A 57,671-nucleotide genomic window follows, 5' to 3' on the forward strand; every position below is an offset into this window, starting at 1 on the left:
CGTCCACATTGAGTTTGCCGGTGGCATAGTAGTCGAGGAACATCAGGGGCTCGGCGCCACCAACAACCAAGTCGTTGACGCACATGGCCACCAGATCGATGCCGATGGAATCGTGGCGATTCAGTTGCATGGCCAGGCGCAGCTTGGTGCCGACGCCGTCGGTACCGGACACCAGAATAGGCTCTTTATAGCCTGTCGGCAGCGCTACCATTGCGCCAAAACCGCCCAGTCCACCGAGAACTTCAGGGCGGCGGGTTTTCGCTGCGGTCTCCTTGATGCGCTCGACGAGTGCGTTGCCGGCGTCGATATCCACGCCCGCGTCGCGGTAGGTGAGTCCCGCCTTTTTATCACCCATGCCCGATGTCTGGTCGCTCATGATTGTCAAAGCCCTGGTCTGGAAAAGGCGGCAATTTTAGCAGGTGGCGAGGAGCGGTCCAATGCATTCGGCGGGTAAACGGGGGTTTTTAAGCCGGACATACTGAAACGGAACATGGAGGCATGTTCACCGGGGCCTCTGCTACTCAGTGCCAAGGCCATGGTGTATCCTATCGGCCATTCCAGCGAACAGCAGGGTGATTCATGAATTCAGCAGTCATGCCGCAGATCAGGACGCTGCTCCTGTTTACCTTTATGCTCATGCCTATGGTGGCGGCGTCCGCGGTTACCGTGGAGGGGCTTTACCGTGCCCAGGTGCCGGTAGCCGGACCCTCTGACCAGGCTCAGCAGGCGGCCTACGCGCAGGGGTTGCGTGAGGTGCTCACCCGGGTTGCGGGTAATCGCCAGGTCCTGGATAGCGAACAGATTGCCCCGCTGCTTGAGAAAGCCGAATCCTTGCTGCAGTCCTATCAGTATCAGCGCTCCCCCGAAGGCACGGATCAACTGATGTTGAGTTTCGGATCTGTAGGCGTTAACCGGGCACTGGCCGACATGCAAATTCCCGTCTGGGGGGCCAATCGCCCCTTAACACTGGCGTGGATCGCCGTGGACTCCGGTCGGGACCGCTGGGTTCTGACCTCGGACGACACCCAACTCGATGAGCGCGGCCGCTGGGTGCGCGCCTTTAACGAAGCGGCGGCCGAACGCGGCCTTCCACTTGCGTTGCCCCCGGAAGAGGTGCGCCAGGACCGGGATCTACTGTCTGAAATCCGTGGCCAGTTTATGGAAAACCTGCGTACCAAGGCGGCTGACTATTCCGGCAACCTGGTCAGCGTGGTCAACGTCAGCCGCCGTGGTTCCAACTGGGAAGCACGCTGGCGCCTGGAAGGGCCGGCTTTTAGCGAAACCGGTGACGTGCGGGGCGAGGGCTCATCCGAAGCTCTGGCCGAGGCCGTCGTCGGCGCCTGGTCCGACTTGCTGGCCGCGCGATACTCGGTGGACGCCGGCGAGGTGACCGAGGGGCAGCGGGTCGATTTGCGGATCGAAAACGTCGGCACTCTGGAAGCGTACGGGGCCGTTTTGAGCGCCCTGAACAGCATGGCACCCGTGGTCGCGGCCGGCCCCACTCGAGTCAGCGGCAACATGGCCACCATGCGGGTTACATTTTCCGGCGAGCTGTCGGTTCTCAAAGAATACATTGCGCTGAACGCCAATTTTGTTCCCCTGGAAACCCCGGCTGATTCCGCAGGCACGGCCAAGCCGGAAACGAATCCTGGCAGCCTTTCTCAGGGCCACCCGCAAGCGCCGTCCGAACAATCCCAGTCCGCGCAACCGGCGGGCGCCGGGCCGGACAGCGCTGCGAGCCAAACGTCTGCAGCGCCTGCTGACGCAGAGCCCGCCGAGAAGGGCGATCAATCCACTGCGCAACAGCCGGCGGCGGAGCGTCAGGATGGAGCGTCTCTGTTGCAATACCGGCCGATCGAGACGGATGAATCCGACGCTGCGGAAAGCGAGAAGAGCTACGAGTCGTTGTATCCGGTCCTGCGCTATCGTTGGACCGGTACTGGCGGTTCGCAGCTGTCCGGGGACCGGTAAGGAGAGCGGGAGTTGCAGGTGACGGAGGTCAATCGCTGGCGCTGGATTCCCAACGCACTCACCTTCCTTCGGGTGTTGCTGATCATTCCGTTCGCGCTGGCTTTATACGATGGGCAGTATCGCTCGGCTTTGCTGGTTTTTCTGATAGCGGCAGCGTCGGACGGCTTCGACGGTTTTCTCGCTCGCCACTTTGACTGGAAAACGAGGTTGGGCGCCATCGCGGACCCGCTGGCGGACAAGGCGCTGCTGATTACCTCCTACCTGATGCTGTCGCTGACCGACGTTCTGCCATTTTGGCTTTTCCTGCTGATTGTCGGGCGCGATCTGGTCATTGTGTCCGGGGCGCTGGCCTACCATCATTTCATTGGGCGCTATGAAATGTCGCCAAGCGCTCTGGGTAAGCTCAATACCCTGGTGCAGATACTGGTTGTGTTGGCCATCGTGATCTATCTGGCCGATTATCCGATGCAGCCCTGGGTCATTCCCGTCGGTATTTGGCTAGTGGCCGGGGCGGCGATTGTCAGCGGCCTTCACTATATTTTCGTCTGGACGCGTCGTGCATGGCTGGCAACACACTAAAGGGGTCGAACACACTAAAGGGATCGCAATTAACGCTGGGTGTGCGCTTGCACGACGAGGCGACGTTTGCCAACTTCCTGGGCGAAAGGAATGTTCCCGCGGCCGAGAAGCTGCGGGCCCTTGTGGAGGACAACTCGCTGCCAGTCATCGTCGTTTGCGGCGATAGCGGTACGGGCAAGAGCCACCTGCTACAGGCCGTTTGCCATCACGCCGAGCATCAAGGGCGGTCGGCGCTATGCCTGAACCTTGCCGAACTTGCGACGCTGGGGCCGCAGGTGCTGCAGGGCATGGAGACATTCGAACGAGTCTGTCTGGACGATATCGAAGCCGTGGCCGGCGACGCGCACTGGGAAGAAGCACTGTTCCATCTGTTCAACCGAATGCTGGATAATGGCCACCAGCTGATCGTTAGTGCCGGGCAGCCGCCGGCGCGGATAGACATCAGGCTGGGGGACCTGGCCTCCCGCTTGCAACATGGTGTGGTTATCCAGTTGAGTTTGCCGCGTGACGAGGATCGCCTACTGATTCTTGGAACACGGGCGGAACGTCGGGGGCTGTTCCTGCCGGAGGACGTCAGCCGCTTTATTCTTCGCCGTGCGCCACGCCATACGGGCGAACTCCTGGCTATCCTGGAGCGCCTGGACGAGGGGTCGCTCCGAGAGCAGCGTCGCCTGACCATTCCCTTCGTCAAATCGATGATGGGGTGGTAACGCTTTTTAGGTCACTATCAGGACGGTTGCGCCCGAACGCGGGGCAATAACAAAAGGACGAGGACATCATGAGACGAGTCGTGTTCAACCAGAAGGGAGGGGTGGGCAAGTCCAGCATCACCTGCAACCTGGCAGCGATTTCCGCAGCGGAGGGTAAACGGACTCTGGTCGTCGACCTGGATCCACAGGGCAATTCCACGCATTACCTGTTAGGTCAGCGTGCGGAGACCTTCAAGGACACGGTCGCGGATCTACTGGAGCAGACCGTCTCCTTCTCGGTATTCAACCGGCGTCCCGATGAGTTTGTGCATGCCTCGCCTTTTCCCAATCTGTTTGTCATGCCGTCCAGCCCGGAACTGGATTTCCTTGAGCGCAAATTGGAAGCCAAACATAAGATCTATAAGTTGCGCGAAGCGCTGAAAAAGCTGGGGGAAAATTTCGACGAAATTTATGTGGATACGGCACCGGCGCTGGATTTCTATACCCGCTCGGCGCTGATTGCCGCCCAGCGTTGCCTGATTCCGTTCGACTGCGACGATTTCTCGCGTCAGGCGCTGTACAACATCCTTAACGAAATTCAGGATTTGCAGGAGGACCACAACCCGGACCTGGTGGTGGAAGGCATTGTGGCCAACCAGTTCCAGAACCGGGCGACGCTGCCCAAGCAACTGGTCCAGGAATTGTTGGAAGAAGGGCTGCCCATCTTATCGGTGCATCTGTCGAGTTCGGTGAAAATGCGGGAATCCCATCAGGCGCGACAGCCTCTGGTACACTTCGCGCCGAAACACAACCTGACGCGCCAATACATCAATCTGTATCGCCTGCTGAACGGCGAAAAGGTGGAAACTGAGGCCTAGTGCATTAGGAGTTATTTTGACCAAGCACTCGATTACGCAAGCAACTTACATCGCCGATGGTCTGCTCGCCATCGAAACCGAGTTGCGCAGGCTGAATTATTGGGAATCGGAATGTCCCGCGCCAGAGGCCCTGCAAAGCACCCAGCCATTTTGCGTGGATACACTGACGTTCCCGCAGTGGCTGCAGTTCATTTTCCTGCCGCGTATGAAATACCTGATCGAGGAAGATATGGCGCTTCCGGCCGTCTCCGGTATTGCGCCCATGGCGGAAGAATTCTTTCGACGGGAAGACGCCTCGGGCAACGTCGTGATAAATGAACTGGCACGCATTGACTCGCTGCTATCCGGCAGCGCATAGCGGGGCGTCACATCCTCTCCTGAAGCCCAAGGCGTTATTCAGAGGCCCTCTAATCATTTCGATCTTGAGGATTATCGTGGCGCAGCGGAAGCGAATACTGATCTTCCGGCAGAAGTTGGCGACCCTTGCGAACCTCATCGAACAGCGTGCCCAGCCCCGAACTGGGTAGAGGCGGGCAGAAACGATGGCCTTGCATCAGATGGCAGCCGGCACTACGCACGAACGTATCCTCTTCCACATTTTCAACGCCTGAAGCAGCCACCGTCAGCGACAGCTGCCGGGCAAGATTGATCAGTGTATGCACAATGGCCGCCGTGTTTTCCTCGTTCGGAGCCTGCTGAATAAGATTCTGATCGATCTTGACCTGATCGAAGGGGAGATCTCGTAGCAGGCGCAGGGATGATAGGCCGCTACCGAACCGATCCAGAGCCAGCCCAATACCCAGTTTCTTGAGACGTCCCAAGGTCGTAGCGGTTTCGTCAAGCCGGTCACCGAGCACCCGTTCATCAATTTCCAGCGTCAGCAAACTGGGGTCGAGGTTCGTGTCTTTAATGATGCGTTGCAAGCTGGTGGCCAGTTGTGGGTGATTGTACTGGCGCGAGGACAGGTTAATGCTCACCGGGACCGGGGTTGGGCTCATGGCCTGGATCGCCCGGGATTGCAGGCACGCGTTGTGGCATACCCACTCGCCTAATTGCTGTAGTTGCCCGGTCTGTTCGGCTACGTCGAGGAAGTCGGTCGGCGACAGCAGCCCGCGGGTGGGGTGATGCCAGCGCAATAAAGCCTCCAGACCGACAATGCGCCCCGAACGGACACTGATGATGGGCTGGTAGTACAAATCGAGCTGACCTTCGCGTATCGCGCCGCGTAGCTCCCGCTCCAACGTCATCTGGCGCTGCATTTCTTCATTCATATCGTGGCTGAAGAACTGGATGTTGTTGCGTCCGGCTTTTTTGGCCCTGTACATCGCCATATCTGCATTCTTCAGCAGGTCGTCGTAGGTCTTGCCGTCCAGAGGGGCGAGGGTGATGCCAATGCTGGACGTAATAATCAATTCTCCACTGGGAATCCGAACCGGTTCAGTAATGGCGTTGAGGATGCCGCGTGCCACTTTTTCACAACCATCGGCGCCGTTGACCTGAGTGAGTAGAATCGCGAATTCATCGCCACCTAGACGCGCGATGGTGTCCTCTTCACGGACATTCTTTTGTAGCCGTCGAGCCAGTTCCTGCAGCAGTTCGTCGCCGGCATCATGCCCCAGCGTGTCGTTAATGCGTTTGAAGTGGTCGACATCCAGCGCGATCAGGGCGCAATAGTGGCCGTGGCGCAAGGCGCTGGCGATGGCTTGGCGGCAACGATCCTCGAACAGCCGGCGATTGGCGGTATCGGTCAGTACGTCGTAGTGAGCCAGATAGTGGAGCTGATTTTGGGTTTCGCGAATTTCGGAAATATCCTGGCCGATCAGAATGATCTGCACGGGCGCTTCTTCGTCCTCTTCCTGTAGCCGGTTGATATTCCAGAGGATCGTGTGGCTGGTGCCGTCGAAGCTGTTAACCCGGGTTTCGATCTGGTCACGGGGCAAACCGGTGGTCAGCACCTTGGTGATTTTCCATGCCAGCTCATCTCGCTGTTCCGGTGGAATAAAGGCCTGCAACAGGTTCCGGTCCATTGCATCGTCGCGGCTGTAGCCAAAAAGGGTTTCGGCCGCGCTGTTCCATTGGCGGATGGAGCCGTCGCGTTCCACGACGATAATGGGATTGCTGGTGTTCTCAAAGAGGGCGCGAAAATGCCGGGACGAGCGTCTGAACGATTTTTCCGCCTGCTCACGAATGAATATTTCGTCCTTGAGTTCGAAGTTGGTGAGCTGGAGTTCGCGAGTGCGCTCCTCAACCGTCGTTTCAAGGCTATTTTCCACGCGCTCGCGATCGGCCAGGAGCACCCGGACATAGCAGGTGGTGCCTGCGATTGCGACGATCAGCGTTTCACCCAGCAGCGCATCCAGACCTTTCGCCAGCTCGGGGTCGACGAGTAGAAATACGCAAGCGAGGGCGGTGAAAGTAGCCATACTGATGGCCAGCATACTGCCACTCAGTGAGAACCGGGTCGCTGCCCAGGTCATCAGGGGGAGCAGGAGGAACAACGACTGCATGACATCGTAAAGGGTTATGCCAACAATGAAGGCCAGGCCGGTGGCCCAAAGAAGCCACTCCAGCGGACGGTAGAACAGGCGCGCGACCATGGGCTCGCGCACGAGGCTAAGAATAAGGGGCGTGACTGTCAGGCAGCCTAAAGCATGGGAAAACCAGGTCAAAAGGAGAACTTCGTTAATGGGCGTACTGCCCTGCACAGCGGTTTGTGCCGCGAGATAGGTCATTGGCAGTGCCGAGGCCAGTGAAGCGACGGTGATGGCGCCCAGCAGCCAGATAAAGCCGAGGTAATCGGTCAGCGGGTGGCGGCTGCGGGACGTCTGCCAGAACACCCAATAAGCCACTAACGGAGCGGCGGCATAGGATAGATAGATTGCAAGAAAGGTATTTAGTGAGCCATTGCCATTGGACGTCTGAGAGACATGAACCAGGCTGGCGACAAAAAGAGCCGCTAGTGTGGGCAGAACCATTCGCCGCCCGCGCAAAATTAACAGGGCGAGGGCTAAGCCTGAGGGCAGCCAGACGATGGATGAGTGTTCAGCCTGCGTGGGAAGCTGGATACTGACCAATGCCAGCGCGATGATACCCGCCGTAACCAGGGCATAGGCGAGTCCGACTTTAACCGATTCAATAAAGCGTGATGGAACGTTCAACAGAAACCCTTCCCTGGTGCATGCTGGGGGTTTGCGTTCTGATGCCAGATGTCAATCATAGTGCCGTAGCCACCGAACCTCGTAAGGGTAAGTCGATCAGCGCGACGACCCCGCTCGGCTTCGGCTTTCCGGTCTGATCACACTCTTCTAGCGTCCATTACATACGTTAAAACGTCATTGCATGCTCTAAAAGATCGTCACGCGTTCGTCGCGCATGCTCAGACGGCATAGCGTAGCCTGAATCGCCACCCCAGCCTCCTTAACAACGGTTACCGTCTGTAATTACGAGGTGCTGTAGGCGACGTGATAAAGCCGACATGTTACATGGATAGCCGAAGCGAGAGATCAGTCGCCTTAACATCCTTCGTGAGGGTCCCTAATGAAATATAGTCCACACCGGTCTCGGCGACAGCGATCAGAGTCTCTTCGTTGATACCGCCTGAAGCCTCGAGCCTTGCCCGTCCCCGATTGTCCTCAACCGCCTGGCGCATATCGGCCAGCGAGAATTCATCCAGCATGACGATATCGGCTCCTGCGGCCAGAGCCTGGTGGAACTCTTCAAGGTTCTCGGTCTCGATCTCTACGGGTTTGCCGGGCGCGATCCGGCGGGCCGCGCTAATCGCCTGATCGATAGAGCCGCATGCGGCAATGTGGTTCTCCTTGATCAAAAACGCATCGAAGAGACCGATCCGATGGTTATGACAACCGCCGCATGTGACGGCATATTTCTGGGCCAGTCGAAGGCCCGGTAAGGTTTTGCGCGTGTCCAGTAATTTTACCGAGGTATGGGCGACGCGGTCAGCGTATTGCTGGCAGCGCGTGGCGACGCCGGACAGCGTTTGCAACCAATTGAGCGCACAACGCTCGGCTGTGAGTAGGCTGCGGGCATTGCCCTGAACAGCGAACAGCGCCTGGTCCGGCGTTACACGGTCACCGTCTTGGCAGAACCATTCGATGCCCACGCTTGGGTCCACCTGATGAAAAACTTCGTCGACCCAGGCCCGGCCAGCAATCATGGCATGCTCACGGGTAATGACCCGAGCCGATGCCTGGCGTTCCTCGGGAATCAGTTGGGCCGTGACATCGCCAGGGCCGACATCTTCCTGAAGGCTCTGGGCGACCGCCTGGATGCGTGACTGACTGAGTTGCTGGTTGGTATAGGCGGTCATAGTCGTACAGGAACTCCCGGATAGTGGAAAACAGGGCAAGTTTACTGACTCAGAGGAGTGGGGCCAAGCAGGATAGCGGGTGTCTGGTTCCGAATGAGAATGGGGGCTCATGCGTCAATAAACTCTCTAAAAAGGTGGCCTATGACGTCAATGGCCTGTCGTTTATGGCGTCATTAACTAACTCTACAACTGATTATTGGCGAGCGCATTGCCGGGAATTGTGAACTGCGTCCGTCAAACACAATCGGTGACAAAACCTGACACAAGGTGACGTACAAACCGCCTATGATGCAGACATGCTTGTAAACTCGTGTGAAATATAAATCTTGTTGGTGCAAGGGTTTTCAGGGCTTCTTAGGCGGATTTGGGCCACCCAGCGGTGGCGGATAGTTGTAACGGGATAGCATCCCGGGGGCAATCTCAATGACGAATGACAACCGTGTCGTAAGTTTGAGGAAAGAGGCGGGCGAACGTTCGTTTACGCTGCCCACGGCATTGATCCGTCTTCGGGATTATTCCGGACAGGCCTTACGCAAAGAGCTTTCCGAGTTTTTCGACAGCGCGGATGATGCGCTGTTCAACATGGCCGATAAAGCCGGCACCAATCAGGATCAGACCGCTTACTTCGACGCCATGCGCGAGCTGCGCCTACGACGCAAGTCGATGACGCTGTCGATGCTCCAGTGGGTGGCGCGCGCGTTCAACGAGATCGGTGCCTTTGATCCCCAGCCCCGCGCCAACGGACTGACCGAAGTCGATCAAGACAGCCTGAGCCTGCTGGATCACGGCGACTTGGAGCAGCAGGTCGCCATCGACAATCTCACGAACAAGCTGCGTAACCGGCATCTGGAATCGATCCGCATGCTGGTTAGCCGTTTCCAACATCTGGCGCCAAAATTCGATCTTCAAGATCGCCAGATGCCGTTGAGCCCTGAAGTCATCTGCAGTGGTCTGCAGGAAGCCTGCAACGACCTCGATATCGATATCAGGGCGAAGCTGGTCGTACTGAAACTTTTCGACAAGCTGTTTATCGCCCGCCTCGATAACTTGTACCGCGACGCCAACACGCTGCTGGTCAAGAGCGGTGTATTGCCAGACATGAAGCGCCCGCCGGTTAGCGGTTCGGGTACCAAGCAACACGTTGCCACTTCTCGAGGCCAGGTTCCGCCCTCCACTCCGCAGGCATTCGGTCGAACTTCGGGCCATGGGGAAAGCACCAGCCTTAGAGAAGAGGGCGCCGACGCAACATTTTCCGAACTATCGGCGCTGCTGCACAACTCGTCTGACGGCGATGCACCGGTCGGCACCGTTGGTCGTGCAGGAGCCCAAGGTGGAGGGGTTCTGGATACCGGTGAACTGATGCAGCAGCTAGCGCTACTGCAGCGACGTGCGGAATCTGCCGAGGTCTCTTTCGACGGGTCAGCTACAGCGGTTATCTCTAGCAACTTAACCCATCAGGTCGAATCCGCACTTGCGGGGCGAGGACAAAGTCTTGGCGCGCTTAACCAGGTGGACGCGGATGTGGTCAACCTGGTGACCATGTTGTTCGATTTCATTCTCGAAGACCGCCAACTGCCCCCTCTGATGAAAGCCACCATCGGGCGACTGCAGATTCCCATACTGAAGGTTGCTCTGCTCGATCGTAGCTTCTTCAACCGCGGCGGACATCCTGCGCGTAAATTGTTGAACGAGCTGGCGATGGCGGGCATCGGTTGGAACGCCAAGGCAGAGGGGCAGCGAGATCCGTTACGCGACAAGATCCAATCGGTTGTCGACCGGCTGCTGAGCGAATTCACCGACAATGTGGCGATCTTTTCCGAACTGCTGGACGAGTTCAGCCACTTCATGGATCTCGACCGTCGCCGTCGCGAGCTGGTCGAACAGCGCCTGAGGGATGCCGAGGAAGGCCGGGCCAGACAGGAGCGCGCCCGAACGGCCGCTACGGAAGTGCTGGCAGCGGTCACCCATGATCGCCAACTGCCGCCCGTAGTCGAGACGTTACTGGGCGAGCCGTGGTCTAAGGTATTGCAGTTCTTCTATCTGCGTGAAGGAGAAGATAGCGAGAACTGGAAGCAATCAGCCGAACTCGCCGCACAGCTGGTCTGGAGCGTGGACCCGCAGCCGGTCACCGAAGACACGCGTGGCGAGCTGCTGCGCCAAATCCCCTCCATAGTGGACAATCTGCGCAAGGGGTTGCATAGCATCGCCTGGGACCCGTTTGCCAGCGACGCCATGATTCGCGATCTCGAGTTGGCGCACGTTGACGCCTTGCAGCAGATGGCGCTCGGGACGCCAACGACAGAGGCGAAAGTGGAGGTCGCAGCTCCAGCGACGACTAGGACGATGCCGCACGATGAGTTACTCCGTGAGCCAACCCATGAAGAATTGGCGGCGGCGGAACTTCAGCAGGCCCAGTCCGCGCAAATGGCAGAGGCCGTTACCGAGCCGGCAACGCGTGAAAAGGCGCCTCGGCAGGCGCACGTGGCGAAGGAGCCCGCGCCTGCCGCGGTCCCGAGCCAAGCCGAAGTGGCTATCGGCGCCGAGAAGGGCGTGGCAGAAACCGGTGTCCTGGGCGTTGAGCAACGCTGGGTAGAGATGGCCGAGAAGTTGCGCGTTGGATCCTGGGTCGAGCTCGTTACCGGCGGCCAGAAGATCCGCTGTAAGCTGGCGGCGATTATCAAAGCTACCGGCAAGTACATTTTCGTCAACCGAAATGGTGCAAAGGTTTCTGAATATACTTTGCAGGACGTGGCGAAGGCGCTGTCGACCGGTGAAGTCAGTTTGTTGGACGATGGCCTGATTTTCGATCGGGCATTGGAGTCTATTATCGACAATCTGCGCCATAGCCGGCGCGACTGACGCCGGCTGCTCTAAGCGGCGGGTGGCGTCCAAAAGCAAGGAAAGTCAGCCCAAAAAGCCAACCGTGAAACCGTGAAAGCTTGTCCACGGCCACATCAGCGGCTTCAAAGTGCGCTGGAGGCCGAGTCCGGTATCCGCGCCTGTCCATCAATGGCCAGTTCCGTTGCTTTATGCTTCAATCACCGTAGAATCGCTGCCTGATCTCAGGCTCTTCGCAACGCGGCTTTGATGGAAGCATCTTGATTTCCGAGTATGACTCAAACGGGTTTTCGATCGACCAAGCCGGTTGGCTTAACGGCGTCAGGCACTGCCCGTCACCCAATTTTGGCCCGCGCCCGGACACGGCCGGGATTACCCTGCTTGTCGTCCACAACATCAGCCTTCCCCCCGGCCGTTTTGGTGGCGATGCAATTGAGCGGTTTTTCTGCAACCGTCTCGATAGACATGAGCATCCCTATTTCGAGCAAATCTGTGAGATGAAGGTATCTGCCCACGCTCTGGTACGGCGCAATGGCGAATGCATTCAGTTTGTCTCTTTCCTCGACCGCGCCTGGCATGCGGGCCGATCCAGCTTTCTGGGCCAAAACGAATGTAACGATTTCAGTATCGGTATCGAACTTGAGGGCGCCGACGCTATTCCTTATGAGCGCGTGCAATACCAGACCCTTGCGCGGCTAGGTCGAGCTCTGATGGCGCGCTGGCCGCAAATTACACCTGATCGCATTGCCGGGCACAGCGATATCGCACCCGGACGCAAGACTGATCCGGGCCCGGCTTTCAGCTGGTCCGCATTTTTCGAGGCCCTCGGCGCTCATCCAAACACAGACGCGGGGCGCAACTCTTGAGTTTCATTATCCTGCTGGTGGCTTACGGCGTGCGTCGTCTTTTGGATAGCACCCAGGACGAGGGGCTGGATCCGGTGTTGCGCCGGCGACTGGCGCGCATGCCGGGCGCCGAAACCGACCACGAATCCCGCCCGGCGCTGCCGATCCTGCTGCTGGCGGTACCGATCATCCTGGTTGCACTGATTGATATCGGGCTGAGCCGCAGCAGTTGGTGGATGTTGACCTGGCCGCTGGATCTGATGGTGCTGGTCTTTGCCATGGGCGTTCCCGGCTGGCGAAATCCGATCCGGGCTTATGGCGAGGCTTGGCGGCGCGGTGATGCCAAGGCTGCCTGGCATCACGTCAATCACCTGATTCCTGCCGAAGAGCGTGGCGCGGCCGCAGCGCCGGAAGAACTTCACCGTTCGCTGGCGCGGCAGCTCATCCTGATCATCTTCGAACGCTACTTTCTGCTGATATTTTGGTACGTGCTATTGGGACCGGCCGGGGTTATCGGAGTGCGTCTCTTGCTGGCATGGCGGGACCATTGGCCGAATGCTGCAACGCGTGTGCCGTTTGCTCGCTTCACTTCACTCATGGCCTGGGTACCGGCCCGGCTATTGAGTTTCAGCTTTGGTATTGCCGGTGATTTGAGCGGTTGGCTGAGCCACACACGTAAAAAGTTGCTAAATCCCGCTGTGAAATCACGCGATCTGCTGTTCGTCAGTGCCAATGGCGCGCTTTCCAGCTATTCTCTCGACCCTGAACGCTTCGCTAGCGCCCACCCCGGCGATTGGCCGGATTACGGCGAACGCAGCTTGCGGGCCGTACGCGATTTGCTCAACCGGAGCATGTTGGTGTGGATCTGTGTGCTGGCGCTGCTCGCTATCAGCGGTGTATTCGTATAGGGCGTCGGCGGCTTTGAATAGCTGTTGTACACGCCTGGCGTCAGCGCGTTCTGCGGTCTCGATTTACGATTGTTTCAACCTGTGAGCGTTCCAAGACTTGGCTCTTTTAAGGTGTAACTTTGCAAGCTGCCGGTACCCCATCGAGAAGACGCTACGCGAAATAACAATAAATAAACAAAGCCAGCCTCAAGTTTCTGACGAATCTGACGACATAATAGTAGGTAAACCACTGACACTCGCTCCGGGATAGAGGGTGCTTGTTTCCGTTACGCGGTTATGCAATTCGGCACTCGGCGGTAGGCGAACAATAACAATGGCGATAGCCAGCCAGTTGGCACTGTGAGTATTAAGGGGGATCAGTGAAGCAACTTTTGTATCCAGCAGTCGCGTTGATGAACAGGCTGCCGATGTTCTACAAGTTCAGCCTGATCAGCATTCTCTTCCTGCTGCCGATCGGTGGCTTGTCCTATCTGCTCGTCAGTCAGCTCAACAGCTCTATCGCGGCGATTGCCCACGAGGCGGAAGGGCTCGAGCAAGTCAGGGAAGTCAACGAGCTGGTCCGGGCAGCCTACGCCTATCGGGATTACCGGTCCGTCGGCAAAATGACCAACGATGAAAATATTCTCGGCAAGAGCGCTGAGGCCGCCGCAGTGATCGATGCGTCGTTCGAGCGTTTGCTGGCGGCAGATGTATCTTTCGATGGCAGCGGAAGCTGGCGCATCCAAGTGGAAGCGCTTCAGCAGGAATGGGAAACGCTGAAGCGAGAGGACATTTTCCAGAGCAACATCGATCCCCAGTTCAAGTATTACCAGGAATTCGTTCAGAGGGGCCGTTCCCTGCTTGCCTCGACAATGAAGGTTTCCGGTCTATCCCAGGATCCGTCGCCCGAGAACCAGCTCTTGATGGAGCTTGGGGTGGCTTCGCTGCATGACGCTATGAGCGCCCAGGGGCAGGTGCGCACATTTGCCGTTTTTAGCCTGGCTCAAGGGCAGGTCGGGTACGCGCTTGCCGATGCCATGAACGAGCTTTTCGATCGGCTAACGAATCTTCACGGCCGGCTCGAGTCGGAGTTCCAGGTCGCGCTAGGCTCGTCTGAGGCCCTGAACGAGCATGCCGATCTCGCCGGAGCGGTTGTCCAAAGTTCCCTGGCTGTGCGTGACGCCCTCGATGTCAACGTGATCACCCCTTATCGCTTGGAAATGCCTTGGCAAGAGTTCGATCAGTTGGTATCCACGGCGTTGAACCGCCACTTCGAGCTGCAGAACCATATCTTCGATATTGTCGGCGGCAACCTCGATATGCGACTTGGTGCGGAAACCGATCAGCGGCTCATTATCTTCCTGGCGCTGGGCGTCGTACTCCTGATCGTCGTTTATCTGTATATGGGTTTCTTCATGTCGGTCAAAACGGCGATTACCGAATTTGGCACCGCCGCTCGCAAAGTGGCCGGCGGCGACATGACGGTGCGCATCGACTTGCAGAACCGTGACGAGCTAGGCGCGCTCACCAGTGAATTCAACAACATGACCTCCAAGATGGCGGATCTTATTCAGTCGGTGAGCCGCACGACCGGTGACGTGGACGGTCAGGCCCGCAGGGTCAACGATACGGCCTCCGCCAACAGTGAAGCTGTTGCGCGCCAGATGACGGAAACCGACCAGATCTCCGACGCCATGCATCAAATGGTAGACACGGTTCAGGAAGTCGCTGTCAGTGCGCAGCGTGCGTCGGATTCAGCCTCCAGCGCCGAGAAGGACGCTGAACAAGGCCGTCGTGTGGTGGCCGAAACTGTCGACACCATCCATCGCCTGGCAGAGGAGATTCGCGGTGCAGTGGATGTGATTAACCGCGTCAGTGCCGACAGCGACAGCATTAGTCAGGTTCTGGTGGAGATCAAGGCCATTGCGGAACAGACCAACCTGCTGGCACTGAACGCCGCCATCGAGGCTGCCCGTGCCGGCGATCAAGGCCGTGGTTTTGCCGTGGTGGCGGATGAAGTTCGCTCTCTATCTCAGCGAACGCATAAATCCACCGAGGATATCGAGGCCATGATCGGGCGGCTGCAAGGGGGCGTGAAGGATGCCGTCAAGGCCATGACTAACAGTCATGAGGTCACCGACGCGACCGTCGAGAAGTCTTCGGAAGTGACCCAGGCGCTGGAGAAAATCCTGTCCGGTATCTCGACGATCGTGGATATGAGCCATCAGATTGCCCAGGCTTCGGAAGAACAGTCCGCTGTAGCAAAGAATATCAATACCAACGTCGAGCAGATCACCGGGCTGGGCCACACCACCGCGGGCAATGCCAAGGAAACGGAAGATGCCTCTCAGGAGATGTCGGATCTGACGGCTGAACTGCGCCGTTTGGTGGAATCTTTCCGCGTATAAAGCACATCGCGGAGTTGCCCTGACTCCGCCTTTACGTTTCTTCGTGGGCTGCCGACCACTGTTTGGACGCCGCTATTCAGGCTTTGCCGTCGGCGCCCATAAGACTTCTTCGCCGCCCTCACGTCGCGCAAGCACCCGAGCGAACACGAACAGCAAATCGGATAGCCGGTTGAGATATTGCCGTGAGGCATTGTTGATCGACTCTTCATGTCCCAAGGCGACGACTCCACGTTCAGCGCGGCGGCATATTGCACGCGCGAGGTGGCAATGAGCGGCATTGCGACGCCCGCCGGGCAGGATAAAGTTCTTGAGCGGCGGCAATTCCTCGTTCCATTCGTCCAGTGTCCGCTCGAGCCATTGAATGTGGCTGTCGCCGATGATGGAGTTGCCAGGTATGGCAAATTCGCCACCCAGGTCGAACAGGTGGTGCTGGATACGACGCAGTATTTCGGCCATCTCGGGCTCGGTGTCCAGGTACTCGATCAGCACGCCGATCTGACAGTTCAGTTCGTCGACGGTGCCCATGGCTTCAACGCGTTGAGCGTTTTTGGCAATGCGGCTACCATCGGCCAGGCCGGTAGAGCCGTCGTCGCCGGTACGTGTGTAGATCTTGGAAAGTCGGTAACCCATGGCTGAATATCCTGTGTGAGGTGAGCATCAGGCCTTGGTGTGGCGGAGCGCTCTTACGGCCGTTGTCAGCTCCCGGTTGACCGGCGCCGATAAGCCGAGAGCTTCCGATTCGCGCACTACAAAGCCGTTCATCATATCGATTTCGGTCTGGCGGCCGGCGCGTATATCCTGGCGCATGGACGAGCTGTTCGTCGCCGTCCTGTTCGCAATCTCCCGTACTTGCGCTTCCAGCGTGGCGGCCGGTATCGGCCGGCCCCGGGCGTTCATCAAGGTGCTGACTTCCTCGCAGACGCCACCGATCCGCTGCTCGAAATAACCGTTGCCAAGGATCTCGCCATTTGGGCAATCGAGTAGGGCCGTAAATGGATTGATACCTGCATTGATTGCGAGCTTTTGCCAGAGGCGGCCTTCGATGTCGTTATCCTGCGCCACGGTCAAGCCGGATAGGCCCAGGTAGTTGACCGCAGCCTCGGCCTGGCTTTGTGCAATCGCGTTGAGTCCGCCGACCCAAGTGATGCCCTTGCCGGCATGGACAAGCAGGCCGTCAGGGGCAATATAAGCGCCTTCGGTCGTCGACGCGGCGATAATGGGGACGCCAGGGTAGCGTTCGACGATGGTCCGCTGGCTGCCCATGCCATTCTGGAACAATACCACCGGTATATCAGTCGATAACAAAGTATTGGTCGATAACAAAGCGTCGAACGGCGCCAGGGCGGCTTCCGCGTCGGGAGCCTTGGTCATCACCAATATGCAATCCGGTAAGCCGCGTTCGCGAACCCATACTGGCACTGAGATCGAGTGACGAGAGCCGGTCGCATCCCGCATCGGGTAGTCGATTTTCGGGCCGGAAACCGAGCGCGTGGCGAACCAGACCTCTGCCGCCGTATGCAGGTACGCAGCCCAGAGTCGCCCCATGGCGCCAGCGCCGATGATCATGATTCTGGGTTTGATCGCTTGTGTCATTGGCGCAGCGCTTGTCAGGGCTTCACGGACCGGAGGCTCACTACTCTACATCGCTTCGATCTTGGCTCGCTGATCCTGCAAGCGAGTCTGACTGTTGATCGCGTCGGCCAGCTTGGCCTTTTCCTTATCAACCACGTCCGCAGGCGCCTTGGCTGTGAAGTTGGCGTTGCCCAGCTTGCCTTCAAGCCGTTTGATCTCCTTGCCGATGCGGTCCAGCTCCTTGTCCAGACGTTCAAGCTCAGCGGCTTTATCGATCAGGCCCGCCATGGGCACCAACACCTCCATGTCGCTGACCAGCTGCGTGGCGGACATGGGGGCTTCCTCGTCGCCCAGCCACGTCAGGCTTTCCAGTTTGGCCAGGGAGACCAGGAAGGAGCGGTTTTTCTCCATGCGCTCGCGGTCAGATTCGGGGCCGCGTAGCAACACGGGAATCTGCTTGGCAGGGGAGATGTTCATTTCGCCGCGGATGTTGCGAACGGCCACAATTGCGCCCTTGAGCCATTCGATATCGGCCTCGGCGGCCGCATCGATCTTGCCGTCGTCGGCCTGCGGGTAGGGCTGGAGCATGATGGTATCGCCAGACTTTCCACTCAGCGGGGCGACGCGCTGCCAGATCTCCTCGGTAATAAACGGGATAATCGGGTGTGCCAGGCGCAGGATGGCTTCCAGCACACGGACCAGGGTGCGGCGGGTGCCACGCTTGGCTTCGGCAGAGGCGTTGTCATCGGTCAGGGCCGGCTTGGACAGCTCCAGATACCAGTCGCAGTACTCGTTCCAGATGAACTCGTAGATGGCATAGGCGGCCAGGTCGAAGCGATACTGGTCGAAATGGCGTGTGACTTCTTTTTCGCAGCGCTGCAGGGCGCTGACGATCCAGCGGTCCGCCAGTGATAGCTCCACCGGCTCGTCGTTGGCGCCGCAGTCCTGATCTTCGGTGTTCATCAGCACGTAGCGCGCGGCATTCCACAGCTTGTTGCAGAAGTTACGGTAGCCTTCCAGGCGCTTCATGTCCCAGTTGATATCCCGGCCCGTGGTGGCCAGGGAAGTAAGGGTGAAGCGCAGGGCGTCGGTGCCGTGGGCGCTGATGCCTTCGGGGAATTCCTTCTCCGTGCGCTTGCCGATTTTCTTCGCGAGCTGCGGCTGCATCAGGTTGCCCGTCCGCTTTTCGAGCAGGTTTTCCAGGGAAATGCCGTCCATCATGTCCAGCGGGTCCAGCACGTTGCCCTTGGACTTGGACATCTTGTTGCCCTGCTCGTCACGGATCAGGCCGGTGACGTAAACGGTCTTGAAGGGGACCTGCGGGTTGCCGTCCTCGTCCTTCATGAAATGCATGGTCATCATGATCATCCGGGCGACCCAGAAGAAGATGATGTCGAAGCCGGTGACCAGCACGTCGGTGGGATGGAAGGTCGCCAGGCGCTCGGTGTCCTCCGGCCAGCCCAGGGTGCCGAAGGTCCACAGGGCGGAGCTGAACCAGGTGTCGAGCACGTCTGCGTCCTGCTCGAGCTTCAAGCTGGCGGCCAGGTTGTACTTCTCACGCACTGCTGATTCGTCACGCCCCACATAAATATTGCCCTCGGCGTCATACCAGGCCGGGATGCGGTGGCCCCACCAGAGCTGGCGGGAGATACACCAGTCCTGAATATCGCGCATCCAGGAGAAGTACATGTTTTCGTACTGCTTGGGCACGAACTGGATACGGCCATCCTCAACAGCTTCGATGGAGGGCTTGGCCAGGGTCTTGGCGTCGGCGAACCATTGATCGGTCAGCATGGGTTCGATGATGAGGCCGGAGCGGTCGCCCCGTGGCACGCTCAGGACGTGATCTTCAATCTGGTCGAGCAGGCCGGCGGCCTCCAGGTCTGCAACGATCTGCTTGCGGGCGTCTTCGCGGGTCAGGCCGGCGTAGGCTTCTGGCAGTGTGCCGTCGAGCTCGGTGTTTGCCGTGCCGTCGCTGTTGAAGACCTCGCCCACGGAGCGAATGTTGGCGTCCGGCGTCATGACGTTGATCATCGCCAAGCCGTTGCGCTTGCCCACGGCATAGTCGTTGAAATCGTGGGCCGGGGTGATCTTAACGCAGCCCGCGCCTTTTTCGGGGTCCGCGTGCTCGTCGGCGACGATGGGAATTTCGCGGCCCACCAGCGGCAGCAGGATTGTCTTGCCGATCAGGTGCTGGTAGCGCTCGTCAGTCGGATGCACCGCGACGGCAGTATCGCCCAGCATGGTTTCCGGGCGAGTGGTGGCGACGACCAGATAGTCCTTGCCGTCCAGCGTTTTCTCGCCGTTGGCGAGCGGATAACGCAGGTGCCAGAGGTGGCCTTTCTCTTCCTTATTCTCCACTTCCAGATCGGAAATGGCGGTGTGCAATTTGGGGTCCCAGTTGACCAGGCGCTTGCCACGGTAGATCAGGCCTTCGTCGTAAAGACGAATAAAAACTTCCTGGACCGCACGGTAGAAACCGTCGTCCATAGTGAAGCGTTCATGGTCCCAGTCCACCGAATTGCCTAGGCGGCGCATCTGCCGGGTAATGGTGCCGCCGGATTCTTCCTTCCAGTTCCAGATGCGCTTGATGAACTCTTCCCGGCCCAGGTCGTGCCGGCTTTTGTCTTCCTCCACGGCCAGTTTGCGCTCCACCACCATCTGGGTGGCGATACCCGCATGGTCGGTGCCGACTTGCCACAATGCATTGCGACCCTGCATACGGCGGAAGCGGGTTAGGGTGTCCATGATGGTGTGCTGGAAGGCGTGGCCCATGTGCAGACTGCCAGTGACATTGGGCGGCGGGATCATGATGCAGTAGGATTCGCCTTCGCCTTGCGGGCGGAAGTAGCCCTTTTGCTCCCAGTTCTGGTACCACTGACGCTCAATATTCTCGGGCTGGTAGGTCTTTTCCATGGAGGACTCTGCTTCGTGCCTGGTTAAACGTGAGGGACGTGATTATACATGCCGTGTCAGGTCCGGGCGAACCGTTGGGCGATGTCCGGGGCTGGTCTTAGTTGCGCTGCGCACCGCGTCTGGCGTCGTGGACCCGGGCTTCGATGCCCAGTTCGCGTAGTGCACGGAAATGGGAGCGGGCCTGGCTCAGCGTCTGCGGGTCGTTGTTGGCGATTAACGCCAGGCGCTGAAAACGATCGGCGTTGGCGGGCAGTGTCGTGCCCAGCACGATGACCGTGTCCCAGTCGTCTGGTGCCGGATTGCCGGCGAGCAGGCCAATGCGCTCGGGGCAGGATTCGGCGCTGGATGCCAGTTGACGGTGGGGCAGAAAGCTTTCCGGTGTGAATTGCCAAAGCATGGTGTCCAAGGCATCCATCTGCTCGCCTGGATTGCAGACGAGGCAGATGCGATCACCCTGGTGCCAGGCTTTCTCGGTCAGCCGCGCCGCATAGAGCAGGCGCGCCGATTCCGTGTCCTGCGGAAGCAGGTAAAACCAGTGCCGGCCTTCCGGCCGGCGCTCAGTCTCATTGGATAAGGAAGGATCACTGGACATGAGAGAGCAGGTAATCCACTAGCAGCGGTACCGGACGACCGGTTGCGCCCTTATCCTTGCCGGACACCCAGGCGGTACCTGCGATGTCGAGGTGCGCCCAGCGATAGTCCTTGGTGAAGCGGGACAGGAAGCAGGCCGCAGTAATCGATCCTGCTGGACGGCCGCCAATGTTCTGCATGTCGGCGAAGTTGCTGTCGAGCTGCGACTGGTACTCATCCCAAATCGGCAACTGCCAGGCACGGTCGCAGGCACGATTGCCGGATTGCAGCAGGCGCTGGGCCAGCTCGTCGTTATTGCTGAACAGACCGTTGGCTTCCTTCCCCAGGGCGACGATGACGGCGCCAGTCAGCGTGGCGACATCCACCACCGTTTCCGGGTCGTACTTGCCGGCGTAGGTGAGGGCGTCGCACAGCACCAGGCGGCCTTCGGCGTCGGTATTCAGTATCTCGATGGTTTGGCCGGACATGGACGTCACGATGTCACCCGGACGCGTTGCCGTACCACTGGGCATATTCTCGGCTGCAGCAACGATGCCGATAACGTTCATCGCCGGCTTGATTTCCGCCAGTGCACGCATGGCGCCGAAGACACTGGCCGCACCGCACATGTCGTATTTCATCTCGTCCATGCCTTCACCGGGTTTCAGGCTGATACCCCCGGAATCGAAGGTAATACCTTTGCCGACCAGCACGTGGGGCTTTTCCTTGGCCTTGCCGCCACGGTATTCCATGACAATGAGCCTGGCAGGCTGCTCGCTGCCCGCGGATACGGAAAGCAGGCTGTTCATGCCCAGTTTTTTCATCTGCTTTTCGTCCAGGATTTCCGTCTTGATGACATCGAATTCCTTGGAAAGACTTTTGGCGTGTTCGGCCAGCCACGTGGGATGGCAGACATTGGGCGGCGTGTTGCCCAGGTCACGGGTCAGGCTCATGCCGTGACCGATGGCTTCGCCGGCGGAGACGGCCGCTTTGAGCGTCTTGTTGTTGGCGGAGGCGGCCAGGGTGATCCGCGCCAGTGTTGGCTGCGGCGCCTTCGTGCTCTTGAAGCCGGTGAAGCGGTACTGCTGTTCTTCGGCGATACGAGCGATCAGCGAGAGCTTCCAGGCTTCGTCCTGGTCCTTGACGTCGTTGTCCGCCAATGCAATCAGCGCGTGTTTTGACGGGCCGTCCTTAAGCCGGCCAAAGACCGCATTCAAGAGCTTGCGATAGCTCGCGGTGCCCTGCGGCGACTCGCTGCCGGAGCCCACGAGCAGAAGGCGCGCCCAAGGCTGTCCGGCCAGCGGCAGCAATAGGGTGCTGCCAGCCTTGCCGGAAATATCACCGTTTTTCTGCAAATCCTTGATCATGCCATTGAGAGCCGCATCGGCCGCCGCGGTGGACGCCGGCCAGTCGCCTTTCTCGGGTACTGAAACAACGAGACAGTCCGCTTTGATATCGGCCAGAGATTTACTGTTCAGAGTGTAGTTCATGGCAGCTCCATTGATTTATTCGGTGATATGGACTGGCGCGGACGAACGCGCGCACCAGTTAATCGTTGTCCTGTGGGGGATTCTCTGTGCATCCGCCTGTTCGATCAAGTGTACGTGATGGCTCTCGGCGATGCACAGACGTACCGATGCGTGCATGTAGGCGCGGCCGGTCATAACCTGTCAATCAGCGACAAGGTTATCTAGAATAGCGCGGGTCCGCCGGTCGGCCTTCACGTGCCGCTTTCCACGGCGGACCTCCATCCGCTCTGTTTAGGTAGGGATATTTTGCGCATTATCTTCCGCTATCTGACCCGCCAGGTCGTCGTCAGCATGCTGGCCGTCACCGGCGTACTGCTGCTCGTATTCATGAGCGGCCGGTTTATCAAGTACCTCGCGGATGCCGCGGCCGGTAAGCTGGCCGGCGAAGTGCTGTTCATGATCATGGCGTATCGTTTTCCCGGCTTTCTGGAGCTGATTCTTCCGCTTGGTTTATTTATCGGCATCCTGCTGGCTTATGGCCGCATGTACTTGGAAAGCGAGATGACCGTGCTGTTCGCCTGCGGCGTCAGCGACCGGCAAGTATTGATGCAGACGATGGTCACCAGTCTGGTGGTGATGGTGGTCGTTGGCGCTATGAGCCTCTATCTCTCGCCCTGGGGCATGCAGAAAGTCCAAGACATCATCAACGAACAACGCAAGGCGACCGAGTTCGAGATGCTATCACCCGGGCGCTTCCAGAGCCTTTCCTCCGGCAGCCGGGTGACCTATACCGAGGCGCTCAGCGATGACAAGCAACAGTTGATCGGCGTCTTTATCGCGGAATTTTCAGACGATGGTTCGGGTCTGAATTTGATCACTGCAGAAGCGGGTTCCCAGTTCGTCGACGAGGATACGGGTAGCCGTTTTCTCGTGCTGGAAGACGGGCAGCGCTTCCAGGGCGCTCCGGGCAGGCTTGACTATACGGTCACCACATTCGATGCCTACGGCCTGAAAGTGACCGGTCCCGAGTCGGTGAGGGAAAAGAGCGACGAAGAGGCCATTCCCACACTGGAGCTGATGGACTCGGACGATCCGGAACTGCGTGCGCTATTCCACTGGCGTATTTCCCTCCCGCTGATCGTGCCCATCGTGACGCTGCTGGCGGTCAGGCTTAGTCGTGTGAATCCGCGACAGGGGCGATTTTTCCATCTATTGCCGGCAATGATGATCTATATCGTCTACCTGGGGCTGCTGATCGTGGCGCGGGATGCACTGGCTAACGGCAAAGTGCCCGAATGGCTTGGGCTGACCTGGGTGCATGTCCTGTTCCTGGGCATGGGTCTCTGGCTCCAGTTTGGACCGGATTGGCTGCGGCGCCGTCGTTTGGAAAAGGAGGGCGGCGTCCATGCGTAAGCTGGATCGCTATATCATCAAGACTGTCGGTGGCGCCACCATTCTGGTGATGCTGGTGGTGCTGTCGCTGGATGTCATCTTTGCCTTCATCGCAGAATTGGAAGACACCGAGAATGACTACCAGGTATTGCAGGCCCTGGGCTATGTCTTAATGACCTTGCCCCGAAGGATCTACGATTACCTGCCTTTGGGCGCTTTCATGGGCTGCTTGATTGGTCTGGGAGCATTGGCCAGCTCCTCGGAACTGGTGGTGATTCGGGCTGCCGGGGTGTCGATTCGCCGGATCGTATGGTCGGCAATGAAGCCGACGCTTGTCGTGGTTATTATCGGCTTGCTACTGGGTGAGTTCGTGGCGCCGCATTTCGAGCGTATTGCCCAAAGCCAAAAGGCTATCGCTACTGGCGGCGGCCAAAGCATGGCCTCGGCGGACGGTCTCTGGCACCGGGAAAAGAACACCTTCATGCATATCAATGCCGTGCAGCCCGACGGCGTGCTGCACGGTCTTGCACTGTTCGAGTTCGACGAGGAACGTTGGCTGGTAGCGGCCACCTTTGCCGAGCGTGGCCTCTATCAGGGCGATCACTGGCTGCTGGAGAACACGGTCACCACACGTATATCGCAGGACAAGACCTCCCGCCACGAAGCGTCCCGTCTGCGTTGGGAAACAGAGCTGTCGCCCAGCGTATTGAGCGTGCTGATCGTCAAGCCCGAGAATTTATCGATCAGCGGCCTCTACACTTACGCCACCTATTTGGACGAGCAGGGATTGAGCTCCGGCAACTATTGGCTGGCGTTCTGGAAAAAAGTCTTGGGGCCGGTAGCCATAGCGGTGCTGGTACTGGTCGCGATTTCCTTCGTCTTCGGTCCACTGCGCTCGGTGACCATGGGGTTTCGGGTCTTCACCGGCATTATCGTGGGCCTGGTTTTCAAGTACATGCAGGATTTGCTTGGTCCTATGAGCCTTGTCTTCGGTTTCGACCCGATTCTGGCCATCGCGGCGCCGATTGTTCTGAGCGCTGTCGTGGGGGCTATCTTGATGCGTAAAGCGGGCTAGGATCTGCAGTAGCATTCCGCTATGGGCTATTTTTGCGTTTTTTCGGGCTTGGGCACCTGCACCACCAGGCTCTCCGAAAACCGGTCCGTCCAACTCCTGTTCTCGCCGTCCCAGATCATCCAAAGATAGCCCAGTCCGCACGCCAACCAGCTCACCCAGCCCATTAGGAAACGGAGCAGGGCTTGGGGCCAGCGGATGGAGGTGCCGTCAGGGTTCTCGACTCTGACGCGCCACACCTGCATGCCCAGGGTCTGGCCGGTGTGGGTCCAAAAATAACCGAAGAACAGGAATAGCACGACAAACAGGAACGAGGTCAGCAGAGGGTCGCTATTGATCCGGCCGGCTTCCGCCATCTGTTTGTATTCTTCGAAGCCCACAACCCAAGCCGCAAGCAGCGTGTAGCCCCAGGTGGCCACGATCAGCACCGCGATGCAGATCAAACCGTCGTAAAGCATGGCCAATAAACGTTTGACCAGGCTTGCGGGGGGTAAGCGTTCGTCTTCCGGGTGAAAGCGGCGGGGCATAGGGGCTCCGGTTATCGGTTACTACGCGTCAGATCCGGCCCGAAGATAGGCTGCCGGGACCGACGAGGCCGCCCAGTATACCCAATCATCCCTAAAGTTTGAGCCTTTACAGCCGCTAAAGAGTCATAGTCGCGGGTCTGACGGCCTGTGTCCGAGCGCTTCAATGTGAGAGCACACACTATGGTTTCTTCCATTACCGGTCCCGGCTCTGAATACAGCCCCCGCCAAGGCGCGGAGCGTCAGAGTCCGGCTAGAGCCGAGCGAAATGCTGTTCCGGTAGGTGTTCAGGAAACGGCCTCGACTTCGGTTCGCACGCCAGAAGATGCGATCAACTTGCTGCGTACACGGCTCGAACAGAAGATGGAGCAGGCGCTGGGAGACTCGGCGCCGGGTGCACCGCGTACGGCAAGCCGGGGATTTGAGCCTCCCAGTGCGGCAGATGTAGCCAGCCGGGTGCTGGGGTTCGTTCAGAGCCGCCTACAACAGGAGGCGGAAGCGGGTGCCGGCAGCGACCGATTGGCAAACCTGCTGGAGCAGGCTCGTGCCGGTATCGAGCAGGGTTTCTCGGAGGCTCGGGAGCAGCTTGAGGCTCTGGGAATGATGAACGGCAAGCTGTCGTCCGAGATCGACGATAGCTTCGGCCGCATTCAGCAGGGGTTGGACGATCTGGTAAACCGCTTCTCCGGGGAAGCCCCCGCTGCTCAGGGCGTCGAATCGGCATCGGCCGTCCAAGTTGAAGCGGCTTCCCGTGAGCAACTGGCCTTCGAAGTGCGCACCCGCGACGGCGACGTGGTCACGGTGCGAATGGATGAACGCCGTTATGCCGGTGTCAGTACAGCCTCGGTTAGCAACCAGCAGGGCTCTGCCAGCCAGTCCTCGGCGGTCAGCCTCTTCGCGGGCCGTTACGAATTTTCCGTTGAAGGTGAGCTGGATGCGGGAGAGCGCGAAGCCCTGACTGCGCTGTTCGAGGATGTTCAGAATGTGGCCGGTCAGTTCTTTGAGGGCGATGTTCAGGCCGCTTTTCAGTCTGCCCGGAAGCTAAACCTGGGTGGCAACGAACTGGCGAGCTTTAGCCTCAATCTATCCTCGGTGCGTTCGGTCAGCGCATCCACCTACGAGTCGGTTTCGGAGCGCCCATCGACGGCAAGTCAGTTGCGACCACTGGCCGGTCTGGCGCGAGATATCCAGGCGCTAGGCCGCGAGAGTATGGACAACGGGCTCGATGCGCAGATGTTGGGCAGCCTGATGGATCGGATCATGTCCGATGCCCAGTCCCGTTCGTCAGTAAACCTTGAAACCGGTAACGAAGACCTCATGAATAACTTCTGGAAGGCAATCATCGGTTCGCTTGATCAGGCCGGAGGTGGCGACAGCGAGAGTTAATCCTCATTTGCTCCTGTCATAGACCTCAGACCACTGTCAGCGCCGCCTTCTGGGCGGCGTTTCTCGTTTTTAACCCCAACGGCCTGTGCTAGAGTAGCGCCCTTATCTACGGCATTTACGCCAGACTGGATACCGATTCGAGATAATCGTATACGGTGGACTGTCTCGGTCTGTTGAATCGAACTTGTGACGAGGCGATCAGGACACGGCTATGAAAACCGCAGTATTGCGACAGACTTTTCTGGAATATTTCCAGCAACGGGGACACGAAATCGTTCCCAGCAGCTCGCTGGTTCCCCATGACGATCCGACCCTGCTGTTTACCAATGCGGGTATGAACCAGTTCAAGGACGTATTCCTCGGCCGTGAAGATCGGGGCTACTCCCGTGCCACCAGTTCCCAGCGCTGTGTCCGCGCCGGCGGCAAGCACAACGACCTCGAGAACGTGGGTTACACCGCGCGTCATCACACCTTCTTCGAAATGCTGGGCAACTTTAGCTTCGGCGATTACTTCAAGAAAGAAGCCATTGAGTATGCCTGGACCTTCCTGACTGGTCAGGACTGGCTGGGGCTACCCAAGGACAAGCTGCTGGTTACGGTCTATGCGTCCGATGACGAGGCCTACCAGATCTGGAACGAGCAGATGGGTGTGCCGGCGGACCGCATTGTCCGTATCGGTGACAACAAAGGCGCACCTTACGCCTCCGACAACTTCTGGCAGATGGGCGACACCGGGCCCTGTGGGCCGTGTACCGAAATCTTCTACGACCATGGTCCGGAGATTCCCGGAGGACCTCCAGGCACACCGGAAGAGGACGGCGACCGTTTCATCGAGATCTGGAACGTGGTCTTCATGCAGTTCAATCGCACCGCTGACGGCGACATGCAGCCGCTGCCCAAGCCCTCGGTGGACACCGGTATGGGACTGGAGCGCATCACTGCGGTCCTGCAGGGCGTGCACAGCAACTACGAAATCGACCTGTTCCAGAATCTACTGAAATCAGCCTCCGAGATTCTGAGCGGTGTGGACACCAAGGAAGCCTCTCTGCGCGTGGTGGCCGACCATATCCGTTCCTGTGCGTTCCTGATCGCCGACGGCGTCATGCCATCCAACGAAGGCCGCGGCTTCGTGTTGCGCCGAATTATCCGGCGCGCGGCCCGCCACGGTAACAAGCTAGGTGCCCGTGAACCGTTCTTCTATAAGCTCACGGGTGCGTTGGTGGACCTGATGGGCGAAGCGTATCCGGAGCTGGTCCGGACCCGGGCGCAAATCGAAAAAGTACTCCTGCAGGAGGAAGAGCAATTCGCGCGTACCCTCGATAAAGGCTTGCGCTTGCTGGAGCAGGATATTGCCGAGCTGCAGGGTCACGAAATCCCCGGACAAACCATTTTTACCCTGTACGACACGTATGGCTTTCCGGTGGATCTGACCAACGATATCGCGCGCGAGCGGGGGTTGTCCCTCGACTACGAGGGTTACGAAAAGGCGATGGAAGCCCAGCGTGAGCGTGCCCGGGCCGCATCCAAATTCGGTATCGACTATAACGTCGGCGCCGGCCTGGAAGGCAGCACTGAGTTTACCGGTTACGAGCAGATCGACGGTCACGAAACCATCCGGACCGTGCTGGTAAATGGCGATGCTAAGACTGCTCAGGCCGGTGACGAGGCGGTTGTGGTGCTAGAGCGCACGCCGTTCTATGCCGAATCCGGTGGCCAGGTGGGTGATGTCGGGCTGCTGACCTGGAGTGGCGGCCGTTTCCAAGTGAATGACACGCGTAAAGAGGGCAAAAACCACCTGCATATTGGCACGGTGATTGAGGGTGAGCTTTTCCCGGGATTGGAAGTCGATGCCCGTATCGACCATGCTCGCCGTCAGTCGATCGCCTTGAACCACTCTGCAACGCATCTCCTACACGCGGCGCTGCGTAACATCCTTGGGGATCACGTTACTCAGAAGGGGTCATTGGTGGATGCCGAGCGTCTGCGATTCGACTTCTCGCATTTCGAGCCGGTCACGCCAGAGCAGCTCAAGGCGATTGAAGAACAGGTTAACGATCAGATCTTGGCCAACGCACCGGTGGGTATTGAAATCACCGATATGGAACAGGCCAAGACGAAGGGTGCGGTAGCGCTTTTCGGCGAGAAGTACGGCGACGAAGTGCGTGTATTGAGCATGGGGAAGGATGATTTCTCCGTAGAGCTTTGCGGTGGCACGCACGTTTCGCGTACGGGAGACATTGGTGCTTTCAGGGTGACCTCGGAGAGCGGGATTTCATCCGGTGTTCGCCGTATCGAAGCCGTCACTGGCAAGGGAGCCCTGGCCTGGATGGACGAGACCGAGACTCGCCTGCGTACGGTGGCGGGTCTGGTTCGCGGTAGTCGCGACAGTGTCATCGAAAAGGTCGAATCGACTCTTGAGCGCAACCGTCAGTTGGAAAAGGAGCTGGAGCAGCTCAAGGCGAAATTGGCGAGTTCAGCCGGTTCCGACCTGGCGGGCTCCGCGGTCGACGTGAATGGTCTGAAAGTGGTGGCGTCCGAGCTCGAAGGGGCTGATCGTAAGGCGCTGATGGACACCGCCGACCAGCTCAAGAACAAGCTGGGTTCCGCGGTTGTTGTCCTTGCCAGTACAGAGGACGGTAAGGTGACGCTGGTGGCCGGTGTCACTAAGGATGCGACCGGCCGGGTCCGTGCGGGCGACTTGATGAAGAAATTGGCGGAAGCCGTGGATGGTAAGGGTGGCGGTCGTCCGGATATGGCGCAGGGCGGTGGATCCAACCCGGCCAAATTGTCAGAGGCATTGCAGCAAGTTGCGACGTGGGTCCACGACGCAACGAGCTAGGGCCGGGGCGTCTGGCGGGAGACAGTATCCAGTTTCCTGAACTGGCTTTATAATCGCGGCGCTGTGCCGGATGCTGCTGGCCGGCACGAGATATTACACGAGACTGACTGGCGGAAATTAAGGAACACGATGGCACTTCTGGTCCAAAAGTACGGCGGCACCTCAGTGGGCTCTGTGGAGCGTATCGAGGCGGTTGCAGAGCGGGTAGAGCGGTCCCGTGATCAGGGGAACGATATAGTGGTGGTGGTCTCGGCCATGAGCGGTGAAACCAACCGCCTGATTGGTCTGGCAGCCCAGATTATGGAAGAGCCGGCGCCCCGGGAGATGGACGTTCTCTTGTCCACCGGCGAGCAGGTGACCATTGCGCTGCTCTCCATGGCCTTACAGAAGCGGGGTATCGAGGCGCGTTCCTATACCGGTTCGCAGGTACGTATCCTGACCGATAATGTTCATACCAAGGCGCGTATACAGAGTATCGACGAAGCGAATATGCGCGGCGACCTGGAAAAGGGCCGTGTCGTCGTGGTTGCGGGTTTCCAGGGTGTCGACGAGCAGGGCAATATCACGACGCTGGGACGCGGCGGTTCCGATACCACAGCCGTTGCTCTGGCCGCGGCCCTGAAAGCCAGTGAATGTCAGATCTATACTGACGTTGACGGTGTTTACACGACCGACCCGCGGGTGGTGGATAGTGCGCGTCGCCTGAAGCGCATCACCTTCGAAGAAATGATGGAGATGGCGAGTCTGGGTTCCAAGGTGCTCCAGATCCGCTCGGTGGAATTTGCGGGCAAGTACAACGTGCCATTGCGGGTACTCTCAAGCTTCGGTGAAGGCGAGGGGACCCTGATTACGCTTGATGACGAGGGTGACATGGAACAACCGGTGGTTTCCGGCATTGCGTTTAACCGGGATGAAGCGAAGCTGACGATTTCAGGTGTACCCGATACGCCGGGCAGCGCACTTCGTATACTTAAGCCCATCAGCGAAGCAAATATCGAAGTGGACATGATTGTCCAAAATGTCGGCGCTGATCACCGCACGGACTTTACCTTTACCGTGCATCGTAATGATTACAAGCGTGCGCGGACGGTGCTTGAGCAGGTAGCCTCTGAGTTATCCGCTCGCGAAGTGAACGGCGATAGCAGAATCGCTAAAGTCAGCATCGTTGGCGTCGGTATGCGATCACACGCGGGCGTCGCAACCCGGATGTTTGAATCCCTCTCTAATGAAGGAATCAACATTCAGATGATTTCGACCTCGGAGATCAAGATCTCGGTAGTGATCGATGAAAAGTATCTTGAGCTGGCTGTTCGTGCGCTGCATAGTGCCTTCGAACTACACCAGCAGGATGGTGAGGCTTAAATTGGCGGACTGCTGGTTGCTCCGTCCAGGCCTCTGGAACAAGGGAACGATTCGGTTAGCTAGCCAGGCTCGGTGATTGTCCCTACGGACAAATCCGAGTTACGGAGGCTGCGTCGTCCCGCTATAAAATAGGTAGTTTGTTTTTAAATCGTCGGAACAGGTAGCTCTGGACAAAAGGAGTAAAGGACATGTTGATTTTGACCCGCCGCGTTGGCGAAACCTTGATGGTTGGCGATGAAGTCACCGTCACGGTACTGGGGGTAAAGGGCAACCAGGTGCGTATTGGTGTCAATGCGCCGAAGGAAGTTGCCGTGCACCGCGAGGAAATCTACCAACGCATTCAGCGTGAGAAAACGGATCCGGACGCAGAACCTGAGCCGGGCAACATGTAAGGAAGCCAGGAAAAACCCGCTGCAGAACCGCGGGCGGGTTTTTTGATTTGCGACAGTGCTTATTTCTTCTAACAGATTGAAAACGATACTGGAAAAAAGCGCTGTCAACCCTATGAAAGCAGAAAAATTGTGGTACTATACGCCGCGTTCTCAAGGAGAGGTGGGTGAGTGGCTGAAACCAGTTCCCTGCTAAGGAACCATACGCATTGCGCGTATCGAGGGTTCGAATCCCTCCCTCTCCGCCATTTTTCTTGAAGGGAGAAGTGTTCTCTTGAAGAGAGATGCAGAGGACATCTGCTCTAGCAAAGCAGAGATCTGTTTTATCGGATGACGGCTGTAACGAGCCGATTGGATAAAGCACCTGGCGATGAGCCAGGCGGTCGGGAGGATCGGCCGGTTAACTTTTTTTGCGCGGCTGTAGCTCACCGGAGCGCCGGCCGGCTGGATAAAGTACCTGGCTACGAACCAGGCGGTCGGAGGTTCGACCGAGTACGCGAAGCGTGCGAAGGAACGTCGGAGCGAAAGCGACGATGGCCCCGAAGGGGTGAGGGCTGAAAGCCCGAATAATCCTCCCTGAGAGGATTGAAGCAGTAAGATGTGTGAATGATGCGCGGCTGTAGCTCAGCTGGATAGAGTACCTGGCTACGAACCAGGCGGTCGGAGGTTCGAATCCTCCCAGCCGCGCCACTTATTCAATGTCGATGGCTCGTGCACCCCGAGTTTTTGGTGTCGAGAGATCGGATGGGATTCGAGCCGAAAGAGGTTCGACCGAAGCATGCAACGCATGCTGAGGAGCGCCGACGCAAAGCGGCGGCGACCCCGAAGGGGCGAGGGCCATCGGCCCGAGTAATCCTCCCCTGGCAGTAACTGCCAAACCGGACAGGTTGAGTCTTTTAGGAAGCTCGACTGAAACAAGTTTCACGCGGCTGTAGCTCAGCTGGATAGAGTACCTGGCTACGAACCAGGCGGTCGGAGGTTCGAATCCTCCCAGCCGCGCCATATCAAACAAAGAACCCCGCCATGAGCGGGGTTTTTTGTTTGCATAGCGTTGAGTTCCGGTGGGATTCGAACCGAAAGAGATTCGACCGGAGCGTGCAAAGCACGCGGAGGAACGTCGGAGCTTGCGACGACGGCCCGAAGGGCGGGGCCGCAGGCCCATAGTCATCCTCCCAGCCGCGCCATATCAAACAAAGAACCCCGCCATGAGCGGGGTTCTTTGTTTTCACGCCTTCCCACTACTTCCCGTGTGAATGCTCATGGGTCTCCATCAACTGTCCCCGGATCGCGCCTTTCGGATACTCCGGGTTGTGTACGTTGATGTAGAACTGATCAGGATTCTGCAGAATACGCTGCACGATACCGGACTCTCCCGTCGGGAATTTGCCTTTCTCTCCCTCGGTCAGGCAGTCGCCCGCATTGCCGTCTTCCGGACCCGCGAGGTTAGCGACCACGTCGCCGTTTTCGCCTTTGCCTGCTTCATGGATATGGGCGGCCATGCCTTCCTTGACCGGTACCATGCCAATTTTGTTGACCACAATCACGTAGCACAGGGTGGCTGGATCGCCATCGACGCCGAACACATAGCCCATGCCGGTGCCATCCATGTCGCCCTCGGTGCCGACCATCGAAGCGCCCTCGAGCTGCGTTTTCAGCACTGGGTTGGTATGTCCGGCAAAGGATGTAGAGGCCGTGAGTAGCGCGCCACAGGCGATTCCGGTGAGCATGCCCAGTTTTTTGATCGAGTTATTCATAATCCCTCCAGTAAGTCATCGTATTCCTATAAAGCATGGCGACAGATCTGTTGCCTATGATGAAACGTTCTGAGAGGCCAATCGGATGCACGCTGCAATTTTAAGTACGGATGTTGAACGGTTGGCGCGGATCATTGAGTGAGGTAGCTTTGAAGTTGTCAGCCAACGATTCAGTACAGCAACCTCGTGGAGAAAGGTGTGTCGGCAATGTCCAATTTCCAGCGCATTGTACTTGCAGATTGGGTGAACCTGGCCCGCTTCACGACGCTTGGTGGTCACAAGGTTGCCCATTGGGACTTCGGTAGGGGCGAGGCGCTGGTTCTGATCCATGGGTTCCCGACGTCATCGTGGGATTGGTCGAAGGCCTGGGAACCGCTGGCGCAGTCTTATCGAGTGGTTGCTATGGATTTGCTGGGCTTTGGTCTCTCCGACAAGCCCTGGCCGCATCGCTACAGCATCCATGAACAGGCGGACCTGATCATGGCGCTTTTGGATTCACTGGGAATCGAGCGCTTTCATGTCTTGGCGCACGACTATGGCGATACGGTTGCCCAGGAAATACTCGCCCGTGATTTGGAGGCGGATACCCGGCGGGTGCGTTCGGTAGCGCTGCTAAACGGCGGCCTGTTTCCGGAGGCGCATAAGCCCTTGTTCGTACAGAGGCTGATGGCAAGCCCGCTGGGGCCCATTACCAGCCGTCTGGTTAGCCGGAGCGCTTTCGGGCGTAATATGAGCCGAATTTTTGGTGAGGATAATCCGCCCGATACCATCGAGCTGGATGCCTTTTGGCATTTAATTGAGAGGGGGCAGGGCGTTCGGGTGATGCCGGGGCTGATCCATTATATGGCCGAAAGGCAAGCGCACCGGTCGCGGTGGGTTGGTGCGCTGGAGCGCGCCAAATGCCCACTGAGATTGATCAATGGTGTCGATGACCCGATATCCGGCGAACACATGGTGAAGCGCTACGAATCCGTGGTGTCTGACCCCGATGTGGTGCGCATAGATAGATGCGGCCATTACCCTCAAGTCGAGAAGCCCGCTGAAGTTTACTCGGCCTACACGTCTTTTCGCGAACAAACGTGACATTGTTTTTCTTTTAAAACAAATGATTGCAGCATCGTCCGAGTTGACCGGAAGGGTCGCGTATCTGGCCTATTCTGAGGGTTTTTACGGATTGCTTTGGTTGCTCACTAGTGGCGAAAACGGTAAATTACGCAGGATTTTGCCATCCGATTTTAACGAAACTGCTCTGGGGCCCGCATTCTAAAGGGGTTTCTGCTCTGTTTAGTAGCTCAGCGCAGCAGGCAAAGTCGGGTAAATCCGCATAAGAAAGGTACTACTCATGGGCGATTTGATGACCAAGGCCGTCGAGCTGATGGTTGCAGGCATGGGATTTGTTTTCGTCTTCCTGATAATTCTGGTGTTTGCAACCGGCTGGATGTCCAAGGTTGTGGCGAAGTTTGCGCCACCCGAACCGGCTACCCCGGCCCGCACTCCGCGAGCCAAGCCCGCAGCGCCAGCGTCGGTTGATCCCGACACAGCCGAGGCGATCAAACAGGCAGTCGCGAAGTTCCGGTCACGCGACAAAAAGTGACCCGGCATACCTATTAGAACCTTTAAACAGAAGGCTGACACGATGACAGATTCTAAAAAACCACTGGGGATTACCGACGTCATCCTGCGTGATGCGCATCAATCCCTTTTGGCCACCCGGATGCGGCTGGACGATATGCTGCCAATCGCCGAAAAGCTCGACAAGGTCGGCTTCTGGTCGCTGGAATCCTGGGGCGGAGCAACGTTCGATTCCTGTATCCGTTATTTGGGTGAAGATCCCTGGGAGCGTATCCGCGAGCTTAAGAAAGCCATGCCCAATACCCAGCAACAGATGTTGCTGCGGGGCCAGAACCTGCTGGGCTACCGCCACTATGCGGATGATGTGGTTGACCGTTTCTGTGAGCGCGCTGCCGAGAATGGCATTGACGTGTTCCGTATTTTCGATGCGATGAATGATCCCCGTAACCTGGATCGCGCCATCAAGGCCGTTCGCAAGACAGGCAAGCACGCCCAAGGCACCATCGCCTACACCACAAGCCCGGTGCATACCATTGACATGTGGGTTGAGCTGGCGAAAGAAGTTGCCGCCATGGGTGCTGACTCCATCGCGATCAAAGACATGGCGGGTATTCTTAAACCGTATGTGGCTTATGATCTGGTCAGCCGTCTGAAGAAAGAGCTGGATATCCCCATTCACATGCAGTGCCACGCTACCACCGGCATGTCTACCGCTACCGCCATCAAGGCGGCAGAAGCCGGCATCGATAACGTGGATACCGCCATTTCCTCCATGAGTATGACCTATGGGCATTCGCCCACAGAGGCCGTGGTTGCGATTCTTGAGGGTACGGACCGTGATACCGGTCTTGACCTGAATTTGCTCGAAGAGATCGCCAGCTACTTCCGTCAGGTCCGCAAGAAGTACGCGAAGTTCGAGGGCAGCCTGCGGGGTACCGATTCCCGCATCCTAATTGCCCAGGTACCAGGCGGCATGTTGACCAACATGGAAAACCAGCTGCGTGAGCAGAACGCGGCCGATAAATTCGACGATGTACTGGCCGAGATTCCCAAGGTTCGTGAAGACCTGGGCTTCATTCCGCTGGTCACACCGACGTCGCAGATCGTAGGTACCCAAGCGGTACTGAACGTTCTGACCGGCGAGCGCTACAAGTCCATCTCCAAGGAAACCTCGGCCATCCTCAAAGGCGAGTACGGTGCGGCACCGGCGCCGATGAACAAGGAACTACAGGAGCGTGTTCTGGATGGCAAAGAGCCTGTTACCTGCCGTCCGGCGGATCTGCTTGAGCCGGAAATGGACAAACTGTCCGAAGAGCTGAAGAAGCTGGCAGAAGAGAAGGGCATCAAGCTGGCGACGGACACCGTCGATGACGTGCTGACTTACGCGTTGTTCCCACAGATCGGCCTCAAGTTCCTGGAAAACCGTGGCAATCCGGATGCATTCGAGCCGGTACCAACCGCAGAGGACGCGAAAGCAGCCACGGCGCCTGCGAAATCCAGCGGCCCCGAAACGTACACCGTCACGGTGAACGGCAAGGACTATGTTGTCGCTGTATCCGAAGGTGGCGAAATCTCTCAGATCGAAGCGCAGGGCGGCAGCAATGCTGCAGCGTCAAGCCCGGCTCCGGCAGCAGCGCCCGCAACGGGTGGGGGCGAGCCGGTCGTTGCACCGCTCGGTGGCAATATTTTCAAAGTACTGGTCTCACCCGGGCAGGCTGTCGAGGAAGGTGAAGTGCTGATCATTCTGGAAGCCATGAAGATGGAAACAGAAATCCGCGCACCCGAGGCCGGTACGGTGGGTGAAGTCTTCATCAAGGTCGGTGACGCTGTCGCTGTCGGTGATGAAATGCTGACAATCGCATAAGGGCCAGCATTCCATGGATAAAATAATGACGTTATGGACAGGTAGTGGCCTGTTCAATATCGAGCTTGGCCAGGTGATTATGATCGCCATCGGCCTGTTGCTCCTCTATCTTGCGATCAACAAGAAATTTGAGCCGTTGCTTCTGGTACCCATCGGGTTCGGCGGCATTCTGGCGAATATTCCGGAGGCAGGGCTTGCCCTGACTGCGGCGGAAAATGCAGCCCACTTCGCCCTGAAGGACGGGACGGCGCAGATTCTGGCTGCGTTAGCAGCGCCATTGGATGTGTCTTACCAGGCCGGGCAGGCTGTCACACCCGAGCTGAAAGAGGCCTTCAAGGTGGCTTTCAAGGAGGCCAGCTACTCTGAGATGGCGATGGCAAACGCCGTTGCTCAGGACTTCGGCTATGGGCATGGCATGCTTTATAACTTTTACTCCGTGATTATCGGCAGCACAGTGGGTCCGCTGCTGATCTTCATGGGTGTCGGTGCCATGACGGACTTCGGCCCCCTGCTTGCCAACCCCAAGACCCTGCTGCTAGGCGCTGCGGCGCAGTTCGGTATTTTCGGTACGGTTATCGGTGCGGCACTGTTGGACTGGACCGGTGTGCTGGATTTCACCATCCTGGAAGCGGCTGCAGTTGGCATCATCGGTGGCGCGGACGGTCCGACGTCGATCTATGTGTCCAGTGTTCTGGCGCCGCATCTTCTGGGGGCTATCGCGGTCTCGGCCTACGCCTATATGGCGTTGGTGCCGATGATCCAGCCGCCGATCATGAAAGCGCTGACCAGCGAGAAAGAGCGGGCCATCAAGATGTCCCAGCTTCGCCCGGTGAGCAAAACCGAAAAGATCGTATTCCCGCTGGTGGTTCTGATTGCGGTCGTGCTGTTCCTGCCGGATGCGGCGCCGCTGCTGGGTATGTTCTGCTTCGGTAACCTGATGCGTGAGTGTGGTGTGGTCGAGCGTCTGAGCGACACCGCCCAGAACGCGCTGATCAACATCGTGACTATTTTCCTGGGTCTGTCGGTGGGCTCCAAGCTGATGGCCGACAAGTTCCTGGATGGCCAGACACTGGGCATTCTGGGTCTGGGTATTGTGGCCTTCGGTGTGGGTACCGCAGCCGGTATTCTGATGGCGAAGCTCATGAACAAGATGAGCAAAGAGCAGATCAACCCGCTGATCGGTTCTGCCGGTGTATCCGCGGTGCCGATGGCAGCCCGTGTGTCCAACAAGGTCGGTCTGGAGGCCAACCCTCAGAACTTCCTGTTGATGCACGCTATGGGTCCGAACGTAGCCGGTGTCATCGGTTCGGCGGTTGCCGCCGGCGTGATGATCAAGCTGCTCGGCTGATCGTCACTGTGTCAAAACGAAGCCCTGCATTTGCGGGGCTTTTTTCTGTCTAGCATTCCGCAGACCGCTAGCGGAAATCCCTGGAGCGAATTTTCAAGCTCCCCAGCAGGTGGCTGAGATCGGTCAGCTTGCCTGCTATCACATGCACGATGTCGCCTTCTCGCTCCAGGATGCCCTTTACATGCAGCAGTCGCGATTTGATTAGCGGCTGGCGTTGCTGGCGTGCGGTGTTGAGCCAGACCACCACATTGGCATTGCCGGTTTCATCTTCCAAGGTGACGAAAGTGATGCCTTTGCCGGTACCGGGACGCTGCCTGCCGGTGACCAATCCCGCAAGGTGCACCAGGCGCCCGTTGGGGTGAGTTTTCAGGCTCTCGGCGGTATGACAATGGCGTAACTGCCCCTGTTCTCGCAGCAAGGCCAGGGGATGGCGTTGCAATGTCAGTCCGTGACTGGCGTAATCCTCCAAGACGTTCTCGCCTTCCGAAGGTTCGGGCATTCTGATGCCTTTGTCATCGTTCGCAGGACGCGCCGTGTAAGTCGGTTGGCTTTCCTGTACGAATAACGGTGAGGGCTCGTCGTACTCCAGAATATCCCAGCGGGCTTGATGCCGATTGTCGCTGAAAATACGCAAGGCACCGGCGCTGGCCAGACATTCCAGGTCTTGGTTGTCGATGCCGGCACGGTGGCGGATGTGTTCGATGGATGTGTAGCCATTTTTCGGTCGCGCAGCGACCAATTTGTCCGCGCCGGACTGGCTAAGCCCTTTCACCAGCCGTAGCCCCAATCGCAGGTGCTCATGGTGGTTTTCCAGTATGTGATCCCAATGGCTGTGGTTTACATCGATGGGATGGATCGTCACATCGTGGCGCCGGGCATCCTGTACCAGTTGTGAGGGTGAATAGAACCCCATGGGCTGACTGTTAAGAAGGGCACAGTAAAAGGCTGAAGGGTGGTGGTACTTAATCCAGGCGGAGACATAGACCAGTAACGCAAAGCTGGCAGAGTGAGATTCGGGGAAACCGTAGCCGCCAAAGCCGCGCAGTTGCAGGTAGAGACGTTCGGCAAACTCGCGACTATGCCCCTTGGCGAGCATCCCGTCGATCAGCTTATCCTTGAAGGGTGTGAGATCGCCATGGGATTTCCAGGCGGCCATGGCGCGGCGCAGCTTATCAGCTTCGCTGCCGCTAAAATCGGCTGCCACCATGGCAAGCTTTATGGCTTGTTCTTGAAAGATGGGGACGCCGAGTGTGCGCTCCAAAACAGTTTTGATGGCCTTGTCGCCACCATAGTCTGGCTCTTCCTTCCCATCCCTTCGCCTCAAATAAGGATGCACCATATCGCCCTTGATGGGGCCGGGGCGGACGATAGCTACCTGGATCACCAAGTCGTAGTATTTGCGCGGTTTCAAACGCGGCAGCATATTGATCTGGGCGCGGGATTCAACCTGGAAAACGCCAATGCTGTCGCCCGCACAAAGCATATCGTAAACACGGTCATCGCCCTGTTCGATATCGCTCATTACAAGCCGGCGTTCTTCTTTGAGGCTGATTAGATCAAGCGCCTTGCGAATGGCGGACAGCATGCCGAGCGCGAGTACGTCCACCTTCATTAGGCCCAGGCTTTCCAGGTCGTCTTTGTCCCACTGAATAACTGTACGGTCTGCCATGCTGGCGTTTTCGGTGGGTACGAGCTTGGCCAAGGGCCCTTCGCTGATAACGAAGCCGCCCACGTGCTGTGACAGATGGCGGGGAAAGCCCATCAGGGTTTTGGCCAGCACGAGAAACTGTTCGACAGTCCTGGCCGACTGCGACAGGCCCTTGTGCATCAACTGCTCCTGCCAGTCCTGCTCTTTATCGCGCCAATCCACATTGGCGATGAGCTGTTCCAGCAAGTGAATATCGAATCCCAGCGCCTTGCCCACATCGCGGATAGCGCTACGCTGCCGGTAACGTATAACGGTAGCGGCCAGGGCGGCCCGTTCACGGCCATAACGACGATAGATGTACTGGATGACTTCTTCGCGCCGTTCGTGCTCAAAGTCCACGTCGATATCGGGCGGCTCGTTGCGGTCTGCGGAAATGAAGCGTTCGAAAAGCAATTCCACCTGAGTGGGGTCGACTTCGGTAATGCCCAGGCAATAGCACACCACGGAATTGGCGGAAGAACCCCGCCCCTGACAAAGAATAGCCTGGCTACGGGCGAACATGACGATATCGTGGATCGTCAGGAAGTAGGGCTCGTAGTCTTTCTCCTTGATCAGCCTCAGTTCCTTTTCGACCAGGGCCCGCTTGTCAGACGGAATGCCTTCCGGAAAACGCCATTTAATGCCTTCTTCCGTGAGCTCGCGTAGGTAGGTGCTTGGTGTGTGCCCTGGGGGAATGACTTCTGGCGGATAGCTGTAGCGAAGTTGGCCAGGGCTGAAAGTGCATTGCTCTGCAATCTTTAGGCTTTCTTCGATCCACGCTTCCGGAAACAGTTTGCGTAAGGTGTCGATCGGACGCAGGTAGCGCTCGCCATTGGCAAACAGGTGACAGCCAGCCTCGGCTACTGTGCAGCCGTGGCGGATGGCTGTCAGCACGTCCTGCAAGGGTTGGCGGCCGCGCTGGTGCATGTGCACATGGCCGGTAGCGACGATGGGTAGGCCCAGTTGGCGGCCCAGTAGCTGCCAAAGAGTCATGTTTTCCTCGTCCTGATCGGTCAGGCTGCGCTCGGCCATGATCCAGAGGCGATTGGGGAAAAGGGACTTGAGCCACTGGCCCTGTCCGATTGTCGTCTCGAAAATTGAGGGCGTCGCGCCCCAGAGTGCAAGACACTGGTCTAAGGCGTGGGTTTCCAGGTCTTCACCGAAAAGGGTGTAGGTTCCCTTTTCAGCGCGGCGTCTTGCCGTGGTGATCAGTTGGCAGAGCTGGCCGTAGCCTTCGCGGGTTTGGGCCAGCAGTACCAGCAGTATCTCTGGAGATTGCAGGTGGAACTCACTGCCGGTGATCAGTTTGACCTTCTCGTTCGCCTTGAGAGCTGCGTAGGCTCGGGGCATGCCCGCGACCGAGCATTCGTCGGTAATGGCCAGCGCCGTGTAGCCTTGCTTTTCGGCTTCCTCTGCCAGTTCGTGGGGGTGGGAGGCGCCGCGCAGGAAGGTAAAATTGCTCAGGCAATGGAGTTCAGCGTAGGCCATAAGGTTTCACGCAAACCAGCCGTGGATGTACCAGCCGCCGGTGACATCCCGGAATAGCCACCCCGTTTGCCCGCTGTGTAAGCGAGCGATGTAGTAGTCCCGCTGGACTCTTTCTCCGTCCCACCAGCCGCCGCTGATGCGCTCTGGGCCGGTTAGCCACGTCTTCGGCATGTCGGTCAGCGGCTGCGGTTTTCTCAGTAGCCATAGCGGGCGGCGGGGTAGGGGGATGTCGGCGCCGGAAACCCTGCTCTGCACGGATGTCGCGAGCCAGGCTCGCTCAGGGCGGTGATCGGCGTTAAGGCTCAGGGTATTCAGGGCGCCATCGCCCAGACGCGCCTGCAACCGGCTGAGCAGGTGCTGCCGGGCTTCGTCCCGGGAGGCCGTGGATTCGCCGAACAGATCATCGGCGATGGGCGCATCCCGGCGCATAAAGCGCCTGACTTTGACGGATAGGCCTATAGCGGGCGATTCCAGCTCATGACGCTCCAGCCGCAAGCGCACCAGCGCGAGAAAAGCGGAAGCCCGGTGTTCCGGTGCTGTGGAGCGGATCTGCAGCGGTGTCACCGGCCGATGCCGGTGGCGGATTTCCAGCTGCAGGGTGTCGGTATCCTGCTGGCGCCAGCGCAGCTCTTCTTCCAGTTCCTGGAGCGCTCTCTGCAGAGGAAACAACAGGCCGCTGCTATGCTCCACATCCTCGGCAAAATCCAGCTGGCGATGGAAATAGGGGGGGGGTAGCCAGTCGGTCTGCGGGTCGGCGGTACTGCCTTCGATTTTTTGTAGCGCCAGGCTGATGTCCGGTCCCAGGCGCCGGGCCAACTCCCGGTCCGGTAACTGCAGTACCGAGCCCAGGGTATGTAGCCCCATGCGTTGCAGGCGCTCGATCGTCTTTTCATCCAAACCGCTCTGGCCCACGGTTACCCGATCCAGGGAGCGTCGCAGGTGTTGGGTATCTTCGCTGCATTCCCCGCTCCGGCTTCGGGCCAGGATGCGGGCGGCCTTGGGGGTTAGTCCGCAAGCGAGCCAAGCCGTTAGGTAGCGCTGGGCTAGGTGGGTCTGCAGTTTCTCCCAAAGGGCGGACAGGCTGCCGTGAAGGCGCCTCAGGCTACCGGCCTCAATAAGAATGCCATCCGGTGGATAGAGGCTGATGCGGGCGACGTGGCGGTAGAGCCATAACGCCTGTTGCTCCAGGACCCGGCCCTGTTCCTCCATATCGGCTTCGATCAGATGCAGTGTTTCGGCCAGGGCGGTTGCCGTCTGCGTGGTCTGGCCGACAGTGACCCCCAACTCTTCCGCTTCCGGATTGAGCTGTAGCACCCGTGGCGGATGACCGCTGATCAGCGCCATGGGCCGGGAAGTCGCTTCACTCTGGCTGAAATGCTCCAGCAGCAGGTGAGGGAAGTGAAGGTAAAGCCATAGCATGATGGTTTCAGTCCTGCCGCTGCGACCAAGGGCCCTGGATAATCTCGGCAGTCCGGCTTCGGGGAAGGTCCACCACCGGCGGAATCGATAGCTTGAGATCTGCAACCGGCCAGCCGCCGCGGCGCTTGAGGATGTCGGTCTGTAGTTTCCAGCCGTCCTCCGGTGCAAGTTTCAGGCGCAGGGCCGCGGGTGAGTGTTCCTGGGCATGGCTTGTGTCACGAAACAGGATGCATAGGCTGTCGCCGGCTTCGGCGGCCAGTTGGATACGGCGGATTTCGCTGCGCTTTATGCTGTCGAGCCAAACCATCACCAGGCCGGTGGTGGATGAGCGCAAGCAATTCTCCAGGGTCCAGAGCTGGTCTTCCCGGCTTTGGGTGTGGACCTGAACGATATGGGCGATATCCACCTCGGCACGGGCCAGGGCCGGCGCATAGGGAATATGGGGAGCGTCGATCCAGAAAGCGGTCAGGCCCTCCCGGGTGAGCTTGCGCAAGACGGGCAGGATCAGTTGGAGTTCGCCGATGCCGCAATGGGGAATCAGGCATTCGATCATGGCACCGCGAGGCCAGCCGGCGCCGGGTAGGTATTCGTCCAGCAGATGGAATCCGGTGGCTGCGGCGTCTGTCCGAGTCTGTCGTTTCTGCTGGCTCGCCTGCCAGACCTGGGCACTATCCAGCAATTTATCGATGATTTCGCTCATACCGCCATTCCGCTCAATACTGTTTATTTATACAGTATATTGTCGGATGGCTGCTTTGCAATGTCTAGTGCGCGATAGACATTGTGACCGGCGAGAGTGTCCCACTTGAATGCCTTGACCCAATTCAGGTGCAGATGCAGGCTGAGGCAGTGTTGAATATTGTCAGTATTGAATATTGTCAAAATTGATAATGTCAGAATTGGACTAAGGAGCCTCTGAAAAAGTTCAGGCTGTGGATGAAGCGCAAGGCGCACGGAACGCAAGATGCGAGACATACCTTTCTGGTAGGCGAGTATCTGAGTACCGCGCAACGCAGTGATTCGCCACAGAATGGACTTTTTCAGAGGCTCCCTAACCGGCAATCATCGAAACAAGGAGAGTGTTATGACTGAATTGAAATCGCAGTCCTGTGAAGCCTGTAAATCCGATGCGCCACAGGTGATCGGCGACGAACTGGCCAGCCTGCAAAAGGAGGTGCCCAAGTGGACGCTGGTCGAGAAAGGTGGCGAGCAGCAGATCGAGCGCACCTTCAAGTTCAAGAATTTTGCCGAGGCCCTGGGGTTCACTCAGAAAGTAGGGGATCTGGCAGAGTCGGAAGGCCATCACCCCGCGCTTCTCACCGAATACGGCAAGACCACCGTCAATTGGTGGACCCACAAGATCGGCGGCCTGCATCGCAACGATTTCATCATGGCCGCTCGGACGGATGAGCTTTTCGGCGAATAAGCACGGCTATTCCTTCCGGGCGGGCGGCTTACGCCGGCCCGGACAATCCGTTATCATGCACCGTTTTCCTGGTGAGGGACGCGCGCCAAACCAATTGGCGTATACAGTTCTGAATCCCAATGACAATGGTTTCGGTAAGGCATGGAGTTGTAGTAACGCATGGAACATACGTATCGTCTGGTGATTTCCTGTCCTGACCGGGTCGGCATCGTGGCTAAGGTGAGTAACTTTTTGACCACCTACAACGGCTGGATTACCGAAGCCAGTCACCACTCCGACAATCAGGCCGGCTGGTTCTTCATGCGTCATGAAATCAAGGCCAGCTCCATTCCGTTCGGGCTCGACCAGTTCCGCACGGCCTTCGAGCCAATTGCCCGTGAATTCGATATGACCTGGCATGTAGCGGATTCCGCCGCGCCCAAAAAAGTCGTGCTGATGTGCAGCAAGGAATCCCACTGCATTGCCGACTTGCTGCACCGCTGGCACAGCAAAGAGCTCAATGCCGAGATCGCGGCCGTGATTTCCAACCACGACGACCTTCGCCGCATGGTGGAGTGGCACGATATTCCTTATCACCACATACCGGTCACCAGGGAGAACAAAGCGGAAGCCTTCGCCGAGATCGGTGAGTTGTTCGAGGGTTATAATGCCGATGTGATCGTGCTGGCGCGTTACATGCAAATCCTGCCGCCGGAGTTGTGCGAACGGTACGCGGGCAAGGTGATCAACATACACCACAGCTTCTTGCCATCCTTCGCCGGAGCACGGCCATACCACCAAGCGTACAGCCGTGGCGTGAAGCTGATCGGGGCGACCTGCCATTACGTCACCCAGGACCTGGACGAGGGTCCGATCATCGAGCAGGATGTCATTCGCGTGAACCACAGCGACACCATCGAAGACATGGTGCGTCTGGGTAAGGATGTAGAGAAAAACGTACTGGCCCGGGGGCTGCGCGCCCATGTCGAAGACCGGGTTATTACCCACGAAAACAAGACCGTGGTCTTCAACTGATCGCTCCCTGTTCAGCCTGAAGGTATCTCTTTGCTTTTCTGGGGCTTTTCAGCCCCTGCCGCTTTTCCCGCCCAACTTCGCTCAAGCGTTATTTGCCTGTCACTCTGAAGGCCTGAGTGTGGTATGATTGCCCGCTTATAAATGCCCTTCGGATCAGGAGTTGTTCAGAGACTCCTAAGCCAGCATCGTCCGGTCAGGTACAGGCTCGGGGACGTTCGGCGCAAGACTTCCCAAGGGTAAATTCCGCGTCCCATAACGCGGGAATCGTCATGTCGCGATTCCATAAAAACGACGACTTCCAGCAAACGCAAAGGAACCTTTCTCGATGGGTGAATTAGCCAAAGAGATCCTGCCCGTAAATATTGAAGATGAGCTGAAACAGTCCTACCTCGATTACGCCATGAGCGTTATCGTCGGTCGTGCTCTGCCCGATGTCCGGGATGGACTCAAGCCTGTTCACCGCCGTGTTCTGTTCGCCATGTCCGAGTTGGGCAACGACTGGAACAAGACCTACAAGAAATCCGCCCGTGTGGTGGGCGACGTCATCGGTAAATATCACCCCCATGGCGACTCTGCGGTCTACGACACCATCGTGCGTATGGCCCAGCCGTTTTCTTTGCGTTATCCGCTGGTCGACGGCCAGGGTAACTTCGGTTCCATCGACGGCGACAATGCCGCGGCCATGCGTTACACCGAAATTCGCATGAAGAAGATTGCCCATTCGCTGCTGGCGGATCTGGACAAGGAAACCGTCGATTTCGTGCCCAACTACGACGGCACCGAGGAAATTCCCGATGTCCTGCCAACCCGTGTGCCGAACCTGCTGGTCAACGGCTCATCCGGTATCGCGGTGGGGATGGCGACCAACATCCCGCCCCACAACCTGACGGAAATCGTTAATGGCTGCCTGGCGCTGATTGATAATCAGGACATCACCATCGACGAATTGATGGAGTATATTCCGGGGCCCGATTTTCCCACCGACGGTATTATCAATGGCCGAGCCGGTATCATCGAAGCCTACCGGACTGGCCGTGGCCGTATCTATATCCGCTCCCGTCACGAGATCGAGCAGGACAAAAAGACCGGCCGTGAAGCGATCATCATTACCGAGCTGCCGTACCAGCTGAACAAGGCGCGTCTGATCGAGAAGATCGCCGAGCTGGTCAAGGAGAAGCGGCTGGAAGGCATTACCGAGCTGCGTGACGAGTCCAACAAGGAGGGTATCCGCGTGGTGATCGAGCTGCGCCGCGGGGAGAACGCCGAGGTTATCGTCAACAACCTGTTCGCCCACACCCAGTTGGAAACCGTCTTCGGTATCAATATGGTCGCCCTGATCAACGGCGAGCCGAAGATTCTCAACCTGAAAGAAATTCTCGATGCGTTCGTCCGTCACCGTCGCGAAGTGGTGACTCGCCGGACCCTCTACGAACTGCGCAAGGCCCGCGAGCGTGGCCATATCCTGGAAGGCCTCACGGTCGCCTTGGCCAACATCGATGAAGTGATCGAGCTGATCAAGCAGTCGCCCAGCGCTTCAGAAGCCAAGGAAAAGCTGATCGACAAGGGCTGGGAGCCGGGCCAGGTTTCCGACATGCTGGAGCGCGCCGGTCAAGATGCCTGCCGTCCGGACGATTTGCCGGAAATCTATGGCATGCGCGACGGGCTTTATCACCTGTCACCGGAACAGGCTCAGGCTATCCTGGACTTGCGCCTGCACCGCCTCACCGGTCTGGAAACCGAGAAGCTGCAGAACGAGTACAAGGAAATCATCGACAAGATTGCCGAGTTGCTGCACATCCTCAGCGAGCCGGCACGGTTGATGGAAGTGATCCGCGAAGAACTGGAAGCGGTCGTCTCCGAATTTGGCGACACTCGCCGTACCGAAATCATCAGTTCCCGTCGCGATCTGACCATCGCCGACCTGATCGACGAAGAAGACCTTGTGGTGACCATTTCCCACAACGGTTACGCCAAGACCCAGCCGGTCGAGACCTATCAGGCTCAGCGCCGGGGTGGCCGTGGCCGCTCCTCGACCACGATGAAGGAAGAGGATTTCATCGAGAAACTGCTGGTCGCCAACTCCCACGACACCATTCTGTGTTTTACCAATAAAGGAAAGGTGTACTGGCTACGGGTGTTCGAGATTCCCCAGGCCAGCCGTGCGGCCCGTGGTCGTCCGATGGTGAACATCCTGCCGCTGGACGAGGATGAGCGCGTGACCACCTTCCTGCCGGTACGCGATTATCCGGAAGATCACTACGTGCTGATGGCGACCTCCGCCGGTGTCGTCAAGAAGACGCCGCTGCCTAACTTCTCCCGTCCGCGTACCAGCGGCTTGATTGCCCTGTCCCTGGATGAAGGCGACACCCTGATCGGTGCGGCGATCACCGCCGGCGAATCCGAAGTCATGCTGTTCTCGTCTGCGGGCAAGGCGGTTCGCTTCAAGGAAGGGCAGGTGCGTGCCATGGGCCGGACGGCGCGTGGTGTGCGCGGTATCCGCATGCCGGAAGGTCATCGTGTGGTCTCCCTGATTATTCCGGAAGAAAGCGGCATGATCCTGACCGCCAGTGAGAACGGCTACGGCAAGCGTACCCAGCTCGACGAGTTCCCGTCTTATAGCCGGGGTAGCCAGGGCGTTATCGCCATGCAGTGTTCCGACCGTAACGGTAATCTGGTTTCGGCCACTCAGGTGTTTGAAAGCGACGAAATGATGCTGATCTCTGACAAGGGCACATTAGTGCGTTCAAGCACCGGGGAAGTCTCCCTGCTGAGCCGGAATACCCAGGGTGTACGGCTAATCCGTCTAACCCAGGAAGACGAGCGCCTGGTCGCTGTCCAGCGGATTGCCGACAGTGGGCTGGACGAAGACGGCGAGGAAGGTGAGACGGTCGACGGCGACGATGCGCCGGCGCAAGAGGGCGATGCGGACTGAATCGGTCCGCACACCGATCTAAGGAGCCTCTGATTCTTCATTGGACTTATTCAGAGGCTCCCTGAAGCTTTAACGGAGAGAAAAGGCGGTAATGACCAGAGCATATAACTTCTGTGCAGGCCCGGCGACCTTGCCGGCAGAGGTGCTCCAGCAAGCCCGTGAGGAAATGCTGGACTGGAGAGGCACGGGCATGTCGGTGATGGAAATGAGTCACCGCAGCGACGCATTCGTCGCCATCGCCCAGACCGCCGAACAGGACCTTCGGGAACTGGCGGGTATCTCCGATGACTATGCGGTCTTGTTCATGCAGGGCGGCGCCAGCAGCCAGTTCGCCACGGTGCCGCTCAATCTGATGCGCGGCAAGTCGTCGGCGGACTATGTCAACACCGGTATCTGGTCGAAGAAGGCGATTGCCGAAGCCAAGCGCTTTGCTGACGTGAACGTGGCGGCCTCCAGCGAAGCGCAGGGGTTTACCACGGTTCCCGACCCATCCAGCTGGACGACCAATCCGGACGCCGCCTACCTGCATTACACGCCGAACGAAACCATCGGCGGCCTGGAGTACGATTTCATTCCGGATTCCGGCGATGTGCCGTTAGTGGCGGATATGTCCTCCACGCTGCTATCGCGCCCGCTGGATATCTCCAGGTTTGGCCTGATCTACGCTGGTGCCCAGAAGAACATTGGACCCTCTGGTCTGGTCGTGGTGATTATCCGCAAGGACCTACTGGGCCACGCTCAATCCAGTACGCCGACCATGCTGGACTACAAGGTGATCGCTGATAACGACTCCATGTATAACACGCCGGCGACCTATTCCTGGTACCTGGCTGGACTGGTCTTTAAGTGGCTCAAAGCCCAGGGTGGCGTTACCGGCATGGGCGAGATCAACAAGCGTAAGGCCGACAAACTATACGGCTATATCGACAGCAGCGATTTTTACGCTAACCCCATCGAGCCGCGCTTCCGGTCCTGGATGAACGTGCCATTCACCCTGGCAGAGGACAGTCTCAACAACGATTTCCTCAAGGGCGCCGAGGAACGGCTGCTGTTGAATCTCAAAGGTCATCGAACCGTCGGAGGCATGCGCGCCTCTATTTATAACGCCATGCCGGAATCGGGTGTCGATGCCCTGATCGACTACATGAAAATGTTCGAGAAGGAGCGGGGCTGATGATGAGTGACGAACAGGCCCGCCTGGCGGAGCTGCGCGACCGCATCGACAGTCTCGACAGGCAGATCATGGATTTGATCAGCGCCCGGGCCCAATGCGCCCAGGAAGTGGCGCACGTCAAGATGGCCTCACGTCCGGGAGAGGATGTGTTTTTCTATCGGCCGGAACGAGAGGCTCAGGTTCTGCGTCGCATCAAAGCCGACAATCCGGGCCCGCTGTCCGATGAGGAAATGGCGTGGTTGTTCCGGGAAATCATGTCTGCCTGTCTGGCGCTGGAAAAGCCCATGCATATTGCTTTCCTGGGCCCTGAAGGAACCTTCACCCAGGCAGCGGCGCTCAAGCATTTCGGGCATTCCGTGGTTAGCGTACCTTTGCCGGCGATCGACGATGTCTTCCGCGAGGTTGAATCGGGCGCTGCGCATTACGGCGTGGTGCCGGTCGAAAATTCGACCGAGGGAATGATTAACCACACCCTCGATATGTTTATCTCCTCGCATTTGAAGATCTGTGGCGAGGTCCAGCTACGCATACATCACCATCTTTTAATCGCCGACGGCACCGACCCGAAGGCCATTAAGCGAATTTATTCCCATCAGCAGTCCTTCGCCCAGTGCCGCAAATGGCTGGATACCCACTGGCACGAGGTCGAGCGCGTCGCCGTCAGCAGTAATGCCGAAGCTGCCAGGCGAGCCGCCAACGAGCCCGGTGCGGCTGCGATTGCCGGTGACATGGCCGCGGAGCTCTACGGATTGCAAAAACTGGCCGGCACCATTGAAGATCGGCCGGACAATACCACGCGTTTTCTGATTATTGGGCGTGAAGAAGTGGGGCCAAGCGGACACGACAAGTCGTCCATCCTGGTGTCCATGCGCAACAAGCCCGGGGCATTGTACGAACTTCTCGAACCTTTCCACCGCCACGGCCTGAGCCTGACCCGTCTCGAGACCCGGCCGTCTCCGAGCGGTACCTGGGCTTATGTGTTCTATATCGACTTCGAGGCTCACGTTGACGATCCTCAGGTGCAGGCGGTATTGCAGGAAATCGATGCTGAAGCCGTTGAACTTAAGCGCCTGGGCTCTTATCCCATCGGCGTGCTTTGAAATGTAGATCGGAGCGGTAGCGCAGACAGCTAGGGTTGATAGATAAGGCTGATAGGTAAGACGGATAGATAGAACAGATATTTGGAGCGCGAGGTTTAATCTGGCGCGGACTGGATTCTGGCAGGAGATAACATGTCGATCGATTTCAAGTCCCGGGCGGTTGCCGGGGTGCGCGGCCTTCAGCCATACCAGCCGGGCAAGCCCATCGATGAAGTGGCCCGGGAAATGGGCCTCGATCCCAATCAGATCATCAAGCTAGCCAGTAACGAGAATCCGCTCGGCCCCAGTTCCATGGCCCTAGACGCGGCACGCCAAGCGCTGGACGAAATGTGCCTGTATCCGGACGGCAACGGCTTCAACCTGAAGCAGAAGCTGGCGGCGCGGCTCTCGGTTACGCCCGCCCATCTGACGCTGGGGAATGGTTCGAACGATGTGCTGGAGTTGGTGATCCGTGGCTTTGCCTGTGCCGGTGATGAAGTCGTCTTTTCCCAGTACGCTTTTGCTGTCTATCCCATCTCAACCCTGGCCGCTGGCGCCGTCGGTATCGCCGTAGCGGCTAAGGGTTGGGGGCATGATCTCGATGCCATGGCCGAGGCCATCAACGACCGTACACGCATTGTTTTTGTCGCCAACCCCAACAATCCGACGGGCACCGCTGTGGGACGCGCCGCGATCGAAAGCTTCCTCCGAAAAGTGCCGGAGCACGTGATCGTTGTACTGGATGAAGCCTACTGCGAGTATTTCGAAGGCGATGAATTTCCCGATGGTGTCGATTTGTTGTCGGACTACCCCAATCTGGTCGTTACCCGAACCTTCTCCAAGGCTTGGGGGTTGGCGGCTCTAAGAGTGGGCTATGCGGTTTCCTCCACCGATATCGCCGATGTTTTGAACCGGGTTCGCCAACCGTTTAATGTCGATACCATTGCCCTGGCAGCCGCTACTGCGGTGCTCGATGACGACGACTACCTGCAGCGGTCTCGCGAAGTGAATCGCAAGGGGCTGAAGCAGCTGGCTGCCGGATTCGAGGCGTTGGGTCTCGAGTACATCCCATCCAGCGGTAATTTTATCGCCGTAGATGTGGGTGAGAACGCAGGCCAAGTCTTCCAGGGGCTGCTTCGGCGCGGGGTGATCGTTCGGCCGATTGAAGCTTACGGCATGCCGCGACACTTGCGAGTTTCTGTCGGCCTGGAAGCCGAGAATGCCCGCTGCCTTGAAGCCCTCAGTGAGGTGCTGGAGTCCATGAATGGCTAAACCGAAGCAAGCTCAGGCATTGCCGGAGCCGCTCTTTCAGCGCATGGCCGTGCTCGGCCTGGGGTTGATCGGTGGCTCGTTGGCAAAAGCGGTGCGGGAGCAGAAACTTGCGGCCTGTGTCGTCGGTGCTGATCTGCGGCAGGACGAATTGCAGCGGGGGCTTGAGTTGGGTGTCATCGACGAAGCGGCGGAATCGCTGGCTGCGGCGGTGAGCGGTGCAGACTTGGTCGTCATTGCCGTCCCGGTCCGGGCCATGGCTTCGGTGCTCACGGAAATACGGCCTCATCTCGAAAAAAACGCCGTGCTTACCGATGTAGGCAGTACCAAGGCCAGTTTCGTGACGTCCGTCGAGGCCGTCTTTGGCTGTTGGCCTGACAGGGTGATTCCAGGCCATCCGATTGCGGGCTCGGAGAAAAGTGGTATTGCCGCCGCCAGGACGGATCTTTTCAATAATCACAAGGTGATCCTGACCCCTTCGGAGACCACTAACTCTGGAGCCCTATCCCGTCTATCGGCGCTTTGGAGCGCCTGTGGCGCGACGGTGCTAACGATGTCGGTAGAGCATCACGACGAAGTGCTGGCGGCCACCAGCCATTTACCGCACTTGATCGCCTTTTCCCTGGTGGATACGTTGGCTGGCGAAGACGATAATCTTGAAATTTTTCGCTACGCTGCCGGCGGTTTTCGCGACTTTACCCGGATAGCGGCAAGCGACCCGGTAATGTGGCATGACATCTTTCTCTCCAACCGGGAGGCGGTGCTCCGTGTGATCGATCACTTTAATGCAGATCTCTCGGTCCTGCGCGAAGCTATCGAGGTCGGGGATGGAAAGCGACTTTTGCAGGTATTCAGTCGTGCCAAGGCGGCACGGGACCATTTTTCCAAGATGCTATCAGGACAGGCGTACGTGACAGCCATGAGTCAGAAACAGGTTACCTTCAAGCTCCAGCCCGGCGGTGATGTCCGTGGCGATATCCGTGTACCCGGTGACAAATCCATCTCTCACCGATCCATCATGCTCGGTGCTCTGTCTGAGGGGGTTACCGAAGTGGAAGGCTTTCTCGAGGGGGAGGACAGTCTGGCGACGTTGCAGGCGTTCCGTGATATGGGCGTGACCATTGAAGGACCGGATAAAGGCTTCGTACGTATTCACGGTGTCGGCCTGCAAGGCTTGCAAGCGCCGCGCGGACCGCTCTATCTGGGGAACTCAGGTACGGCGATGCGCTTGTTTTCCGGGCTACTGGCCGGGCAAAACTTCGATGCCGAGCTGACCGGCGACGAGAGTCTGTCCAAACGGCCGATGGGGCGTGTGGCGGATCCATTACGGGAAATGGGGGCAGTCATCGAAACCGCCGACGGTGGCCGGCCACCGATCCGGATCAAGGGCGGGCAAGCGCTCAAGGGCATCCGTTACGATATGCCCATCGCCAGTGCTCAGGTCAAATCCTGTTTACTGCTGGCAGGGCTCTACGCAGGAGGCGAAACGAAGGTGACCGAGCCGGCGCCAACCCGCGATCACACCGAGCGTATGTTGCAGGGTTTCGGTTACCGGGTCGAGCGAGAAGATGCCACTGCCAGGGTTAGCGGCGGCGGCCGACTTACCGGCGGTCATATCGATGTGCCCGCCGATATTTCTTCTGCCGCTTTCTTTTTAGTGGCGGCTTCGATTACCCCGGGTGCCGACCTGACGTTGCGTCATGTGGGCATGAACCCGACCCGCGTCGGCGTCATTAACATTCTTAAGCAAATGGGCGCGGACATTACCGTCGACAATGAGCGTGAAGTGGGTGGCGAACCCGTCGCCGACTTGCACGTCCGACACGCGCGGCTCAAGGGGATCAGTATCCCGGAAGACCAGGTACCGCTGGCTATCGACGAGTTTCCTGTGTTGTTCATCGCCGCTGTCTGCGCTGAAGGCGAAACGATCCTGACAGGGGCCGAGGAACTGCGGGTTAAGGAGAGCGATCGAATTCAGGTTATGGCCGATGGCCTTGCCGAGCTGGGCGTGAAGACGACTGTCACGCCTGATGGCATTGTGATTCAGGGCGGTCAGGCGATGCAGACTGGCACCGTAAACAGTCACGGCGATCATCGGATTGCTATGGCATTTTCGGTGGCCGCGCTACGGGCCAAGGGTGAAATTACGGTGACCGATTGTGCCAACGTGGCGACCTCCTTCCCAAATTTTGTGGATCTGGCGAAAAACGTCGGCATCCGTATCGAGGTCGAGGGGGCCGGGGGATGAGCCTGCAGACCATCCCTGTCATTACTATCGATGGTCCAAGTGGATCGGGTAAGGGAACGATTGCCCAGATGGTGGCTCGAAGTCTTGGATACCATCTATTGGATAGCGGGGCGCTCTATCGCTTGACAGCTTTGGCAGCGCAGCGGCATGGTGTCGGCATCCAGGACGTTGATGGATTGGTCCGGGTCGCAGGGAAGCTGGATGTCGCCTTTCTGCCGACGCCACCCGGCGAGCCAGCACGGGTATTGATGGCTGGCGATGACGTTACTGCGGAAATTCGCACCGAAACTTGTGGCGAGAATGCGTCCCAGGTCGCTGCAATTCAGGCGGTGAGGGATGCATTATTGCAGCGCCAGCGTGATTTTCGCCAGACGCCGGGCTTGGTGGCTGACGGACGCGATATGGGTACGGTGATTTTTCCAGATGCGACGGTCAAAATTTTCCTGACCGCAAGTGCAGAAGAAAGGGCAGAACGACGCTATCGCCAGTTGCTGGACGCCGGTGTCGATGTTAGTATTGACGCCCTTTTAAAGGAGATACGGGCACGGGATGACCGGGACACGAACCGGATCAGTGCCCCGCTTAGACCCGCGGATGATGCGCAAGTCATTGATTCGTCGGGGTTAAGCATAGAAGAGGTGTTGGAAAAGGTGATGGCTGCAGCAAGCCAGGCCTGACCGCACCCTTTTGTCGTTGGAAGCTGGAAAGCTGCGTATTTCGCCAGCCTGTGGCAGTTTTTCAGCAAACTTGAACAGACCGTGTTGCTGGTATCACGGAGCACACTTGCGTTGATCACATAGGACACATAATGAGCGAGAGCTTTGCGGATCTTTTTGAAGAAAGCCTGAAAGAAATTGACATGCAACCGGGTTCCATTGTCCAGGGAACCGTGGTTGACATCGACAACGACTGGGTCACCGTTAACGCGGGCCTGAAGTCGGAAGGCGCTATTCCTGCCAGCCAGTTCCTGAACGATAAGGGTGAACTGGAAATCCAGATTGGTGACGTTGTCGATGTGGCTCTCGACGCGGTTGAAGACGGTTTCGGTGCAACCCGTCTGTCCCGTGAGAAAGCCAAGCGCGCTGAAGCCTGGAAAGTGCTTGAGAAGAGCTTCGAGGCCGAAGAAGTCGTTAAAGGTGTGATCAATGGCAAGGTCAAGGGCGGCTTCACAGTCGACCTGAGCGGCATCCGTGCATTCCTGCCGGGCTCCTTGGTTGATGTTCGTCCGGTTCGCGATACCGCACACCTGGAGAACAAAGAGCTCGAATTCAAGGTGATCAAGCTGGATCAGAAGCGCAACAACGTGGTTGTGTCACGTCGTGCGGTTCTGGAAGCTGAAAACAGCGCCGAGCGCGAAGCGCTGCTTGAGACCTTGACTGAAGGCCTGGAAATCAAGGGTATCGTCAAGAACCTGACGGATTACGGTGCGTTCGTTGATTTGGGCGGCGTTGATGGCCTGCTGCACATCACCGACATGGCTTGGAAGCGTATCAAGCATCCGAGCGAAATCGTCAATGTAGGCGACGAGATCAACGTCAAGGTGTTGAAGTTCGACCGTGAGCGCAATCGCGTATCCTTGGGTCTGAAGCAGCTGGGCGAAGATCCTTGGGTCGATATCAAGGGTCGCTATCCGGAAGGTTCCAGGGTTAACGCCCGTGTGACCAACCTGACCGATTACGGCTGTTTCGCTGAGCTGGAAGAAGGTGTTGAAGGTCTGGTACACGTGTCCGAAATGGACTGGACCAACAAGAACATCCATCCGTCCAAGGTCGTTCAGGTCGGTGACGAAGTTGAAGTCATGATTCTGGATATCGACGAAGAGCGCCGTCGTATCTCCCTGGGTATCAAGCAGTGCATGTCCAACCCGTGGGAAGACTTCTCCGGCAACTTCAACAAGGGCGACCGCATCGCCGGTAAGATCAAGTCCATCACGGACTTTGGTATCTTCATCGGTCTGGATGGCGGCATCGACGGTCTTGTTCACCTGTCCGACATCAGCTGGAATGAGGCGGGCGAAGAAGCTGTTCGTCAGTATAAGAAGGGCGACGAAGTTGAAACGGTCATCCTTTCTGTCGATCCGGAGCGTGAGCGTATTTCTCTGGGCATCAAGCAGCTCGAAAGCGATCCGTTCGCTGAATTCGTGCAGCTGAATGACAAGGGTTCCATCGTCAAGGGGACTGTAACGTCTATCGACGCCAAGGCGGCAACCGTTGCCCTGAACGACGAAGTCGAAGCCGTTCTCAAAGCCTCTGAAATCAGTCGTGATCGTATTGAAGATGCGCGTAACGTGTTGAACGAAGGCGACGAAGTGGAAGCCAAGATCATCAGCATTGATCGCAAGAACCGTGTTATCAACCTGTCTGTGAAGTCCAAGGACGTGGAAGATGACAAGACGGCTCTGCAGAGTGTTCGTGAGAAGTCTGCCGAATCGTCAGGCGCCACCACCATCGGTGACCTGATCAAAGAGCAGATGCAACAGCAAAATGCCAACAAGGAATAATTGGCAATTTTGTTGAAATGTAAAAAAACGGGCTGTAACAGCCCGTTTTTTTTGTCTTTTTTTTGGGTTTGTCTAAACTAGGGGAGTTCGTCACCCTATTTGGCTCTTTTCTTGAGTCTCCGCTGGGTTGATTTGAGGCGTGCTGGGCGTGGGTATTGAGTCCTCTCGTCCACACAAGACCCTCGGGCTAGTCTCAGGAAGGCCGCACAGGCTGTGGCTGTCGTGCGGGCTGGCAGAGTCCGGGGGAGGATTTCGGCGTGGGTGTCTTCTTATAGCGCGGTATGCAGATCACCGTAAGTTTTAAACAGAGTGATGCATTGCACTAGGATAAAAGGGAGTTGGTCCCGGCGCTGATTTAGCGATAAGAATCAGAAGGAAGAATCGCAATGACAAAGTCTGAGCTGGTCGAACTGATCGCCTCCAAACAGACGCAACTGTCCGTGAAAGACGTTGAACTCGCAGTCAAGACCATCATTGAGCATATGTCTCAGTCGTTGGCTGAAGGGCATCGCATAGAAATTCGCGGTTTTGGCAGTTTCTCCCTCCATCATCGGGCCGCCCGAACGGGGAGGAACCCGAAGACCGGTGATGCGGTGCAGTTGCCGGCTAAATTTGTTCCTCATTTCAAGCCCGGCAAGGAATTGCGGGAGCAGGTTAACGACAGCATGAAGAGCGGCTACTGAGGCTTAACCGTAGCTTTGACAACCCTCTCTGCGGTGGCGGGCTTCTCCTGTATTTCGCCTTTGCCAGTCAGGCAACCGGAAATTCCTGTGCTAACATGACAGCCCCTCCGCAATGGATGCTAACCACTTGGGAGCCGTTGAGTATGGCTTGGCTGCAAAAGCTGATTATTGGCCTCGTTGTGATCTTTCTGATCCTGGCCGCCCTTGTTTTTTCCTTGAATAATCAAGTTTCTGTTTCCCTCAATTTTCTTTTCTTCGAGACAGCCGCATACGGAGTCGCCTTTTGGTTGATCCTGTCATTTGTTGCGGGTGGAATTATTGGTATGTTATTGACGTCATTAGCGATGATTCGCATCTCCGTGAGTAGGCGTCAGTTGCAGCGAAAACTGGATCACAACGAAAAGCAGCTTGAAAAAGCCAGGTTGGAAGCCGGCCGGAAACCCTAATGGAAACAGTGCTTCATTGGCTGCTACTCGTCATAGCGGTTGCAGCAGGTTGGTTTATGGGGCGTTGGGGTCGGGACGGCTCGGTTGGACGCCAGCGCATCGACGACGAAGAGGCGGTTCGAGACCGTCTCCAATTCCTGTTTACCAATTATTCCGACGAAGCCATCGAGAATTTTGTCCAGGCATTGGCGGTTAACCGAGAGACGGTTGGCCTCCACCTTTCCGTGGGTGCGCATTTTCGCCTGAAAGGCGAGACCGAGCGCGCCATTCTAATACATCAGAATTTGCTCGCTCGCCCCGAGTTGCCGGCGCGTTACTCCCAGCAAGTGACCTATGAATTGGCGATGGATTACATGAATGCCGGGTTGCTGGATCGTGCCGAGTCGCTGTTTCATCAATTATTGGGTACTCGAGACTATAGCCGCCAGGCGTCTGACCAGCTTATTGAGCTTTATCAGCAAGAGCGGGAGTGGGATAAGGCAAGGCAAGTCGCCAGCACGCTCACCGTGGGTTATCCGGAGGCCGAGCTCAAAAAGCAGCTATCCTATCTGACCTGTGAACTGGCGGAAGATACCTTGCGTCACGATGACCGGTGGGGCGCGCAGAAGCTGGTCAAGGAGGCCTTGGAACAGGATGGCACCTGCGTTCGGGCCAGCTTCTTGCAGGCCGATATTCACCGGCGCCAAGGCAATGTGGCCGACGTCGAGCAGGCGTTGCTGAAAGTATTCGATCAGAATCCGGCATTTGGCCCGGAAGCCATCGACCGGCTGATGAAGGTGGCCCGTGAGAAAGGCGACGTAGCCAAGCTGGTCAAGCGTCTACGCAAGCTCTACGGAAGCTGGCCCAGCACCAGTC

Annotated in this window: 44 protein-coding genes and 3 tRNA genes (2 of these 47 cut by a window edge); 34 read left to right on the plus strand and 13 right to left on the minus strand. The window is 57.9% G+C overall.

From position 1 onward, the window contains the following. A protein-coding gene (gene purM, locus FXO11_RS07700; RefSeq protein ID WP_148864835.1) for a phosphoribosylformylglycinamidine cyclo-ligase crosses the window boundary here: on the minus strand, positions 1-355 show its 5' portion. Its footprint begins 713 nt before the window's first position; the window shows 355 of its 1,068 coding nt (coding positions 1-355); it begins with the start codon at positions 353-355; its stop codon lies beyond the left edge, outside the window. Positions 356-579: 224 nt separating this feature from the next. Here purM and FXO11_RS07705 point away from each other — a divergent pair, with 224 nt between their 5' ends. The 5 genes from FXO11_RS07705 (at position 580) to FXO11_RS07725 (ending at position 4,475) form a co-directional block, all read left to right on the plus strand. Next, a complete protein-coding gene (locus FXO11_RS07705; RefSeq protein ID WP_148862441.1) occupies positions 580-1,971 on the plus strand; it encodes a DUF2066 domain-containing protein in 1,392 nt (463 codons plus the stop codon). A gap of 12 nt (positions 1,972-1,983) precedes the next feature. After that, the gene (locus FXO11_RS07710; protein WP_148862442.1) at positions 1,984-2,550 is read left to right on the plus strand and encodes a CDP-alcohol phosphatidyltransferase family protein; all 567 of its coding nucleotides are present in this window, start codon (positions 1,984-1,986) and stop codon (positions 2,548-2,550) included. After that, positions 2,532-3,260 (plus strand): DnaA regulatory inactivator Hda, encoded by a 729-nt coding sequence (gene hda, locus FXO11_RS07715; protein WP_148862443.1) that lies wholly within the window; start codon positions 2,532-2,534, stop codon positions 3,258-3,260. The genes FXO11_RS07710 and hda overlap by 19 nt, the downstream gene beginning before the upstream one ends. Positions 3,261-3,328: 68 nt before the next feature. Further along, positions 3,329-4,117, plus strand: a complete 789-nt coding sequence (locus FXO11_RS07720; protein ID WP_148862444.1) for a ParA family protein — start codon at positions 3,329-3,331, stop codon at positions 4,115-4,117. A gap of 16 nt (positions 4,118-4,133) precedes the next feature. Beyond that, positions 4,134-4,475: a YqcC family protein gene (locus tag FXO11_RS07725; RefSeq protein ID WP_227546074.1), complete on the plus strand. Its 342-nt coding sequence runs from the start codon at positions 4,134-4,136 to the stop codon at positions 4,473-4,475. Between the two features lie 49 nt (positions 4,476-4,524). Here the strand turns inward: FXO11_RS07725 and FXO11_RS07730 are convergent, their stop codons facing one another. Both FXO11_RS07730 and nadC read right to left on the minus strand, forming a co-directional pair. After that, positions 4,525-7,275: a bifunctional diguanylate cyclase/phosphodiesterase gene (locus tag FXO11_RS07730; protein WP_148862445.1), complete on the minus strand. Its 2,751-nt coding sequence runs from the start codon at positions 7,273-7,275 to the stop codon at positions 4,525-4,527. A 320-nt stretch (positions 7,276-7,595) separates the two neighbouring features. After that, the gene (gene nadC / locus FXO11_RS07735; protein WP_148862446.1) at positions 7,596-8,444 is read right to left on the minus strand and encodes a carboxylating nicotinate-nucleotide diphosphorylase; all 849 of its coding nucleotides are present in this window, start codon (positions 8,442-8,444) and stop codon (positions 7,596-7,598) included. Between the two features lie 423 nt (positions 8,445-8,867). Here nadC and FXO11_RS07740 point away from each other — a divergent pair, with 423 nt between their 5' ends. The 4 genes from FXO11_RS07740 to FXO11_RS07755 all read left to right on the plus strand — a co-directional run bounded on the left by FXO11_RS07740 (position 8,868) and on the right by FXO11_RS07755 (position 15,422). Next, positions 8,868-11,303, plus strand: a complete 2,436-nt coding sequence (locus tag FXO11_RS07740; RefSeq protein WP_148862447.1) for a DUF1631 domain-containing protein — start codon at positions 8,868-8,870, stop codon at positions 11,301-11,303. 239 nt (positions 11,304-11,542) lie between these two features. Then, positions 11,543-12,148 (plus strand): 1,6-anhydro-N-acetylmuramyl-L-alanine amidase AmpD, encoded by a 606-nt coding sequence (ampD, locus tag FXO11_RS07745; RefSeq protein WP_202980303.1) that lies wholly within the window; start codon positions 11,543-11,545, stop codon positions 12,146-12,148. Beyond that, positions 12,145-13,035 carry a regulatory signaling modulator protein AmpE gene (gene ampE, locus FXO11_RS07750; RefSeq protein ID WP_148862449.1) on the plus strand — a complete coding sequence of 297 codons (891 nt, stop codon included), beginning with the start codon at positions 12,145-12,147 and terminating at the stop codon, positions 13,033-13,035. The genes ampD and ampE overlap by 4 nt, the downstream gene beginning before the upstream one ends. Positions 13,036-13,442: 407 nt before the next feature. Next, the gene (locus FXO11_RS07755; protein ID WP_202980331.1) at positions 13,443-15,422 is read left to right on the plus strand and encodes a methyl-accepting chemotaxis protein; all 1,980 of its coding nucleotides are present in this window, start codon (positions 13,443-13,445) and stop codon (positions 15,420-15,422) included. 72 nt (positions 15,423-15,494) lie between these two features. Here the strand turns inward: FXO11_RS07755 and FXO11_RS07760 are convergent, their stop codons facing one another. The 5 genes from FXO11_RS07760 to FXO11_RS07780 all read right to left on the minus strand — a co-directional run bounded on the left by FXO11_RS07760 (position 15,495) and on the right by FXO11_RS07780 (position 21,970). Beyond that, on the minus strand, positions 15,495-16,052 hold the full coding sequence (locus FXO11_RS07760) for a cob(I)yrinic acid a,c-diamide adenosyltransferase (RefSeq protein WP_148862451.1): 558 nt from the start codon (positions 16,050-16,052) through the stop codon (positions 15,495-15,497). 27 nt (positions 16,053-16,079) lie between these two features. After that, on the minus strand, positions 16,080-17,015 hold the full coding sequence (locus FXO11_RS07765; protein WP_148862452.1) for a ketopantoate reductase family protein: 936 nt from the start codon (positions 17,013-17,015) through the stop codon (positions 16,080-16,082). Between the two features lie 45 nt (positions 17,016-17,060). Beyond that, entirely contained in the window at positions 17,061-19,910 is a 2,850-nt protein-coding gene (locus tag FXO11_RS07770) for a valine--tRNA ligase (protein WP_148862453.1), read from the minus strand. A 97-nt stretch (positions 19,911-20,007) separates the two neighbouring features. After that, on the minus strand, positions 20,008-20,502 hold the full coding sequence (locus FXO11_RS07775) for a DNA polymerase III subunit chi (RefSeq protein ID WP_148862454.1): 495 nt from the start codon (positions 20,500-20,502) through the stop codon (positions 20,008-20,010). After that, complete coding sequence (locus FXO11_RS07780; protein ID WP_148862455.1) at positions 20,492-21,970, minus strand: leucyl aminopeptidase; 1,479 nt, start codon at positions 21,968-21,970, stop codon at positions 20,492-20,494. The genes FXO11_RS07775 and FXO11_RS07780 overlap by 11 nt, the downstream gene beginning before the upstream one ends. A gap of 285 nt (positions 21,971-22,255) precedes the next feature. On the opposite strand from FXO11_RS07780, the gene lptF reads away from it, so the two are divergent. Further along, on the plus strand, positions 22,256-23,362 hold the full coding sequence (lptF, locus tag FXO11_RS07785) for an LPS export ABC transporter permease LptF (protein WP_148862456.1): 1,107 nt from the start codon (positions 22,256-22,258) through the stop codon (positions 23,360-23,362). Next, positions 23,355-24,416: an LPS export ABC transporter permease LptG gene (gene lptG, locus FXO11_RS07790; RefSeq protein ID WP_148862457.1), complete on the plus strand. Its 1,062-nt coding sequence runs from the start codon at positions 23,355-23,357 to the stop codon at positions 24,414-24,416. Before lptF ends, lptG begins: the two co-directional genes overlap by 8 nt. Positions 24,417-24,442: 26 nt before the next feature. Here lptG and FXO11_RS07795 read toward each other — a convergent pair whose 3' ends face one another. Beyond that, the gene (locus FXO11_RS07795) at positions 24,443-24,940 is read right to left on the minus strand and encodes an RDD family protein (RefSeq protein WP_148862458.1); all 498 of its coding nucleotides are present in this window, start codon (positions 24,938-24,940) and stop codon (positions 24,443-24,445) included. A gap of 180 nt (positions 24,941-25,120) precedes the next feature. Between FXO11_RS07795 and FXO11_RS07800 the strand changes: the two genes are divergently transcribed. From FXO11_RS07800 to FXO11_RS07830, 7 genes are all read left to right on the plus strand, one after another. Then, positions 25,121-26,323 carry a DUF5610 domain-containing protein gene (locus FXO11_RS07800; RefSeq protein WP_148862459.1) on the plus strand — a complete coding sequence of 401 codons (1,203 nt, stop codon included), beginning with the start codon at positions 25,121-25,123 and terminating at the stop codon, positions 26,321-26,323. Between the two features lie 211 nt (positions 26,324-26,534). Then, the gene (alaS, locus tag FXO11_RS07805) at positions 26,535-29,162 is read left to right on the plus strand and encodes an alanine--tRNA ligase (RefSeq protein ID WP_148862460.1); all 2,628 of its coding nucleotides are present in this window, start codon (positions 26,535-26,537) and stop codon (positions 29,160-29,162) included. 129 nt (positions 29,163-29,291) lie between these two features. Further along, positions 29,292-30,524, plus strand: coding sequence for an aspartate kinase (locus FXO11_RS07810; RefSeq protein ID WP_148862461.1), 1,233 nt, complete (start codon positions 29,292-29,294; stop codon positions 30,522-30,524). Between the two features lie 188 nt (positions 30,525-30,712). Next, positions 30,713-30,916 carry a carbon storage regulator CsrA gene (gene csrA / locus FXO11_RS07815; protein ID WP_004582652.1) on the plus strand — a complete coding sequence of 68 codons (204 nt, stop codon included), beginning with the start codon at positions 30,713-30,715 and terminating at the stop codon, positions 30,914-30,916. A 154-nt stretch (positions 30,917-31,070) separates the two neighbouring features. After that, positions 31,071-31,161, plus strand: a tRNA-Ser gene (locus tag FXO11_RS07820). A gap of 365 nt (positions 31,162-31,526) precedes the next feature. Continuing rightward, positions 31,527-31,603: transfer RNA gene (locus tag FXO11_RS07825), tRNA-Arg, on the plus strand. 235 nt (positions 31,604-31,838) lie between these two features. Then, positions 31,839-31,915: transfer RNA gene (locus tag FXO11_RS07830), tRNA-Arg, on the plus strand. Positions 31,916-32,151: 236 nt separating this feature from the next. On the opposite strand, the gene FXO11_RS07835 is transcribed toward FXO11_RS07830, so the two are convergent. Beyond that, the gene (locus tag FXO11_RS07835) at positions 32,152-32,667 is read right to left on the minus strand and encodes a CHRD domain-containing protein (RefSeq protein WP_227546075.1); all 516 of its coding nucleotides are present in this window, start codon (positions 32,665-32,667) and stop codon (positions 32,152-32,154) included. 207 nt (positions 32,668-32,874) lie between these two features. Here FXO11_RS07835 and FXO11_RS07840 point away from each other — a divergent pair, with 207 nt between their 5' ends. The 4 genes from FXO11_RS07840 (at position 32,875) to FXO11_RS07855 (ending at position 37,451) form a co-directional block, all read left to right on the plus strand. Then, a complete protein-coding gene (locus FXO11_RS07840) occupies positions 32,875-33,750 on the plus strand; it encodes an alpha/beta fold hydrolase (protein ID WP_148862462.1) in 876 nt (291 codons plus the stop codon). Between the two features lie 259 nt (positions 33,751-34,009). After that, entirely contained in the window at positions 34,010-34,261 is a 252-nt protein-coding gene (locus tag FXO11_RS07845) for an OadG family protein (RefSeq protein WP_148862463.1), read from the plus strand. Between the two features lie 42 nt (positions 34,262-34,303). Continuing rightward, complete coding sequence (oadA, locus tag FXO11_RS07850; RefSeq protein WP_148862464.1) at positions 34,304-36,103, plus strand: sodium-extruding oxaloacetate decarboxylase subunit alpha; 1,800 nt, start codon at positions 34,304-34,306, stop codon at positions 36,101-36,103. 13 nt (positions 36,104-36,116) lie between these two features. Continuing rightward, positions 36,117-37,451 (plus strand): sodium ion-translocating decarboxylase subunit beta, encoded by a 1,335-nt coding sequence (locus FXO11_RS07855; protein ID WP_148862465.1) that lies wholly within the window; start codon positions 36,117-36,119, stop codon positions 37,449-37,451. 67 nt (positions 37,452-37,518) lie between these two features. Here the strand turns inward: FXO11_RS07855 and FXO11_RS07860 are convergent, their stop codons facing one another. From FXO11_RS07860 to imuA, 3 genes are read right to left on the minus strand one after another with little or no spacing between them, the layout of a single operon-like run. Beyond that, the gene (locus tag FXO11_RS07860) at positions 37,519-40,626 is read right to left on the minus strand and encodes an error-prone DNA polymerase (RefSeq protein WP_148862466.1); all 3,108 of its coding nucleotides are present in this window, start codon (positions 40,624-40,626) and stop codon (positions 37,519-37,521) included. Between the two features lie 6 nt (positions 40,627-40,632). Beyond that, the gene (locus tag FXO11_RS07865; protein WP_148862467.1) at positions 40,633-42,045 is read right to left on the minus strand and encodes a Y-family DNA polymerase; all 1,413 of its coding nucleotides are present in this window, start codon (positions 42,043-42,045) and stop codon (positions 40,633-40,635) included. 7 nt (positions 42,046-42,052) lie between these two features. Further along, positions 42,053-42,745, minus strand: a complete 693-nt coding sequence (gene imuA, locus FXO11_RS07870) for a translesion DNA synthesis-associated protein ImuA (protein WP_148862468.1) — start codon at positions 42,743-42,745, stop codon at positions 42,053-42,055. A 384-nt stretch (positions 42,746-43,129) separates the two neighbouring features. On the opposite strand from imuA, the gene FXO11_RS07875 reads away from it, so the two are divergent. From FXO11_RS07875 to lapB, 12 genes are all read left to right on the plus strand, one after another. Next, positions 43,130-43,471 carry a 4a-hydroxytetrahydrobiopterin dehydratase gene (locus FXO11_RS07875; RefSeq protein WP_148862469.1) on the plus strand — a complete coding sequence of 114 codons (342 nt, stop codon included), beginning with the start codon at positions 43,130-43,132 and terminating at the stop codon, positions 43,469-43,471. 159 nt (positions 43,472-43,630) lie between these two features. Continuing rightward, a complete protein-coding gene (gene purU / locus FXO11_RS07880) occupies positions 43,631-44,485 on the plus strand; it encodes a formyltetrahydrofolate deformylase (protein ID WP_148862470.1) in 855 nt (284 codons plus the stop codon). A gap of 325 nt (positions 44,486-44,810) precedes the next feature. Beyond that, positions 44,811-47,417 (plus strand): DNA gyrase subunit A, encoded by a 2,607-nt coding sequence (gene gyrA, locus FXO11_RS07885; RefSeq protein ID WP_148862471.1) that lies wholly within the window; start codon positions 44,811-44,813, stop codon positions 47,415-47,417. A 91-nt stretch (positions 47,418-47,508) separates the two neighbouring features. Further along, positions 47,509-48,591, plus strand: a complete 1,083-nt coding sequence (gene serC, locus FXO11_RS07890) for a 3-phosphoserine/phosphohydroxythreonine transaminase (protein WP_148862472.1) — start codon at positions 47,509-47,511, stop codon at positions 48,589-48,591. 2 nt (positions 48,592-48,593) lie between these two features. Beyond that, a complete protein-coding gene (gene pheA / locus FXO11_RS07895) occupies positions 48,594-49,691 on the plus strand; it encodes a prephenate dehydratase (RefSeq protein WP_148864838.1) in 1,098 nt (365 codons plus the stop codon). A gap of 132 nt (positions 49,692-49,823) precedes the next feature. Further along, positions 49,824-50,942: a histidinol-phosphate transaminase gene (gene hisC, locus FXO11_RS07900; RefSeq protein WP_148862473.1), complete on the plus strand. Its 1,119-nt coding sequence runs from the start codon at positions 49,824-49,826 to the stop codon at positions 50,940-50,942. Further along, positions 50,935-53,187, plus strand: coding sequence for a bifunctional prephenate dehydrogenase/3-phosphoshikimate 1-carboxyvinyltransferase (locus FXO11_RS07905; protein WP_148862474.1), 2,253 nt, complete (start codon positions 50,935-50,937; stop codon positions 53,185-53,187). The genes hisC and FXO11_RS07905 overlap by 8 nt, the downstream gene beginning before the upstream one ends. Further along, positions 53,184-53,864, plus strand: a complete 681-nt coding sequence (cmk, locus tag FXO11_RS07910; protein ID WP_148862475.1) for a (d)CMP kinase — start codon at positions 53,184-53,186, stop codon at positions 53,862-53,864. The genes FXO11_RS07905 and cmk overlap by 4 nt, the downstream gene beginning before the upstream one ends. 131 nt (positions 53,865-53,995) lie before the next feature. Continuing rightward, positions 53,996-55,687, plus strand: a complete 1,692-nt coding sequence (gene rpsA, locus FXO11_RS07915) for a 30S ribosomal protein S1 (protein WP_148862476.1) — start codon at positions 53,996-53,998, stop codon at positions 55,685-55,687. 386 nt (positions 55,688-56,073) lie between these two features. Continuing rightward, positions 56,074-56,370 (plus strand): integration host factor subunit beta, encoded by a 297-nt coding sequence (locus FXO11_RS07920; protein ID WP_148862477.1) that lies wholly within the window; start codon positions 56,074-56,076, stop codon positions 56,368-56,370. A gap of 143 nt (positions 56,371-56,513) precedes the next feature. Further along, the gene (locus tag FXO11_RS07925) at positions 56,514-56,816 is read left to right on the plus strand and encodes a lipopolysaccharide assembly protein LapA domain-containing protein (protein WP_148862478.1); all 303 of its coding nucleotides are present in this window, start codon (positions 56,514-56,516) and stop codon (positions 56,814-56,816) included. Beyond that, positions 56,816-57,671: the 5' portion of a lipopolysaccharide assembly protein LapB gene (gene lapB / locus FXO11_RS07930; protein WP_148862479.1), read on the plus strand. 314 nt of this gene lie beyond the right edge of the window; only the first 856 of its 1,170 coding nucleotides appear in the window; it begins with the start codon at positions 56,816-56,818; its stop codon lies off the right edge, out of view. Before FXO11_RS07925 ends, lapB begins: the two co-directional genes overlap by 1 nt.

The sequence above is a fragment of the Marinobacter fonticola genome, assembly GCF_008122265.1.
In the GTDB taxonomy this organism is placed as follows: Bacteria; Pseudomonadota; Gammaproteobacteria; order Pseudomonadales; family Oleiphilaceae; genus Marinobacter_A; species Marinobacter_A fonticola.

Excerpts from the sequence above, each read along its gene's own strand:
- csrA (WP_004582652.1), top strand. The coding sequence starts at position 30,713 with ATGTTGATTTTGACCCGCCGCGTTGGCGAAACCTTGATGGTTGGCGAT.
- oadA (WP_148862464.1), top strand. The coding sequence starts at position 34,304 with ATGACAGATTCTAAAAAACCACTGGGGATTACCGACGTCATCCTGCGT.
- gyrA (WP_148862471.1), top strand. The coding sequence starts at position 44,811 with ATGGGTGAATTAGCCAAAGAGATCCTGCCCGTAAATATTGAAGATGAG.
- FXO11_RS07835 (WP_227546075.1), bottom strand. The coding sequence starts at position 32,667 with ATGAATAACTCGATCAAAAAACTGGGCATGCTCACCGGAATCGCCTGT.
- FXO11_RS07770 (WP_148862453.1), bottom strand. The coding sequence starts at position 19,910 with ATGGAAAAGACCTACCAGCCCGAGAATATTGAGCGTCAGTGGTACCAG.
- lptG (WP_148862457.1), top strand. The coding sequence starts at position 23,355 with ATGCGTAAGCTGGATCGCTATATCATCAAGACTGTCGGTGGCGCCACC.
- FXO11_RS07810 (WP_148862461.1), top strand. The coding sequence starts at position 29,292 with ATGGCACTTCTGGTCCAAAAGTACGGCGGCACCTCAGTGGGCTCTGTG.
- cmk (WP_148862475.1), top strand. The coding sequence starts at position 53,184 with ATGAGCCTGCAGACCATCCCTGTCATTACTATCGATGGTCCAAGTGGA.
- FXO11_RS07855 (WP_148862465.1), top strand. The coding sequence starts at position 36,117 with ATGGATAAAATAATGACGTTATGGACAGGTAGTGGCCTGTTCAATATC.
- rpsA (WP_148862476.1), top strand. The coding sequence starts at position 53,996 with ATGAGCGAGAGCTTTGCGGATCTTTTTGAAGAAAGCCTGAAAGAAATT.
- FXO11_RS07705 (WP_148862441.1), top strand. The coding sequence starts at position 580 with ATGAATTCAGCAGTCATGCCGCAGATCAGGACGCTGCTCCTGTTTACC.
- purU (WP_148862470.1), top strand. The coding sequence starts at position 43,631 with ATGGAACATACGTATCGTCTGGTGATTTCCTGTCCTGACCGGGTCGGC.
- FXO11_RS07775 (WP_148862454.1), bottom strand. The coding sequence starts at position 20,502 with ATGTCCAGTGATCCTTCCTTATCCAATGAGACTGAGCGCCGGCCGGAA.
- FXO11_RS07795 (WP_148862458.1), bottom strand. The coding sequence starts at position 24,940 with ATGCCCCGCCGCTTTCACCCGGAAGACGAACGCTTACCCCCCGCAAGC.
- FXO11_RS07845 (WP_148862463.1), top strand. The coding sequence starts at position 34,010 with ATGGGCGATTTGATGACCAAGGCCGTCGAGCTGATGGTTGCAGGCATG.
- hisC (WP_148862473.1), top strand. The coding sequence starts at position 49,824 with ATGTCGATCGATTTCAAGTCCCGGGCGGTTGCCGGGGTGCGCGGCCTT.
- FXO11_RS07765 (WP_148862452.1), bottom strand. The coding sequence starts at position 17,015 with ATGACACAAGCGATCAAACCCAGAATCATGATCATCGGCGCTGGCGCC.
- FXO11_RS07800 (WP_148862459.1), top strand. The coding sequence starts at position 25,121 with ATGGTTTCTTCCATTACCGGTCCCGGCTCTGAATACAGCCCCCGCCAA.
- FXO11_RS07740 (WP_148862447.1), top strand. The coding sequence starts at position 8,868 with ATGACGAATGACAACCGTGTCGTAAGTTTGAGGAAAGAGGCGGGCGAA.
- FXO11_RS07840 (WP_148862462.1), top strand. The coding sequence starts at position 32,875 with ATGTCCAATTTCCAGCGCATTGTACTTGCAGATTGGGTGAACCTGGCC.
- FXO11_RS07925 (WP_148862478.1), top strand. The coding sequence starts at position 56,514 with ATGGCTTGGCTGCAAAAGCTGATTATTGGCCTCGTTGTGATCTTTCTG.
- FXO11_RS07720 (WP_148862444.1), top strand. The coding sequence starts at position 3,329 with ATGAGACGAGTCGTGTTCAACCAGAAGGGAGGGGTGGGCAAGTCCAGC.
- FXO11_RS07755 (WP_202980331.1), top strand. The coding sequence starts at position 13,443 with ATGTTCTACAAGTTCAGCCTGATCAGCATTCTCTTCCTGCTGCCGATC.
- hda (WP_148862443.1), top strand. The coding sequence starts at position 2,532 with ATGGCTGGCAACACACTAAAGGGGTCGAACACACTAAAGGGATCGCAA.
- imuA (WP_148862468.1), bottom strand. The coding sequence starts at position 42,745 with ATGAGCGAAATCATCGATAAATTGCTGGATAGTGCCCAGGTCTGGCAG.
- FXO11_RS07865 (WP_148862467.1), bottom strand. The coding sequence starts at position 42,045 with ATGCTATGGCTTTACCTTCACTTCCCTCACCTGCTGCTGGAGCATTTC.
- serC (WP_148862472.1), top strand. The coding sequence starts at position 47,509 with ATGACCAGAGCATATAACTTCTGTGCAGGCCCGGCGACCTTGCCGGCA.
- FXO11_RS07760 (WP_148862451.1), bottom strand. The coding sequence starts at position 16,052 with ATGGGTTACCGACTTTCCAAGATCTACACACGTACCGGCGACGACGGC.
- alaS (WP_148862460.1), top strand. The coding sequence starts at position 26,535 with ATGAAAACCGCAGTATTGCGACAGACTTTTCTGGAATATTTCCAGCAA.
- pheA (WP_148864838.1), top strand. The coding sequence starts at position 48,594 with ATGAGTGACGAACAGGCCCGCCTGGCGGAGCTGCGCGACCGCATCGAC.
- nadC (WP_148862446.1), bottom strand. The coding sequence starts at position 8,444 with ATGACCGCCTATACCAACCAGCAACTCAGTCAGTCACGCATCCAGGCG.
- FXO11_RS07860 (WP_148862466.1), bottom strand. The coding sequence starts at position 40,626 with ATGGCCTACGCTGAACTCCATTGCCTGAGCAATTTTACCTTCCTGCGC.
- FXO11_RS07780 (WP_148862455.1), bottom strand. The coding sequence starts at position 21,970 with ATGAACTACACTCTGAACAGTAAATCTCTGGCCGATATCAAAGCGGAC.
- FXO11_RS07920 (WP_148862477.1), top strand. The coding sequence starts at position 56,074 with ATGACAAAGTCTGAGCTGGTCGAACTGATCGCCTCCAAACAGACGCAA.
- FXO11_RS07875 (WP_148862469.1), top strand. The coding sequence starts at position 43,130 with ATGACTGAATTGAAATCGCAGTCCTGTGAAGCCTGTAAATCCGATGCG.
- FXO11_RS07905 (WP_148862474.1), top strand. The coding sequence starts at position 50,935 with ATGGCTAAACCGAAGCAAGCTCAGGCATTGCCGGAGCCGCTCTTTCAG.